The 42,534-nt window shown below is 71.3% G+C and carries 34 protein-coding genes and 1 tRNA gene; 10 read left to right on the top strand and 25 right to left on the bottom strand.

Going from position 1 to position 42,534, the window contains the following annotated elements; translation table 11 throughout:
• The coding region (dnaE, locus tag ABZ937_RS32255) for a DNA polymerase III subunit alpha (RefSeq protein WP_361696934.1) at positions 1–1,559 on the bottom strand (1,559 nt) is incomplete at its 3' end.
• 170 nt (positions 1,560–1,729) lie between these two features.
• Here dnaE and ABZ937_RS32250 point away from each other — a divergent pair.
• The 4 genes from ABZ937_RS32250 (at position 1,730) to ABZ937_RS32235 (ending at position 6,434) form a co-directional block, all read left to right on the top strand.
• Positions 1,730–3,055 carry a DUF2252 domain-containing protein gene (locus ABZ937_RS32250; RefSeq protein ID WP_361696932.1) on the top strand — a complete coding sequence of 442 codons (1,326 nt, stop codon included), beginning with the start codon at positions 1,730–1,732 and terminating at the stop codon, positions 3,053–3,055.
• A gap of 68 nt (positions 3,056–3,123) precedes the next feature.
• Positions 3,124–3,804: a hypothetical protein gene (locus tag ABZ937_RS32245; RefSeq protein WP_361696930.1), complete on the top strand. Its 681-nt coding sequence runs from the start codon at positions 3,124–3,126 to the stop codon at positions 3,802–3,804.
• A 66-nt stretch (positions 3,805–3,870) separates the two neighbouring features.
• Positions 3,871–4,683, top strand: coding sequence for a DsbA family protein (locus ABZ937_RS32240; protein ID WP_361696928.1), 813 nt, complete (start codon positions 3,871–3,873; stop codon positions 4,681–4,683).
• An 80-nt stretch (positions 4,684–4,763) separates the two neighbouring features.
• Positions 4,764–6,434 carry an alkaline phosphatase D family protein gene (locus ABZ937_RS32235; protein WP_361696926.1) on the top strand — a complete coding sequence of 557 codons (1,671 nt, stop codon included), beginning with the start codon at positions 4,764–4,766 and terminating at the stop codon, positions 6,432–6,434.
• Positions 6,435–6,441: 7 nt separating this feature from the next.
• On the opposite strand, the gene ABZ937_RS32230 is transcribed toward ABZ937_RS32235, so the two are convergent.
• Positions 6,442–7,011 (bottom strand): dienelactone hydrolase family protein, encoded by a 570-nt coding sequence (locus tag ABZ937_RS32230; protein ID WP_361696924.1) that lies wholly within the window; start codon positions 7,009–7,011, stop codon positions 6,442–6,444.
• A gap of 109 nt (positions 7,012–7,120) precedes the next feature.
• On the opposite strand from ABZ937_RS32230, the gene ABZ937_RS32225 reads away from it, so the two are divergent.
• Positions 7,121–8,227, top strand: coding sequence for a mechanosensitive ion channel domain-containing protein (locus ABZ937_RS32225; protein ID WP_361696922.1), 1,107 nt, complete (start codon positions 7,121–7,123; stop codon positions 8,225–8,227).
• A 13-nt stretch (positions 8,228–8,240) separates the two neighbouring features.
• Here ABZ937_RS32225 and ABZ937_RS32220 read toward each other — a convergent pair whose 3' ends face one another.
• From ABZ937_RS32220 to ABZ937_RS32195, 6 genes are all read right to left on the bottom strand, one after another.
• Entirely contained in the window at positions 8,241–8,981 is a 741-nt protein-coding gene (locus ABZ937_RS32220; protein WP_361696920.1) for an SDR family oxidoreductase, read from the bottom strand.
• 95 nt (positions 8,982–9,076) lie between these two features.
• A complete protein-coding gene (locus ABZ937_RS32215) occupies positions 9,077–10,663 on the bottom strand; it encodes a Na+/H+ antiporter (RefSeq protein WP_361696918.1) in 1,587 nt (528 codons plus the stop codon).
• Between the two features lie 178 nt (positions 10,664–10,841).
• Positions 10,842–11,315 carry a GNAT family N-acetyltransferase gene (locus ABZ937_RS32210; RefSeq protein WP_361696916.1) on the bottom strand — a complete coding sequence of 158 codons (474 nt, stop codon included), beginning with the start codon at positions 11,313–11,315 and terminating at the stop codon, positions 10,842–10,844.
• Positions 11,306–12,250 carry an RluA family pseudouridine synthase gene (locus ABZ937_RS32205; protein WP_361696914.1) on the bottom strand — a complete coding sequence of 315 codons (945 nt, stop codon included), beginning with the start codon at positions 12,248–12,250 and terminating at the stop codon, positions 11,306–11,308. Before ABZ937_RS32205 ends, ABZ937_RS32210 begins: the two co-directional genes overlap by 10 nt.
• A 74-nt stretch (positions 12,251–12,324) precedes the next feature.
• Entirely contained in the window at positions 12,325–12,969 is a 645-nt protein-coding gene (lspA, locus tag ABZ937_RS32200; protein WP_361696912.1) for a signal peptidase II, read from the bottom strand.
• A gap of 67 nt (positions 12,970–13,036) precedes the next feature.
• Positions 13,037–14,299: a histone H1-like repetitive region-containing protein gene (locus tag ABZ937_RS32195; protein WP_361696910.1), complete on the bottom strand. Its 1,263-nt coding sequence runs from the start codon at positions 14,297–14,299 to the stop codon at positions 13,037–13,039.
• 605 nt (positions 14,300–14,904) lie between these two features.
• On the opposite strand from ABZ937_RS32195, the gene ileS reads away from it, so the two are divergent.
• Complete coding sequence (gene ileS, locus ABZ937_RS32190) at positions 14,905–18,048, top strand: isoleucine--tRNA ligase (protein WP_361696908.1); 3,144 nt, start codon at positions 14,905–14,907, stop codon at positions 18,046–18,048.
• A 77-nt stretch (positions 18,049–18,125) separates the two neighbouring features.
• Here ileS and ABZ937_RS32185 read toward each other — a convergent pair.
• The 17 genes from ABZ937_RS32185 to rsmH form a co-directional block, all read right to left on the bottom strand.
• Positions 18,126–18,200, bottom strand: a tRNA-Ala gene (locus tag ABZ937_RS32185).
• A gap of 214 nt (positions 18,201–18,414) precedes the next feature.
• Entirely contained in the window at positions 18,415–19,551 is a 1,137-nt protein-coding gene (locus ABZ937_RS32180; protein WP_361696906.1) for a DivIVA domain-containing protein, read from the bottom strand.
• Positions 19,552–19,605: 54 nt separating this feature from the next.
• A complete protein-coding gene (locus tag ABZ937_RS32175; RefSeq protein WP_059248823.1) occupies positions 19,606–19,896 on the bottom strand; it encodes a YggT family protein in 291 nt (96 codons plus the stop codon).
• 60 nt (positions 19,897–19,956) lie between these two features.
• Positions 19,957–20,598, bottom strand: a complete 642-nt coding sequence (sepF, locus tag ABZ937_RS32170) for a cell division protein SepF (protein ID WP_361696904.1) — start codon at positions 20,596–20,598, stop codon at positions 19,957–19,959.
• Positions 20,599–20,726: 128 nt separating this feature from the next.
• Positions 20,727–21,446, bottom strand: coding sequence for a YggS family pyridoxal phosphate-dependent enzyme (locus ABZ937_RS32165; RefSeq protein WP_361696902.1), 720 nt, complete (start codon positions 21,444–21,446; stop codon positions 20,727–20,729).
• Between the two features lie 6 nt (positions 21,447–21,452).
• Positions 21,453–22,181, bottom strand: a complete 729-nt coding sequence (pgeF, locus tag ABZ937_RS32160) for a peptidoglycan editing factor PgeF (protein WP_361696900.1) — start codon at positions 22,179–22,181, stop codon at positions 21,453–21,455.
• A complete protein-coding gene (gene ftsZ, locus ABZ937_RS32155) occupies positions 22,178–23,386 on the bottom strand; it encodes a cell division protein FtsZ (RefSeq protein WP_361696898.1) in 1,209 nt (402 codons plus the stop codon). Before ftsZ ends, pgeF begins: the two co-directional genes overlap by 4 nt.
• 279 nt (positions 23,387–23,665) lie before the next feature.
• Positions 23,666–24,460 carry an FtsQ-type POTRA domain-containing protein gene (locus ABZ937_RS32150; protein WP_361696947.1) on the bottom strand — a complete coding sequence of 265 codons (795 nt, stop codon included), beginning with the start codon at positions 24,458–24,460 and terminating at the stop codon, positions 23,666–23,668.
• Positions 24,461–24,486: 26 nt separating this feature from the next.
• A complete protein-coding gene (murG, locus tag ABZ937_RS32145) occupies positions 24,487–25,575 on the bottom strand; it encodes an undecaprenyldiphospho-muramoylpentapeptide beta-N-acetylglucosaminyltransferase (RefSeq protein WP_361696896.1) in 1,089 nt (362 codons plus the stop codon).
• A gap of 6 nt (positions 25,576–25,581) precedes the next feature.
• Complete coding sequence (ftsW, locus tag ABZ937_RS32140) at positions 25,582–26,943, bottom strand: putative lipid II flippase FtsW (RefSeq protein WP_361696894.1); 1,362 nt, start codon at positions 26,941–26,943, stop codon at positions 25,582–25,584.
• A 68-nt stretch (positions 26,944–27,011) separates the two neighbouring features.
• Complete coding sequence (murD, locus tag ABZ937_RS32135; RefSeq protein WP_361696892.1) at positions 27,012–28,445, bottom strand: UDP-N-acetylmuramoyl-L-alanine--D-glutamate ligase; 1,434 nt, start codon at positions 28,443–28,445, stop codon at positions 27,012–27,014.
• On the bottom strand, positions 28,427–29,497 hold the full coding sequence (gene mraY / locus ABZ937_RS32130; protein WP_361696945.1) for a phospho-N-acetylmuramoyl-pentapeptide-transferase: 1,071 nt from the start codon (positions 29,495–29,497) through the stop codon (positions 28,427–28,429). The genes murD and mraY overlap by 19 nt, the downstream gene beginning before the upstream one ends.
• The gene (murF, locus tag ABZ937_RS32125; RefSeq protein WP_361696890.1) at positions 29,497–30,903 is read right to left on the bottom strand and encodes a UDP-N-acetylmuramoyl-tripeptide--D-alanyl-D-alanine ligase; all 1,407 of its coding nucleotides are present in this window, start codon (positions 30,901–30,903) and stop codon (positions 29,497–29,499) included. Before murF ends, mraY begins: the two co-directional genes overlap by 1 nt.
• Before the next feature lie 28 nt (positions 30,904–30,931).
• Positions 30,932–32,452, bottom strand: coding sequence for a UDP-N-acetylmuramoyl-L-alanyl-D-glutamate--2,6-diaminopimelate ligase (locus tag ABZ937_RS32120; RefSeq protein WP_361696888.1), 1,521 nt, complete (start codon positions 32,450–32,452; stop codon positions 30,932–30,934).
• Between the two features lie 166 nt (positions 32,453–32,618).
• The gene (locus ABZ937_RS32115) at positions 32,619–34,583 is read right to left on the bottom strand and encodes a penicillin-binding transpeptidase domain-containing protein (RefSeq protein WP_361696886.1); all 1,965 of its coding nucleotides are present in this window, start codon (positions 34,581–34,583) and stop codon (positions 32,619–32,621) included.
• 238 nt (positions 34,584–34,821) lie between these two features.
• Complete coding sequence (locus tag ABZ937_RS32110; RefSeq protein ID WP_361696884.1) at positions 34,822–35,394, bottom strand: septum formation initiator family protein; 573 nt, start codon at positions 35,392–35,394, stop codon at positions 34,822–34,824.
• A 115-nt stretch (positions 35,395–35,509) separates the two neighbouring features.
• A complete protein-coding gene (rsmH, locus tag ABZ937_RS32105) occupies positions 35,510–36,466 on the bottom strand; it encodes a 16S rRNA (cytosine(1402)-N(4))-methyltransferase RsmH (protein WP_361696882.1) in 957 nt (318 codons plus the stop codon).
• Between the two features lie 290 nt (positions 36,467–36,756).
• On the opposite strand from rsmH, the gene ABZ937_RS32100 reads away from it, so the two are divergent.
• From ABZ937_RS32100 to ABZ937_RS32085, 4 genes are all read left to right on the top strand, one after another.
• Positions 36,757–37,368, top strand: a complete 612-nt coding sequence (locus ABZ937_RS32100) for a carbonic anhydrase (RefSeq protein ID WP_361696880.1) — start codon at positions 36,757–36,759, stop codon at positions 37,366–37,368.
• 247 nt (positions 37,369–37,615) lie between these two features.
• Positions 37,616–38,656, top strand: coding sequence for a MoxR family ATPase (locus tag ABZ937_RS32095; RefSeq protein WP_361696878.1), 1,041 nt, complete (start codon positions 37,616–37,618; stop codon positions 38,654–38,656).
• Entirely contained in the window at positions 38,656–40,017 is a 1,362-nt protein-coding gene (locus ABZ937_RS32090) for a DUF58 domain-containing protein (RefSeq protein ID WP_361696876.1), read from the top strand. The genes ABZ937_RS32095 and ABZ937_RS32090 overlap by 1 nt, the downstream gene beginning before the upstream one ends.
• Positions 40,014–42,398, top strand: coding sequence for a DUF3488 and transglutaminase-like domain-containing protein (locus tag ABZ937_RS32085; protein WP_361696874.1), 2,385 nt, complete (start codon positions 40,014–40,016; stop codon positions 42,396–42,398). The genes ABZ937_RS32090 and ABZ937_RS32085 overlap by 4 nt, the downstream gene beginning before the upstream one ends.
• The last annotated feature ends 136 nt before the right edge of the window (positions 42,399–42,534 follow it).

The following is a 42,534-nucleotide window of genomic DNA, read 5'->3' as shown; positions in this document are numbered from 1 at the left end:
ACCTTCTTCACGTCCGGCTCGTTCTCGTACATCCCCCGCACCTCGCCGGCCTCGCTGTAGCGCGGGTGGCTCGGGTCGGTGATCCCGGACAGCGGGATGCCCTTGCCCAGGACGTCGGCGGGCATCGCCTTGGTGATGCGGTCGCCCATCGCGTACGGGTAGCCCAGCACGCGTGCGGAGTCCTTGATCGCGTTCTTGGCCTTGATCGTGCCGTACGTACCGATCATGGCGACCTTGTCGGCGCCGTACTTCTCGGTCACGTACCGGATCACCTCGACGCGCCGGCGCTCGTCGAAGTCGATGTCGACATCCGGCATCGAGATGCGCTCGGGGTTCAGGAACCGCTCGAAGATCAGACCGTGCGGGATCGGGTCCAGGTCGGTGATGCCCATGGCGTACGCGACGATCGAACCGGCCGCGGAGCCTCGCCCGGGGCCGACCGCGATGCCCTGCTTCTTGGCCCACATGATGAAGTCGGCGACCACGAGGAAGTAGCCGGGGAAGCCCATCGAGATGATGGTGTCCATCTCGTAGTCCGCCTGCTTCTGGCGGTCCTCGGGGATGCCGCCCGGGTAGCGGCGCTCCATGCCGCGGCGGACCTCCTCCTTGAACCAGGTGACCTCGGTGTAGCCCTCCGGGATGTCGAACTTGGGCATGAGGTCGCGCTTCTCGAACATGCCGGTGGTGTCGACCATCTCGGCGACGAGGAGCGTGTTGGCGCAGCCCTCCTGCCAAGCGTCCGAGGAGTCGATGGCGTACATCTCGTCCGTGGACTTCAGGTAGTAGCCGGTGCCGTCGAACTTGAAGCGGTCGGGGTCGGAGAGGTTCTTGCCGGTCTGGATGCAGAGCAGGGCGTCATGGGCGCCCGCCTCGTGCGCGTACGTGTAGTGCGAGTCGTTCGTCACCAGCGGGGGGATGCCGAGCTTCTTGCCGATCTCCAGCAGGCCGTCGCGGACCCGGCGCTCGATCTCGATGCCGTGGTCCATCAGCTCCAGGAAGTACCGGTCCTTGCCGAAGATGTCCTGGTAGTCGGCGGCGGCCTTCAGGGCCTCGTCGAAGTGGCCGAGGCGCAGCCGGGTCTGCACCTCGCCCGAGGGGCAGCCGGTGGACGCGACGATCCCCTCGGACCACTGGGCGATGGTCTCCTTGTCCATGCGGGGCCACTTCTGCAGCCAGCCCTCGGCGTACGCGTCCGAGGAGAGCCGGAAGAGGTTGTGCAGACCGGTACGGTTCACGGCCCACATCGTCTTGTGGGTGTAACCACCGGAACCGGAGACGTCGTCCCGCTTCTGGTGCGGCTGGCCCCACTGCACCTTGCGCTTGTTGCGCCGGGACTCGGGGGCGACATACGCCTCGATCCCGATGATCGGGGTGATTCCGGCCTTCTTCGCGGAGTGGAAGAAGTCGTACGCCCCGTGGAGGTTGCCGTGGTCGGACATGGCGATGTGTGTCATGCCCATCTCATTGCAGGCGTTGAACATGTCCTTCAGCCGCGCGGCACCGTCCAGCAGCGAGTACTGGGTGTGAACGTGCAGGTGCGTGAAGGGCGGCTTCGACACGGTTTCGGCCTCCGGGGAAACACTCGGCGACGGGCTGGCGGACAGTTCTGGGGTCAGCGTCGAAGTCTATGCCTCGGGACTGACAGCCGACGGGCACTACCGCGTACCGTCGTGCGTTGGAGACGGCAGAAACGCTGTCGTACAGGCAATGCACCAGGAGGCACCCCGCGATGTCGGTCCCCCAGCTCGACGAGGAGCAGCGCGGCGAGGAGATCCTCGCCGTCTTCGACACCGCCTTCGGCCGGCTCCTGGCCGCCGACCCGGCCGCGTTCCGGGTGAAATTCCGGAAGATGGCGGCCTCGGCCTTCGCGTTCTACCGGGGCACGGCGTGCCTCTTCTACCACGACCTCGACGCGGAGAAGCGGGGCGGCCCCTACCTGGACGACCGCACCTCGCGCGTGTGGATCCACGGCGACCTGCACGCCGAGAACTTCGGCACGTACATGGACTCCAACGGCCGCCTGGTCTTCAACGTCAACGACTTCGACGAGGCGTACGTCGGGCCCTTCACCTGGGACCTCAAGCGCTTCTCGGCGTCCATCGCGCTCATCGGCTACGCGAAGGCGCTCAGCGACGAGCAGATCACCGAGCTGGTGACGGTCTACGCCGCCGCCTACCGCGAGCGCATCCACGCCCTGGCCACGGGCGCCAAGCGGGACGAGGTGCCGCCGTTCACCCTGGACACCGCGCAGGGTCCGCTGCTCGACGCGCTGCGTGACGCGCGCTCGCTGACCCGCTTCGCGCTGCTGGACTCGATGACCGAGATCCGCGACTTCGAGCGCCGCTTCGCCCCGGGCGGCGGCTCCATCGAGCTGGACGCGGCCACCCGCTACAAGGTCCTGGCGGCCTTCGACGGCTATCTGGAGACGCTGCCGGACTCCTCCCTGGCCCGCCCGGACTCGTACCGGGTGAAGGACGTCGTGGGCCGCCGGGGCATCGGAATCGGCTCCGCGGGCCTGCCGTCGTACAACATCCTCCTGGAGGGTCACAGCGACGCCCTGGAGAACGATGTCGTGATCTACATCAAGCAGGCCCAGACCCCGGCCGTCTCCCGGCACATCACGGATCCGGCCATCGCGGAGTACTTCCAGCACGAGGGCCACCGCACGGTGATCTCCCAGCGCGCCCTGCAGGCGCACGCCGACCCGTGGCTGGGCTGGACCGAGCTGGACGGCGCGGGCCAGCTGGTCGCCGAGGTCTCGCCGTACGCCGTGGACCTGGACTGGGGCGACATCGACGACCCGGAGGAGATCGCGGCCGTCGTCGCCGACCTGGGCCGGGCCACCGCCACGATGCACGCGGCGGCGGACGACACCTCCGGCGAGTCCCTGGTGCCGTTCTCCACCGAGCGGGCCATCGACGCGGCCCTCGCGGCCGACGAGGAGGGCTTCGCGCCCCTGCTGGTGGACTTCGCGCACGGCTACGGCGCACGCGCGCGTGCGGACCACCAGATCTTCCTCGACCTGTTCCGCAACGGCCGGATTCCGGGGCTGTAACCTCCGCGGATTCACAGGCACCCTTTAGGGGTCCCTTACTCGCGTACGTGACAGACTCTCCTTTCGCTATGGACATATCCGGGACCCAGCTCAGAGCCGTGCGCGCGGCGCTGTTCACGGCCTTCGTCGTGACGCTCAGCACCGCGTCGCACGTGCTGCTGTCCCGGGCTCCGCTGCCGCTGGCGACCGTGGGCGCGGTCGCCGCCGGGGTGTTCGTCACCGCGTACGCGCTGGCGGGCCGCGAGCGCGGCTTCGGCCGGATCGCCGCCCTGCTGATCCCGCTGGAGCTGGCCGCCGACACGGTGTTCACCACCGGCCAGCACACCTGCTACGGCCGGGCGGGCGGCCCGGTCGCGGGCCCGCTGCGCGCGGTCGGCCTGGACGTGCTGTGCGAGGGCTCGGTGGGCACCCCGCTGGCCCGGATGACCGGCGACCCCGAGCACGCCGGAGCGCTGCTCGCGCACGCCAGCCCGGCCGCCGCCTGGCTGGTGCTTGCCGCGCACATCGGCGTGGGCCTGCTCGCCGCCGCCTGGCTGCGCCGGGGCGAGCGGGCGCTGACCCAGCTGCTGCGCGCGGTCGCCGCCACCACCTTCCGGCCGCTGCTGCTGGCCGTGGCCGCGGTCGCCGTACGGCCGCTGCCGGCCCGCCGGCTGCCGCGCCCGGCCCCGCGCCGCGCCGCCGCCCGCGACCGGCTCCTCGTGCACTCCCTGGGACGGCGTGGACCGCCGTGCTCACCGGCATTCGCCTGAGCACGACCAATCCCCCACACGTATCCCGCGTACGACGTGTGCGCGTCCCCCATGGAGAACACCACTATGAGCAAGCGGAACAGCCAGGCGGCGAAGAACGCGGCCCGGGAGCGGCTGCGCCAGGAGCGCGAGCGGCAGGCCAAGCGCGACAAGGTCAGGCGGCAGCTCGTCGTGGCCGCCTCGGTCGTGGCCGTCCTGGCCGTGGCCGGCGGCATCGGCTACCTCGTCGTCCAGGCCAACAAGCCCGCCCACTGGGAGGCCGCGAAGGACGACAGGCTCGTCAAGCCGGCCAACACCTCGGGCAAGGACGGCACGACGATCGTCCTCGGCAAGAGCAGCGCCAAGAAGACCCTGGTCATGTACGAGGACCCGCGCTGCCCGGTCTGCGCGACCTTCGAGCAGACGGTCGGCCCGACCGTCAAGAAGGACCTCGACGCCGGCAAGTTCAAGATCCAGTTCGTCGGTGCCACCTTCCTCGACAAGAACCTGACCGGCGAGGGCTCCAAGAACGCGCTCAGCGCCCTGGGTGCCGCGCTCAATGTCAGCCCCGAGGCCTTCCTTGAGTACAAGACCGCGATGTACGAGAAGAAGTGGCACCCCGAGGAGACCACCGACAAGTTCAAGGACGACGCCTACCTGATCGAGATCGCCGACACGGTTCCCGCCCTGAAGGGGAACGCGGCCTTCCAGAAGGCTGTGAAGAACGGCACCTACGACCGGTGGGCGCTGGAAGAGTCCAAGATCTTCTACAAGGACGACATCTCGGGCACCCCGACCCTGAAGATGGACGGCAAGAAGCTGACCGGCCCCGACGGCAGGAACGCGCCGATGTCCGTCGAGGAGTTCAACACCGCGCTGGAGGCGGCCCTCAAGGGCTGAGCTGACGTTCCGTGAAAGAGCGGGCGAACTTTTGTGAGTTCGCCCGCTCTGGCGCGTACCGATCAGTAACCTGATCGACCGTGACCAGTCGATACAGATCATCCGAGGCCGCCCGCGGCCTCGACTCGCTTTCCCCTCGCCGCCGTACGGTCGTCAAGGCCGCGGCGGCGACCGCTGTCCTGGCCGGCCCGCTGGCCGCCGCACTGCCGGCCCGCGCCGCCACGGGCACCCCCGCCTTCCTGCACGGTGTCGCCTCCGGCGACCCGCTGCCCGACGGCGTGCTGCTGTGGACCCGCGTGACCCCGGTCCCGGAGGCGATACCCGGTTCCGGGGTCGGCCCGGACACCGAGGTCAGCTGGGTCGTCGCCAAGGACAAGGCGCTGACGAACGTCGTCGCCAAGGGCTCCACCACCGCGAAGGCCGCCTCCGACCACACCGTGAAGGCCGACATCCGCGGCCTGGAACCGGCCACCGACTACTGGTTCCGCTTCTCGGCCGGCGGCACCGACTCGCCGGTGGCGCGCACCCGCACCGCGCCGGCGGCGAACGCGGACGTGTCCTCCTTGCGGTTCGGCGTGGTCTCCTGCGCCAACTGGGAGGCGGGCTGGTTCTCCGCCTACCGCCACCTCGCCGCCCGCAACGACCTGGACGCCTGGCTGCACCTCGGCGACTACATCTACGAGTACAAGTCCGGCGAGTACGCCACCCGGGGCAAGGTCGTCCGCCCGCACGCCCCGGCGAACGAGATCCTCACCCTCGCCGACTACCGGATCCGGCACGCGAAGTACAAGACGGACCCCGATCTGCAGGCCCTGCACCTGAAGGCGCCGGTCGTCGCGATCTGGGACGACCACGAGTTCGCCGACAACGCCTGGTCGGGCGGCGCGGTCAACCACACCGAGGGCGCCGAGGGCGCCTGGGCAGACCGTCAGGCCGCCGCCAAGCAGGCCTACTTCGAGTGGATGCCGGTCCGCCCGGCCGTCGCCGGCACCACCTACCGGCGGCTGCGCTTCGGCAAGCTCGCCGACCTGTCCCTGCTGGACCTGCGTTCCTTCCGCTCCCAGCAGGCGTCCACGGCGAGCGGCTCGGTGGACGACCCGGACCGCACGCTCACCGGACGCGCCCAGCTCGACTGGCTGAAGGCCGGACTGAAGGCCTCCGACACCAGGTGGCGGCTGGTCGGCAACTCGGTGATGATCTCGCCGTTCTCCTTCGGCTCCCTCTCCGCCGACCTGTTCAAGCCGCTCGCCAAGCTGCTCGGACTGCCGCAGGAGGGCATCGCCGCCAACACCGACCAGTGGGACGGCTACACCGACGACCGCCGCGAACTGCTGGCCCACCTGCGCTCCAACGCCATCGGCAACACCGTCTTCCTGACCGGTGACATCCACATGGCGTGGGCCAACGACGTGCCGGTGGACGCGGGCACCTACCCGCTGTCGGCGTCGGCGGCCACCGAGTTCGTGGTGACCTCGGTGACCTCCGACAACCTGGACGACATCGTGAAGGTGCCCGAGGGCACGGTCTCCGCGATCGCCTCGCCGGTCATCAAGGCCGCCAACCGGCACGTCCACTGGGTGGACACCGACCGGCACGGCTACGGCGTGCTGGACATCACCGCCGACCGCGCGCAGATGGACTACTACGTCCTGTCCGACCGCACCGACCCGAATGCCACGTCCAGCTGGGCGCGCTCCTACCTCACCCGCAGCGGCACCCAGAAGGTCGAGCGGACCTACGACCCCGTCTAAACGCCCGCTACAGGCTGTCGAGGAAGCCGAGCGCCACCCGCCACGTGGCCTCGGCGGCCTCGGCGTCGTAGTCCGGCAGCCCGGGGTCGGTGTAGAGGTGTCCGGCCCCGGCGTACCGGTAGACCTCCACGTCGGCGCCCGCCCGGCCCATCTGCAGATACCAGGCGCTCAGCCAGTCGTCCGTCTCGAACGGGTCCGGCTCGGCCACGTGCAGCTGCACCGGCAGCTCGTCCACGTGCGCGTTCGGCGCGATGTCCGACGTGCCGTGCAGGAGCAGCAGCCCGCGCGCCTTCTCGTCGCCGAGCGCGAGGGTCTGGGCGACGGAGGCGCCGAGCGAGAACCCGGCGTACACCAGCCCCCGCTCCGAGTACGGCGCCGCCGCCAGCACGGCCCGCCGCAGCAGCTCCTCCTTGCCGACGGTCTCCTTGAACTCCATGCCCTCCTCGACGGTGTCGAAGGTGCGGCCCTCGAAGAGGTCCGGCGTCCACACCTCGTGGCCGGCCGCGCGCAGCCGGTCCGCGGCCTCGCGCACCGCGGGCCTGAGCCCGTAGGTCGAGTGAAAGAGCATGATGTTCATGAGGCCATGGTGCCAGCAGGGCCGGTCGGAGCCCTACCGCGGCCGTCCCGGCCGGCTTCCCCGAAATTCACATGTTCATGCCCTGCCGAAGCCGGTTACGTTCGGAGGCATGGAGACCGTACTCCGTCCTGTCGTCGTGGTCGGCGGTTCCGTGATCCTGACCGTCCTCATCGGCTGGGTCACGGACATGCTGCTGCGCAAGGCCGACGAGCGCCACAGAGAGACTCCGCTGTGGGGCCTGCTGCGGCGTGGCCGTGTGCCGTACCAGATGGTGCTGTGCGCGGCCCTGCTCAGAGGCTCCTACGACCAGGCGGAGCTGCTCCAGGAGCACCGGACCGGCGTCGGCCGGACGCTGACCCTGGTGCTGATCGGAGCGGCGGCCTGGCTGGTGATCCGGATCGCGGCGGCCGTCGTCGAGACGTCGTACACCCGCTACGCCCGCGCCCAGCAGGATCCGGCGCGGGTCCGGCGTGTGCGCACCCAGGTGACGCTGATCATGCGGGTGGTGGCGGCGGTCGTCGGCGTGGTCGCCGTGGCGGCGATGCTGCTGACCTTCCCGGCGATGCAGGCGGCCGGCGCCTCCCTGCTGGCCTCCGCCGGCGTCCTCGGCATCGTGGCCGGCGTCGCGGCCCAGTCCACGCTGTCGAACATGTTCGCCGGGCTGCAGATCGCCTTCGGGGACATGGTCCGGCTCGGCGACACGGTCGTCGTGGACGGTGAGTGGGGCACGGTCGAGGAGATCACCCTGACCTTTCTGACGGTACGGACCTGGGACGAGCGCCGGATCACCATGCCGGTGTCGTACTTCACCTCCAAACCCTTCGAGAACTGGTCCCGGGGCACCCCGCAGATGACCGGGATCGTCTACTGGCATCTCGACCACAGCGCCCCCATGGAGGCGATGCGCGAGAAGCTGCGGGACATCCTGCGCGAGTGCCCCGCCTGGGACGGCCGCGCCTGCAGCCTGCAGGTGACGGACACCACGCCCAACACCGTCCAGGTGCGCGCACTGGTGACGGCGAAGGACGCCGACGACATCTGGACGGTGCGGGTCACGGTCCGCGAGCAGATGATCACCTGGCTGTCCACGGAGCACCCCTACGCGCTGCCCCGGGTGAACACCGCGGAGGCGGTGCTCCCGCCGCACCACGTCCCCTCTCCGGACGGGGCCTCCCTCCGCAGGGCCTACGACTTCCCGCGCACCGGCCGGGGCTGACGACCGGCCGGGCTCAGTGACCGCGCTCGGCACCCCCGTTCACCTGTATGACCTGGGAGGTGATGTGTCCGGCGAGGGGCGAGGCCAGCCAGTGCAGGGTCGCCGCGACGTCCCCCGGTGTGCCCGCGCGGCCGTTCACGGTCTCGCCGACGAGCCGGGCGCGCCGCTCCTCGGTCATGCCGTCGCCGAAGAACTCGGTGTCCTCGACGTACCCGGGCGCGACCACGTTCACGGTGACGCCGCGCGGCCCCAGCTGCCGGGCGAGGTCGTGGGCGTACGGGTGCAGCGCGGCCTTGGCCGCTGCGTAGGCGCCGCTGCCCGAGCCCCGGTAGGCGGCGATGGAACTCAGGAACAGCACCCGCCCGCCGGGGTCGGCGAGCCGGTCCTTGAGCGCTTCGGTGAGGAGAACGGCCGTCAGGGTGTTGAGCCGGAAGTTGACGGTCCAGTCGTGGGCCACGCGGTCGAGGGGGTCGTCGCTGCCGGGGCCCGGCTCCAGGTTTCCGGCGCCTCCCGCACTGTGCACGAGCACGTCGACGGTGCCGAGCTCCTGGGCGACGAACCGGGCGACGCCCCGCACGTCACCGGGCTCGGTCAGGTCCGCCGCACAGGTGAGCGCCCCCGGCACGCCGGCCTTCTCCAGCACCTCCGCGCGCCGCCCGAGCAACAGCACGCGGTCCCCGTCCGCCGCGAACACCCGCGCCGCCGCACGGCCGATGCCCGTACCGCCACCACTGATCACGATGTTGCGAGTCATGATCCGAGAGTAGGTGCGCCCGGCGACGGCTGCTGGGAGTTATCCACAGCATCGGTGCATTTATATGATCAATTGGGTGAACGTGGACGCACCGCTCACCGCAGGCTGCGCACGTCGAGATGGCGCAGCACCCGGTCCACGATCTCCGGATCCGCCCCGGGCTCGCTGCGCGCCGCCAGCACCTCGTGCCGCGCGGCGCTGAGCATCTCGTTCTGGATGCGCCGCACCCGCCGGAGCCGCTTGGCCCGCTGTCGCTGCGCCTCACGCCGCTCCTCGTCCCCCATGTCCGGGCTGATCCGGATCCCGATGTCGAAGGCCCGTCGCAGCATCTGCTCGGCCAGGTCCTCCGGCAGATCCTCCACCTGCTCGATCTCCCGCAGCCGGCGCTTCGCCGCCTTGGCCGCCCGGACCGCCAGCTCCTTCTCGAACTCCTTCTCCCGCTCGGAGTCGGCCCGCACCCCGAGCCGCTTCACCAGCCACGGAAGCGTCAGCCCCTGCACCACCAGCGTGGCGACGATCACCCCGAACGCGATGAAGATGATCTCGTCCCGGTCGGGGAACGGAGACCCGTCCGCGGTCCTGAGCGGCACGGCCAGCGCCAGCGCCACCGAGGCCACCCCGCGCATCCCGGACCACCACATCACGACGGTCTCCCGCCAGCTCACCGGGATCTCCTCGTCGTAGTCCCGGCGGGCGTGCAGCCGCTTGGTCAGCCAGGTCGCCGGCAGCAGCCACAGCAGCCGTACGACGACCACCACGCAGACGACGGCCGCTGCCCAGCCGAGCATCTCGGGCCAGCGGCCCTGGGCCGTGCGGATGGCGTTGTGCAGTTCCAGGCCGATGAGTCCGAAGGCGACGCCCGTGACGAGGGTGTCGATGATGTCCCAGAAGGTGTGCCCGGCGAGCCGGGTCATCACGTCGTCGGCGCCGGTGGCGTACTCGGCGAGGAAGAGCGCCGTGGTGAGCACGGCGAGCACTCCGGAGCCGTGCAGTTTCTCCGCGAGCACGTAGGAGGCGTACGGCACCAGCAGGGTCATGCCGATCTGCAGGGTCGGGTCGCCCAGCAGGTCCATCAGCCGGTTCGCGCCCCAGCCCAGCACCAGGCCCACGGCCACCGCGACGACGGCGGACAGCACGAGGTCGAGCCCGGCCTGCCAGGGCGAGAACGAGCCGCTCACGGCGGCGGCGATCGCCACGTGGTACAGCACGATGGCCGTGACGTCGTTGAAGAGGCCCTCGCCCTCCAGGATCGACACCAGGCGGCGCGGCAGCCCCAGCTGACCGGCGACGCTGGTCGCGGCGACCGGGTCGGGCGGGGCGATCAGGGCGCCGAGCGCGACGGCGGCGGCGATCGGCAGCCCGGGCACGATCGCGTTGGCGACGAACGCCACGCACACCGTCGTCACGAACACCAGGGCGACGGCCAGCAGGAAGATCGGGCGGATGTTGGCCGCGAACTGCCGCCATGAGGTCCGGCGGACGGCGGCGTAGAGCAGCGGCGGCAGCAGACCGGGCAGGATCAGGTCCGGCGGGATGTTCACGTTCGGCACGAAGTCGGCCACCGCCAGGGCCCCGCCGAACAGGGTCATGAGCACCGGCGCCGGCACCCCGAACCGGTCCCCCAGCGGGACGCTCACCAGGGCCCCGAGCAGCAGGACGAACAACAGGACCAGCTGATCCACGGACGGCGCTCCGGGGGTCGACGATCGCACGGCAGATCTCAAGCCTGCCACGGCGCCCGCGCCCCGGCCGTCCCGACGCCACCCGGCCCGCGCGCCCCCCGGCGGCACCCCTCACGGCTACCCGGCGACGTCCGGCACGGCAGCATCCCTCAGGGCCGCCCGGCAGTGACCACCGCGGCTACAGGGACCGGCGCATCGCCCGGTGCGGGATGCCCGCGTCCGGGAACTCCGGGCCGTACGCCGCGTAGCCCAGGCGCTCGTAGAAGCCCAGGGCGTGCGTCTGGGCGTGCAGGTCGACCGCCGTGAGACCACGCGCGCGTGCCGCGTCCTCGATGGCGCGGACCAGGGCCGCGCCGACGCCGAGCCCGCGCGCCTCCTGGGACACGGCGAGCCGCCCCAGGGAGCCGACCGCCGGGTCCCCGCCGGTCTTGCCGGCCGCCGCCTCGCCGTACAGCAGCCGGCCGGTGCCCAGCGGCACCCCGTCCTCGCGGACCGCCAGCACATGCACGGCCACGGCGTCGTAGGCGTCGTACTCGATGTCCTCGGCGACGCCCTGCTCGACCACGAAGACCTGCTTGCGGACCGCGAAGCACGCCTCGCGGTCGGCGGGGTCCTCGGCGACCCGGACGGCGTAGGACGGGCTCACGCCCATGTCTCCTCCCGGACCTGGTCGAGGGCCTTCTGGAGGTCCTCGGGGTAGTCGCTCGCGAACTCGACCCAGCCGCCGTCGCCGGGGTGCTCGAAACCGAGGCGGACGGCGTGCAGCCACTGGCGGGTCAGGCGCAGCCGCTTGGCGAGGGTCGGGTCGGCGCCGTAGGTGAGGTCGCCGACGCACGGGTGGCGGTGCGCGGCCATGTGGACGCGGATCTGGTGCGTGCGGCCCGTCTCCAGCTTCACGTCCAGCAGGGAGGCGGCGCGGAAGGCCTCGATGAGGTCGTAGTGGGTCACCGAGGGCTTGCCGTCGGCGGTGACCGCCCACTTGTAGTCGTGGTTCGGGTGGCGGCCGATCGGGGCGTCGATGGTGCCGCTCATCGGGTCCGGGTGGCCCTGGACCAGCGTGTGGTAGCGCTTGTCGACCGTGCGCTCCTTGAACTGGCGCTTCAGCGACGTGTACGCGTACTCCGACTTGGCGACCACCATCAGGCCCGAGGTGCCGACGTCCAGACGGTGCACGATGCCCTGGCGCTCGGCGGCGCCGGAGGTGGAGATCCGGTACCCCGCGGCGGCGAGACCGCCGATGACGGTCGGGCCGGACCAGCCCGGCGACGGGTGCGCGGCCACGCCGACCGGCTTGACGATCACGACCACGTCATCGTCGTCGTGCACGATCTCCATGCCCTCGACCGGCTCGGCGACCACCTGCACCGGCGCGGGCGCCTGCGGCATCTCGACCTCCAGCCAGGCGCCGCCGCGCACCCGCTCGGACTTGCCGACCACCGCGCCGTCGACCTGGACCTTGCCGGCCGCGGCCAGCTCCGCCGCCTTCGTGCGGGAGAAGCCGAACATGCGGGAGATGGCGGCGTCGACGCGCTCGCCCTCCAGGCCGTCGGGCACGGGCAGGGTACGGATCTCGGGAATCGTGCTCACCCGTCGAGTATGCCGGACGGGCCGGACGGCCCCGAACGGGCCTGTGGAAAACCCGGGCTCAGGCGCTCGGGCACTCAGTCCTTGTGGACCGTGCCGTCCGGGTCCAGGCCGCGGAAGGACAGCAGCACGATCAGGATGCCGCCGCACACGATCGCCGAGTCGGCGAGGTTGAACACCGCGAAGCCCTTCGGCGCGATGAAGTCCACCACCTCGCCCTCGAAGACACCGGGCGCCCGGAAGATCCGGTCGGTGAGGTTGCCGAGCGCGCCGCCGAGCAGCAGGCCGAGCGCGACCGCCCAGGGGAAGCTGTACAGCTTGCGGGCCAGGCGGATGATCACCACGATCACGGCCGCGGCGATCAGCGTGAAGATCACGGTGAAGGCCGCGCCGAACCCGAAGGCGGCGCCGGGATTGCGGATCGCGTGCAGCTCCAGCAGATCCCCGACCACCTGGATCGGCGCGTGGCCCTCCAGCCGGGACACGACGAGCATCTTGCTGATCAGGTCGAGGGCGTACGCGAACGTGGCCACCGCGAACAGTACGGCGATCCGGCGTCCGCGGCCGGTCCGCCGCGGTGCCGGGGCCTGCCGCTCGCCCGCGCCGGCCTCCCCGGGCACGCCGGCCGCGCCGGAGCCGACCGGTGCTCCGGCCGCCGCCGTCCGCTGGCCGCCGTCGTCCGGGGTGTCCGGCGTACCGATGATGCGCTCCGCCTCTGCCACGTGAGTCCCTCAACCTAGGTGCCTGACTGAGGACGAGACTACGGCACGCCCCGACGGCCCCCCACGCTCAGGAGCGACGTTCCTGCTTCTGCTTGCACTCCACGCACAGCGTGGCCCTCGGGAACGCCTGCATACGGGCCTTGCCGATGGGGTTGCCGCAGTTCTCGCACAGGCCGTAGGTGCCCGCGTCGAGCCGTTCCAGGGCGCGCTCGGTCTGGATCAGCATCTCGCGCGCGTTGGCGGCCAGGGCCAGCTCGTGCTCGCGGGTGATGTTCTTGGTGCCGGTGTCGGCCTGGTCGTCTCCGGCGCCGTCCCCGGAGTCCCGCATCAGGCCGACGAGGGACGCCTCGGACGAGCTGAGCTCCTCCTGAAGCCGCTCCACCTCGGACTGCAGCTCCGCGCGGGCCTCGGCGACCTCTTCCGGGGTCCAGGGGTCCTCACCGGGGCGCACCGCCAGCTCGCCGGGCTCCGCCGCGGCGACGCGTGCCTTGGGAACGGCGGTCTGAGCCGCCGTGGCCGTGCCAGGAGTCTTCTTCGCAACCACTGTCGTGGCTCCCGTCTGCTTCGCGGCCCGCGCCGCGCCCGCTTTCTTGGCCGTGCTCTTCTCGGCCGCCTTCTTCACCGCGGCCTTCTCGGCAGCGGCCTTCTCAGTGGCGGTCTTTTCAGTGGCGGTCTTCTCGGCGACGGTCTTCTTGGCGGCCGTCTTCTTCGCGGCGGCCTTCTTCGGGGCCGCCTTCTCCACTCCGGTCTTCTCCCCGGCGGCCGCCTTCCTGGCCGCCGCCTCCTTCACGGCCGACTCCTCACCGGCCGACCTCTTGGTGGCGGTCCCCTTGGCCACGGCCTTCTCGACCACCGCCTTCTTGGCACCGGTCTTCTCAGCCGCCGCCCTGCCGGCCGCCTCCTTGCCGACCGTCTTCTCGCCGGCCGTCTTCTCGCCGGCCGCCTTCTTGCCAGCCGTCTTCTTGTCAGCCGCCCCCTTGTCGGCCGTCTTCCCACCGACGGACTTCTTGGCGACCGTCTTCTTGGGCACCGCCTCCTTGTCAGCGGCCTTCTTCGCGACCGTCTCCTTGGCAGCCGTCTTCTTCGCGACCGCCCTCTTCGCCCCCGCCTTCCCCGCGGCCCTCTCCTCGGCAGCCGTTCGCTCGGCGGCCGTCTCCCTGACCGCCGGCTTCTTCGCGATCGTCCTCTTGGCGACCGGCTTCGTGGCCGCCGAGTTGTTGGCAGCCGACTTCCTGGCGGCCGACTTGCGCGGGGCCGTCTTCTCGGTGGCAGGCCTCACGCCGGTCTTCCCGGTCGCCGGCTGCTGTACGGCGGTCTTCTTCACCACCATGGCCGCGGCCCCTTCACATATTGTGATCTTGCTCGCGAATCGTGCTGGGACGATAAATCGACTTGAGTCCCGCGGCAACGGGGCACACCGCCCGATTCGCCCGCCCGCACCCCCCGAGCCACGGGCCTGCATCCGTTGTGCCCAGCTCCCCGCCGGGTAATCCGCCGGGCCCCGCCCGCACGCACCCCGGCGCCCACGCCCTCGCCATTCGGGTCATGCGACCAGGTCGTACGGCCTGCGCCGGGGCCGCACGGAAAACCGGTCCGCCACTGTCCGCGGGGCGCCGTACACTGGGCGGAGCGAGAAGCGTGGATGGGGACGAGTAGCGGCGTACGCAGCCCAGAGCGACCCGGGGACGGTGTGAGCCCGGGGGCGAGCGCGACGTGAAGATCACCCCGGAGCCGCCGGAGGAAAGCCGCAGCCGCGAGGCCATGGCGAGTAGAACCGGCTTCGCGACCCCAATGAGGGGGCTCACCGGCGTGTACGGCGCGCCGGAGGGCCAAGGAGGGTGGTACCGCGGGAGCGCGCCGCACACGGCGTAGACAGGAACGAAGGCTCTCGTCCCTCCGACGGAAGGCAGCAAGTCCGTTGGAGGATGCTCGCAGATGACAGCGCCGACGTACCGCCAGGTGCCCGCACAGGTCGACCTGCCCGCTCTTGAGCACGCCGTGCTCGACTTCTGGCGCGAGCAGAAGATCTTCGCCAAGAGCCTGGAGCAGTCCGAGGGCCGCCCGGAATGGGTGTTCTACGAAGGCCCGCCCACCGCCAACGGCATGCCCGGCGCCCACCACATCGAGGCGCGCGTCTTCAAGGACGTCTTCCCCCGCTTCCGCACCATGCGCGGCTACCACGTGGCCCGCAAGGCCGGCTGGGACTGCCACGGCCTGCCCGTCGAGCTGGCCGTCGAGAAGGAGCTGGGCTTCTCCGGCAAGCAGGACATCGAGGCGTACGGCATCGCCGAGTTCAACGCCAAGTGCCGCGAGTCCGTGCTCCGCCACACCGACGCGTTCTCCGAGCTGACGACCCGCATGGGCTACTGGGTCGACCTGGACGACGCGTACGTCACCATGGACCCCGAGTACGTGGAGTCCGTCTGGTGGTCGCTGAAGGAGATCTTCACCAAGGGCCTGCTGGTCCAGGACCACCGCGTCGCCCCCTGGTGCCCGCGCTGCGGCACCGGTCTGTCCGACCACGAGCTGGCGCAGGGCTACGAGACGGTCGTCGACCCGTCCGTGTACGTCCGTTTCCCGCTCACCTCCGGTCCGCTCGCCGGCCAGGCCGCGCTCCTGGTGTGGACGACGACCCCCTGGACCCTGGTGTCCAACACGGCCGTCGCCGCCCATCCCGAGGTCACCTACGTCGTCGCGACCAACGGCGAGGAGAAGCTCGTCGTCGCCGAGCCGCTCGTCGCCAAGGCGCTCGGCGAGGGCTGGGAGACCACGGGCCAGACCTTCACCGGCGCCGAGATGGAGCGCTGGACGTACCAACGTCCGTTCGAGCTGGTCGAGTTCCCGGAGCCGGCGCACTACGTGGTGAACGCCGACTACGTCACCACCGAGGACGGTACGGGTCTGGTCCACCAGTCCCCCGCCTTCGGTGAGGACGACCTCAAGGTCTGCCGTTCCTACGGCCTGCCCGTGGTCAACCCGGTCCGCCCGGACGGCACCTTCGAGGAGGACGTCCCGCTGGTCGGCGGCGTCTTCTTCAAGAAGGCGGACGAAAAGCTCACCGAGGACCTCCAGCAGCGCGGCCTCCTGTTCCAGCATGTCGCGTACGAGCACAGCTACCCGCACTGCTGGCGCTGCCACACCGCGCTGCTCTACTACGCGCAGCCCTCCTGGTACATCCGCACCACGGCGATCAAGGACCGCCTGATCCAGGAGAACGAGAAGACCAACTGGTTCCCGGAGACGGTCAAGCACGGCCGCTTCGGCGACTGGCTGAACAACAACATCGACTGGGCGCTGTCCCGCAACCGCTACTGGGGCACCCCGCTGCCGATCTGGCGCTGCGAGGACGACCACCTCACCTGCGTCGGCTCCCGCGCGGAGCTGACCGAGCTGACCGGCACGGACCAGTCGGCCCTGGACCCGCACCGCCCGTACATCGACGAGGTCACCTTCGCCTGCCGTCACGACGGCTGCGGCAAGACGGCCACGCGCGTGCCGGAGGTCATCGACGCCTGGTACGACTCGGGTTCGATGCCGTTCGCGCAGTGGGGCTACCCGTACAAGAACAAGGAGCTGTTCGAGAGCCGGTACCCGGCCCAGTTCATCTCCGAGGCGATCGACCAGACCCGTGGCTGGTTCTACACGCTGATGGCCGTCGGCACGCTCGTCTTCGACAAGTCGTCGTACGAGAACGTCGTCTGCCTCGGCCACATCCTGGCCGAGGACGGCCGCAAGATGTCCAAGCACCTGGGCAACATCCTGCAGCCGATCCCGCTCATGGACCAGCACGGCGCCGACGCGGTGCGCTGGTTCATGGCGGCCGGCGGCTCCCCGTGGGCGGCCCGCCGGGTCGGCCACGGCACCATCCAGGAGGTCGTCCGCAAGACGCTGCTGACGTACTGGAACACGGTCGCCTTCCAGGCGCTGTACGCCCGTACGTCGAACTGGGCGCCGTCCGCGGCGGACCCGGCTCCGGCCGAGCGCCCGGTGCTGGACCGCTGGCTGCTGTCCGAGCTGCACGCGCTGACCGACCAGGTGACCCAGGCGCTGGAGGCGTACGACACCCAGCGCGCCGGCAAGCTGCTGTCCGCGTTCGTCGACGACCTGTCCAACTGGTACGTCCGCCGCTCCCGCCGCCGCTTCTGGCAGGGCGACAAGGCCGCGCTGCGCACGCTGCACGAGGTGCTGGAGACGGTCACCAAGCTGATGGCGCCGATCACCCCGTTCATCACCGAACGGGTGTGGCAGGACCTGATCGTTCCGGTCGCCCCGGGCGCGCCGGAGTCCGTGCACCTGGCCGCCTGGCCGGAGGCGGACCTGTCGGCGATCGACCCGGAGCTGTCGAGGCAGATGGTCCTGGTCCGCCGGCTGGTGGAGCTGGGCCGCGCCACGCGCGCGGAGTCGGGCGTCAAGACCCGTCAGCCGCTGTCCCGCGCGCTGATCGCGGCCACCGGCTTCGAGGCCCTGGACCGGGAGCTGCACACGCAGATCACCGAAGAGCTGAACGTCGAAGCACTGGCGTCGCTCAGCGAGGTCGGCGGCAGCCTGGTCGACACGACGGCCAAGGCCAACTTCCGGGCGCTCGGCAAGCGGTTCGGCAAGCGCGTCCAGGACGTGGCGAAGGCCATCGCGGGCGCCGACGCGGCCGCTCTCTCCCTCGCCCTGCGCGAGGGCACGGCGTCCGTGGACGTCGACGGTGAGACGGTGACCCTCGCTCCCGACGAGGTGATCATCACGGAGACCCCGCGCGAGGGCTGGTCGGTGGCCTCCGACTCCGGTGCCACGGTGGCGCTGGACCTGGAGATCACGGAGGAGCTGCGGCAGGCGGGCCTGGCCCGGGACGCGATCCGGCTGATCCAGGAGGCCCGCAAGAACAGCGGCCTGGACGTCGCCGACCGGATCGCCCTGCGCTGGACCTCCACGGACCCGGCGGTCGTCGCGGCCCTCACCGAGCACGCCGAGCTGATCGCCGACGAGGTGCTGGCGACCGACTTCGGCCAGGGTGAGGCGGACGAGACGTACGGCGAACCCTTCACGGACGAGGGCCTGTCGCTCACGTTCTGCCTGCGCAAGGCGTAACCGCCGGACAGCCGGAAGGCCCGGCCCCCTGGTACGGGGGCCGGGCCTTCGCGTCACGGAAGAGCGATCAAGCACGCCGGGGCGGGCCGGATTCGAACCGGCGTCCTCCTAGATGCCATCGAGGCGCGACAACCATCTGCGCTACGCGCCCCGGCGCACCCGGAACGCTACACGAGCCGATCATCAGGGCCCAACGGTTTTCCGGGGCCCCGCGCTTCCCCTGCGTGCGGTAGCGCAGCACGGCATGCGCGCCCCTTCGGCACTCCGCGCAACCCGCGTAAAAAGGGCGCGGCCCCGGATCGAAACCCGGGGCCACGCCCTGAACGCTGCCGACGCCTATGGCGTACTACTCACCGTGCCCGGTGCTCAGTTGTCGTCCTCGTCGATCAGGAACCCACGCATCGGCGAGGGAGCCTGGCCCATCGGGGACGGACCCTGCGGGCGGACCGGAGCCATGGGCTGCGTCATGGCCGGGGTCATCTGCTGCTGGCCGCCGTAGGACGGGGCGGACGGAGCGGGCGAGCCGCCCATCGTCTGGTTGCCGCCGTAGGACGGGGCGCTCGCGCCGGCCGGGGCCATGGAGGGCGCCGGGGACGGCGGCAGCGAAGCGGTGGCCGGAGTACGCGGCGGGGCCAGGGAGTCGTCGGCCTGGGTCTCCAGCTGACGCAGCTGCGACTCCAGGTACGACTTCAGGCGCGTGCGGTACTCGCGCTCGAAGCCGCGCAGGTCCTCGACCTTGCGCTCCAGCGTGGCGCGCGCGGACTCCAGGGAGCCCATGGCGACACGGTGCTTCTCCTGCGCGTCCCGCTCCAGGGCGTCGGCCTTGGCACGGGCGTCCCGCTCCAGACCCTCGGCGCGGCTGCGGGCCTCGCCGACGATCTTGTTGGCCTCGGAACGGGCCTCGGCGATCGCCTGGTCGGCGGTCTGCTGGGCCAGCGAGAGGACACGGGCGGCGCTGTCGCCACCGGGGCCCTGACCGGGGCCGCCCATCGGACCGCCCATGGGGCCGCCCATCGGACCACCCATCTGCTGCTGCATGGGCGGCTGACCGCCCATCGGGCCCTGACCCATCGGACCCTGGCCCATCGGGCCGGGACCCTGCGGGCCGCCCTGACCGCCGGGGCCGGCGGGCAGCTGCGGGGCACCGCTCGGCAGCTGGGGCGGGCCACCCATGGGGCCACCCATCTGCTGCTGCGGCGGGCCCGATATGCCGGCGGGCACCGGAGCGCCGGGACCTCGCATCCCCTGCTGAGGCATGCCCTGCTGAGGCATGCCCTGCTGCTGCTCCTGCTCCGGAGGCTTGCGCATGTTCTGCTGGTTCTGGGCAGCGGCTCGCGTCGCCGCGGCCAGCTTGGCGCGCAGGTCCTCGTTCTCGCGGAGCAGACGGGTCAGTTCGGCTTCGACCTCGTCGAGGAAGGCATCGACCTCGTCCTCGTCATAGCCTTCTCGGAGGCGGACGGTCGTGAACTGCTTGTTCCGCACGTCCTCGGGGGTCAACGGCATCTCTTCACCTCAACGTAGTCATCGGCAGTCGGCAAGACCGGATCGTCCCCACACTCACCTCACGAAGCTCTGCGCGATGGAGATGAGAATGTAGACGATGATCATCAGTACGAAGAAGGACAGGTCGAGCGCCACGCCCCCGAGACGCAGCGGCGGGATGAACCGCCGCAGAAGCTTCAGCGGTGGATCGGTGACAGTGTAGGTGGCCTCCAGTACGACCACCATCGCCTTGCCGGGTTGCCACGAGCGGGCGAACTGGAACACGTAATCCATGACCAGCCGGAAGATGAGCACGACGAGGAACACCATCAGCGCGATGTAGATCACCTGCGCGAACACGCTCATGGCCTGTGGTTCCCTCTCCCCTGTCCTGTGCTCTTCCGTGCATCGATCCGGTCGTGCGTCTCAGCTCTGGTTGAAGAACCCGCCCTCTGCGATGCGGGCCTTGTCCTCCGCCGTGACATCGACGTTAGCAGGAGACAACAGGAACACCTTCTGCGTCACCCGCTCGATGCTGCCGTGAAGACCAAACACCAAACCGGCCGCAAAGTCGACAAGTCGCTTCGCATCTGTGTCATCCATCTCAGTCAGATTCATGATCACCGGGGTGCCCTCACGGAAGTGTTCCCCGATGGTACGGGCCTCGTTGTAGGTCCGGGGGTGAAGCGTGGTGATCCGGTACGGCTCTCGTTCGGACACGACCTTGGGCATGATCACCGGTGCGTTCTTCTCCAGGGACTGACGTTCTTGTGTGATGGATGCCACGGGCGCGATGCGCGCCGGACGTCCGGATTCCGCGGCGAGCGAAGCCGAACGGGCCACGGGCTCGCGAGGCGCGGGCGGTTGCACGATTCGCACCTCTTCGTCCCTTTGGGACTGGTGTGCGCTGTGCGACTGGTGTGACGGTTCATGCCGTCGGTGGTCCCGCTCGGGCTCCGGGTCCAACTCGGGCTCGAAGTCGTCGTCGGGGTCGAATCCGCGACCGTCGTACCCATCGTCCTCCACGAGGCCGAGGTAGACCGCCATCTTGCGCATCGCGCCGGCCATTCTCTGAGTCCTCCGCTCTGTGGTGGATCGACTGACGACTGCCAAGTGCCCGCGATCCACGTGGTCGTTGTGCCCGCCTTGGCGCGCATTGACCATATTTTCTGCTGTGGTCCGACTTCCTGGCGACGTTACCCGAGCCTGGGGCGGACTCCGAGTACCGCAGTGCCGACGCGCACATGTGTCGCCCCGGCAGCCACGGCCTGTTCGAGGTCCGCACTCATCCCTGCCGACACCATGGTTGCAGTCGGATGGGCTCGGCGCAGGTCAGTCGACAAATCCATGAGGCGGTCGAACGCCGCCCGTTCACGCCCCGCGTACTCCCCGGTGAGCGGAGCGACGGTCATCAGTCCGTCGAGCCGCAGCCCGGGCGCGTCGGCGACGGCGTCGGCCAACTCTTCGATTCCGCCCGGCGCCACGCCCCCGCGCTCGCCCCGCTCGCTCTCGCCGGCGTCCAGTGCGACCTGGATCAGGCAGCCCACCTCGCGCCCGACGCGCACCGCTTCTTTCGACAGGGCGGAGACGAGCCGGGAACGGTCGACGGACTGCACGACATCGGCGTAACCGACCACGGAACGCACCTTGTTGGTCTGCAACTGGCCGACAAAGTGCCACTTCAGGGGCAGATCCGCACAGGCGGCGGCCTTGGGGGCCGCGTCCTGGTCGCGGTTCTCGGCGACATGGCGCACACCGAGTTCCGACAGGATCCGCACATCGCTCGCCGGGTAGGTCTTGGTGACCACGATCAGGGTCACCTCCTCCCGCTCGCGCCCGGCCACCCCGCACGCGGCGGTGATGCGCTCTTCCACCTTCGCCAGGTTTGCGGCGAGTTCGGTCTTACGGTCCGTCATGCCCCATCAGTCCAGCCACACATAGCCCGCGAGCCGCCCGGTGGTGCGGTCGCGGCGGTACGAGAAGTGGTCGCCCGACTCCAGCGTGCACACCGGGGACTGCGCCCGGTCGCGCACCCCGAGCCGGTCGAGCTGCGCGTGCACTCCGGCGCTCACGTCGACCGCCGGTGTGCCCCAGCTCGTTTCAGCGTGCGCCGCCGGCTCGACGTCCGCCACCTCGGCGCGCATCGCCTCCGGCACCTCGTAGCACCGGCCGCAGACGGCCGGCCCGGTGCGGGCGACGATCCGGCCGGGCTCGGCGCCGAGTTCCACCATGGCGCGTACGGCGGCGGGGACAACGCCCTTGACCATGCCGGGCCGGCCCGCGTGGGCCGCGGCGGCGATCCTGGCGACGGGGTCGGCGAGCAGCACCGGCACGCAGTCGGCCGTCAGGACGGCGAGGGCGAGTCCGCGCCGGGCGGTGACGATCGCGTCGACCTCCGGCACCGGCCGCTCGCCCCACGGCTCGTCCACCACGGCGACGTCGGCGCCGTGCACCTGGTTCATCCAGACGACCAGGCCCGGGTCCAGGTCGAGCGACTTGGCCGCCAGCTCCCGGTTGCCGCGCACCGCCTCGGGCGCGTCGCCGACCGCTCCGCCGAGGTTCAGCTCCTCATACGGAGCGGCGCTCACCCCGCCCCACCGGTCGGTGAAGGCGAAGTGCGCGCCGCTCACGCTCTCGCGCTGTCCTATCACTTGAGGAAGTCCGGAACGTCCAGTTCCTCGGCCGCGCTGTCCGCGTAGGTCCGGGGCGACGGGGTCACCGGCGGGGTGACCGGGATGTCGGCCACCGGCTCGGGCGCCGGCTCCGGCTCCTCCTTGGGCTTGACGCTGCCCAGCGAGCCGAAGGCCGGGCGGCTGGGCTCGCTCGGCCGGGCCGGGGCGGGCTCCTCGCGGCGGCCGGAGGACGACGCGGAGGCCGAGCCGAGGACGTTGTCCCGGCGGGCCGGCGGCTGGCCGCCGTCGAAGCCGGCCGCGATCACGGTGACCCGGACCTCGTCGCCGAGGGCGTCGTCGATGACCGCGCCGAAGATGATGTTGGCCTCGGGGTGGGCGGCCTCGCTGACCAGCTGTGCGGCCTCGTTGATCTCGAACAGGCCGAGGTCGGAACCGCCGGAGATGGAGAGCAGCACGCCCCGGGCGCCGTCGATGGACGCCTCCAGGAGCGGCGAGGAGATCGCCATCTCGGCCGCGGCAACCGCGCGGTCGTCGCCACGGGCCGAGCCGATGCCCATCAGTGCCGAACCGGCCTCGGACATGACCGACTTGACGTCGGCGAAGTCCAGGTTGATCAGACCGGGCGTGGTGATGAGGTCGGTGATGCCCTGGACACCGGAGAGCAGGACCTGGTCGGCGGACTTGAAGGCGTCCAGGACCGAGACCTGGCGGTCCGAGATGGACAGCAGCCGGTCGTTCGGGATGACGATGAGGGTGTCGACCTCTTCGCGCAGCTCGGCGATGCCGTCCTCGGCCTGGTTCGCGCGGCGCCGTCCCTCGAAGGTGAACGGGCGCGTGACCACGCCGATGGTGAGGGCGCCGAGCGAGCGCGCGATGTTGGCCACGACGGGCGCGCCGCCGGTGCCGGTGCCGCCGCCTTCACCGGCCGTCACGAAGACCATGTCGGCCCCCTTGAGGACCTCCTCGATCTCCTCGCGGTGGTCCTCGGCGGCCTTGCGGCCGACGGCCGGGTTGGCTCCGGCGCCGAGTCCGCGGGTGAGTTCGCGGCCGACGTCGAGCTTGACGTCGGCGTCGCTCATCAACAGCGCCTGTGCGTCGGTGTTGATGGCGATGAACTCGACGCCCTTGAGACCGACCTCGATCATCCGGTTGATGGCATTGACACCACCGCCGCCGACACCGATGACCTTGATGACTGCGAGGTAGTTCTGCGGTGCTGCCACGTCGAAGGCCTCTCGCCTCGAATTACGTTGTCGCCGCCGCGCGGTGCCCCGCGCCGGGACGACAGATGCCGAATGGGACGGTCCGTAGCGCCGACCCGAACCCTAACCCTGAAGTTTAGGGTTACCAGTGTGTCTGTTCCCTGGAGTCTTCTGAACAGGACACTAAGTCGACAAGTGGCGCCCGTTCAACGAACACGCCGAACCTCCCGTTTTTCTTTTCACCCTATGTGATCAGCCGTAGCAGTGCCCAACCAGGGTGCTGGCCTGCGCTGATGTGCGTCAACTCCTCGATGACGCAGGGGCGGTGGGAACGCTGACATCGAAGTGCCGCGCGCCGGGAGCTGCTTTCATGAGTGCCGTGAGGGCCCGCGCCTTGGCGCGGCCGTCCTCGCTGCTGCCCCATGCCACCGTGCGGCCGTCGCCCAACTCCAGCGAGATGGCGTCGTAGGAACGGACTTGGACGGTCCGGGTGGACTGCGCAACGACGGCGGGCAGGTCGCCGGCGACCCGGACGGCCTCGCGCACCAGCCGGCGGGTGCCGAAGCGCCGGAAGCTCGCGGCACCCGGGCCTGTCCGGGAGGCGGTCAATTCCAGCGCCGGAACGCCTTTCGGCGCCTGCGAAACCGTAGCGAAACGGACACCTTCGTCGTCGACTTCGACGAAGTTCCCGCCTTTTCGGACAAGGAGCACCGGAGTCCGCTCGGTCACTTTCAGCCCGATTCCATGGGGCCAGGAACGAACGACGTCTACGGTGTCAATTCGGGGCAATTTCCGGCGAAGTCGGGCTTCGATGGCGTCCGTGTCGACGGAAATCATCGGGTCCCCGACGGGCACGGCCGCCGCCCCGCGGACCTCCGCGGGGGTCAGCATGAGCGTGCCCGACACCGAGACCTGCCGGACACGCAGCCATGCGGAGCCGTACAACGCCCAAGCGGAACCGGCCCCGAGGAGCACGAGGAGGGCGGCCAGGATGACGATCGTACGAAGCCGCGGCCGTCCGAACCCGCGGGCGGGCGGGGGGCCGGACGACTCCCGCTGGCGTTGACCGCGCTCGGCGGTAGTCGGTCCGGCCACGTTCACTGCCCTTTCGTCATACGGTCCTAACGGCGCGAGGCGATCGCCTCGTACACCATGCCGACGAGCAGGTCGTCGGCGTCCCGGCGGCCGAACTCGCTTGCCGCGCGGGACATCTCGTACAACCGGTGCGGGTCGGCGAGCACGGGCAGCACGTTCTGCTGCACCCACTCGGGCGTCAGCTCCGCGTCGTCGACGAGGAGTCCGCCGCCGGCCTTGACCACCGGCTGGGCGTTCAGCCGCTGTTCGCCGTTGCCGATGGGCAGCGGGACGTACGCGGCCGGGAGCCCGACGGCGGAGAGTTCGGCGACGGTCATCGCGCCCGCGCGGCAGAGCATCATGTCGGCCGCGGCGTACGCGAGGTCCATCCGGTCCAGGTAACTTACCGGGATGTAGGGGGGCATTCCCGGCATCTGATGCACTTGCGGCAGTTCGTTCTTCGGGCCGACCGCGTGCAGGATCTGGATGCCGGCCTGCTGGAGCCACGGGGCGACCTGCTGGACCACCTCGTTGAGGCGCCGGGCGCCCTGGGAGCCGCCGGAGACGAGCAGCGTGGGCAGGTTGGGGTCGAGGCCGAAGCGGGCGCGACCCTCGGGCCGGGCGGCGGCGCGGTCCAGCGTGGCGATGGAGCGGCGCAGCGGGATGCCGATGTAGCGGGCGTCGCGCAGCTTGCTGTCCGGGGTGGAGACGGCGACCCGGGCCGCGTACCGCGAGCCGATCTTGTTGGCCAGGCCTGGCCGCGCGTTGGCCTCGTGGATCACGATGGGCACACCGAGGCGCTTGGCGGCCAGGTAGCCGGGCAGGGCGACGTAGCCGCCGAAGCCGACCACGCAGTCGGCCTTGGTGCGCTCCAGGATCTGCTCGGCGGCCTTGATCGTGCCGCGCAGCCGGCCCGGGACCGTGATCAGCTCGGGCGTGGGCTTGCGGGGCAGCGGCACCGCGGGGATCAGCGCCAGCTCATAGCCGCGCTCCGGGACGAGCCGGGTCTCCAGGCCCCGCTCCGTGCCCAGGGCCGTGATCCCCACGGTCGGGTCCTGCCTGCGCAGGGCGTCCGCGAGGGCGAGCGCGGGCTCGATGTGGCCGGCGGTCCCCCCACCGGCGAGTACGACATGCACCGAAATTCACCGCTCTCCGGACGAACGCGCCGCTGAGGCACGCCGTCGCATCGTGTTCCATCTCCGAGGCCCCCGCTCGGCACCGGAGCCTCCCGCCCGCTTTCTACCAAAGCGAGGTTGCCGCATCGCAAGCGCCGCCCGCGCAGCGGGCTCGTCGCGCGCGAAGGCGATCAGCAACCCGATGGCGAACATGGTCGGCAGCAGGGCGGACCCTCCGTAGGAGAACAGCGGGAGGGGGACACCGGCGATCGGCAGCAGGCCGAGCACCGCACCGATGTTGATCACCGCCTGGGCGGTGATCCAGGTGGTCACGCCTCCCGCGGCGTACCTCACGAAGGGGTCCTCCGTGCGTCCGGCCACGCGGATACCCGCATAGCCTAGAGCCGCGAACAGGGCGAGCACCGACAGCGTCCCCGCCAGGCCCAGTTCCTCACCGGTGACGGCGAAGATGAAGTCGGTGTGGGCTTCGGGGAGTTGACCCCATTTTTCCACACTCGCCCCGAGCCCGGAGCCGAAGATTCCGCCGGAGGCGAGGGCGTAGATGCCGTGCACGGCCTGCCAGCAGTCGGCGACCCCGGTCCGGGGCTCGGTGGCGCCGATGCAGGCGAGCCGGGCCATCCGGTTGGGGCTGGTCTTGATCAGGACCACACCGATCAGACCGGCGACCGACAGCACGCCGGCGAACAGCCGGGTCGGCGCCCCCGCGAGCCACAGCAGGCCGAACAGGATCGCTGTGAGAATGATCGCGGTGCCCATGTCGCCGCCGAGCATGATCAGCCCGAGCAGCAGGAAGGTGCCCGGAACCAGAGGCACCAGCATGTGCTTCCACTGGGTCAGCAGCTTCCGCTCCTGTTTGCGGGCGATCAGGTCCGCCCCCCACAGCACCAGGGCCAGCTTGCCGAACTCGCTGGGCTGGATCTGGAAGGAGCCGCCGAGGGAGATCCAGTTCTGGTTGCCGTTGACCGCCATTCCTATCCCGGGCACCTGCACCAGGGCCATCAGGAAGACGGCGCCGGCGAGGATCGGGTAGGCCAGCGCCCGGTGCAGCTTCACCGGCATGCGGGAGGCGACGAACAGCAGTGCGCCGCCGATGAGCGCGGCCAGGAACTGCTTGCGGAAGAAGTACGACCCGGGCAGCGACAGCTGCAGCGCGGTGATCTGGGAGGCCGAGTAGACCATCACCAGACCCAGCACGGTGATCAGCACGCTGCCGCCGACGATCAGGTAGTAGGCGGTCAGCGGCCGGTCCCAGGCCTTTCGCGCGCGCGTGTAGAACCGCTGGACGGGGTTCTCGCGCGGCGAGCGGGAGACGGCGGGACGCCGGGACGCCCGCTGTACGGGCGGCCGGCCGGTACGGCTACCGGGCATCGGCGCCTCCACTGAACGTCGACCGTCCCACGCGTCCCTCCCAAGATCCGCCCGGCAGGCGGCCGGGGTCAGGCGTCGAGTTCGCGGACGGCTGCCGCGAACGCGTCACCGCGCTGGTTGTAGTTGGTGAACATGTCCATGGAGGCGCAGGCCGGGGCCAGCAGTACCGTGTCGCCGGTTCGGGCCAGCCGCTTCGCTTCCGTCACCGCCTGGAGCATCGCCCCAGTGTCGGTCCGGTCGAGGTCGACCACGGGTACTTCCGGGGCGTGTCGCGCCAGGGCGTCGCGGATCAGGGCGCGGTCGGCACCGATCAGGACGGCTCCGCGAAGTCGCTGTGCCGACTTGGCGACCAGTTCGTCGAAGGTCGCGCCCTTCGCCAGACCGCCCGCAATCCATACGATCGACTCATATGCCGCCAACGAGGCTTCCGCGGCGTGGGTGTTGGTCGCCTTGGAGTCGTCCACGTACGCGACGCCGTCGATGTCGGCCACGTGCGCGATGCGGTGGGCGTCCGGGCGGAAGGCCCGCAGACCGTCCCGTACGGCACCGGCGGGCACCCCGAAGGCGCGCGCGAGGGCCGCCGCCGCGAGGGCGTTGGCGATGTTGTGCGGGGCCGGCGGGTGGACGTCGGAGACCTCGGCCAGCTCCTGCGCGTTCTTCTGCCGGTTCTCGACGAAGGCCCGGTCGACCAGGATGCCGTCGACGACACCGAGTTGGGAGGGCCCGGGCGTGCCCAGGGTGAAACCGACGGCCCGGCAGCCCTCCTCGACGTCGGCCTCGCGCACGAGGTCCTCGGTGGCCTTGTCCGCGACGTTGTAGACGCAGGCGATCTCGTTGCCCTCGTAGATGCGGCCCTTGTCGCGCGCGTACGCCTCCATGGAGCCGTGCCAGTCCAGGTGGTCCGGCGCGAGGTTGAGGACCGCCGCCGAGTGCGCCCGCAGGGAGGGCGCCCAGTGGAGCTGGTAGCTGGACAGTTCCACGGCGAGCACGTCGTACCGCTCCTCGCCGAGGACCGCGTCCAGCAGGGAGACGCCGATGTTGCCGACGGCGGCCGTGCGCAGCCCTGCGGCCCGCAGGATCGAGGCGAGCATCTGGACGGTGGTGGTCTTGCCGTTGGTGCCCGTCACGGCCAGCCAGGGGGCCGCGTCGGGCCCGCGCAGGCGCCAGGCCAGCTCCACGTCGCCCCAGACGGGCACGCCGGCCTGCTCGGCCGCGAGGAACAGCGGCTTGTCGGGCTTCCAGCCGGGCGCGGTGACGATCAGCTCGGTGCCCTCCGGCAGGGTCGCCCCGTCGCCGAGACGCACGGTGACGCCGAGCGCCTCCAGCTCCGCGGCCTGCTCACGCGCGCGTGCGTCGTCGCCGTCGTTGACGACCGTGACGATCGCCCCGCGCGCGTGCAGCACCTTGGCCGCCGGGACGCCCGAGACGCCGAGCCCGGCGACGGTGACGCGCTTGCCCTGGAATTCAGAAGGCACCGAGGAGGTCACTTGTCCGCTGCCCATCCCGCGTAGAAGAGGCCCAGTCCGACAATCACACAGATGCCTTGGATGATCCAGAATCGGACCACCACCAGGACCTCGGACCAGCCCTTGAGTTCGAAGTGGTGCTGGAGCGGCGCCATCCGGAAGACACGCTTTCCGGTGAGCCGGAAGGAGCCGACCTGGATGACGACCGACATGGTGATGAGGACGAACAGGCCGCCCATGATGGCCACCAGCAGCTCCGTGCGGGAGAGGATGGCCAGACCGGTGAGGACACCGCCGAGCGCGAGCGAACCGGTGTCGCCCATGAAGATCTTGGCGGGCGAGGTGTTCCACCACAGGAAGCCGAGGCAGGCACCCATCAGCGCGGAGGCGACGACGGCGAGGTCCAGCGGGTCGCGCACCTCGTAGCAGGCGCCCGGGTTGGTCAGGGTGCCCGCGTTGGCGCAGGACTCCTGGAACTGCCAGACGCCGATGAAGGTGTAGGCGCCGAAGACGAGCACGGAGGCGCCCGTGGCGAGGCCGTCCAGACCGTCGGTGAGGTTCACGCCGTTCGACATCGCGAGGATCATGAACAGCGCCCAGACGACGAACAGCACCGGGCCGATCGACCAGCCGAAGTCGGTGATGAACGACAGCTTCGTGGAGGCCGGGGTGTTGCCGCGGGCGTCGGAGAACTGCAGCGACAGCACCGCGAAGCCGATACCGACGATCAGCTGGCCGGCCATCTTCGCCTTGGCCCGCAGACCCAGCGACCGCCGCTTGACGATCTTGATGTAGTCGTCGAGGAAGCCGACCAGGCCCATGCCGAACATCAGGCCGAGGACCAGCAGACCGGAGTAGGTCGGCGTGTAACCGGTGATGAGCTTGCTCAGGAAGTACGCGGCGATCGTCGCCAGGATGAAGGCGATACCGCCCATGGTCGGCGTACCGCGCTTGCTGGCGTGCTCGCGCGGGCCGTCGTCACGGATGTACTGGCCGTAGCCCTTGCGGGCGAGGAGCTTGATCAGCAGCGGCGTGCCGATCAGCGTCAGGAAGAGGCCAATGACTCCCGAGAACAGGATCTGCTTCATCATCGGGCGGCAACCTCACCCTCGGCACCGGCCTCGACGAGCGCCTGGGCGACGCTCTCCAGCCCCACCGAACGGGACGCCTTCACGAGCACGACGTCCCCCGGGCGCAGCTCGCTGCGCAACAGGTCGATCGCCGCCTGTGCGTCGGACACGTGCACCGACTCCTCACCCCACGAACCCTCGTTATATGCGCCCAATTGCAACCAGGAGGCCTCAATCCCCCCGACCGCGACGAGCTTGCTGACGTTGAGCCGGACGGCGAGCCGTCCGACGGCGTCGTGCTCGGCGAGCGCCTCGTCCCCCAGCTCGGCCATCTTGCCGAGCACCGCCCACGTGCGGCGCCCCTTGCCCATGGCCGCGAGCGCCCTGAGGGCGGCCCGCATGGACTCGGGGTTGGCGTTGTAGGCGTCGTTGACGATGGTCACGCCGTCCGGGCGCTCGGTGACCTCCATGCGCCAACGGGAGAGGGTGCCCGCCTCGGAGAGCGCGGTGGCGATCTCTTCCGCGGACATGCCCAGCTCATGGGCGACGGCGGCCGCGGCGAGCGCGTTCGACACGTGGTGCTCACCGTACAGGCGCATGGTCACATCGCTTGCACCGGAGGGTGTGTGAAGCCTGAAGGAAGGCTGTCCGCTGTCCGTGAGTCGTACGTTCTCGGCGCGTACGTCCGCTTCGGCCGACTCTCCGAAAAGGACCACCTTCGCCTTGGTACGGGAGGCCATGGCCCGGACCAGCGGGTCGTCGGCGTTGAGGATCGCGGCTCCGTCCTCGGGCAGCGCCTCCACCAGTTCGCCCTTGGCCTCGGCGATCTGCTCGCGGCCGCCGAACTCGCCGATGTGGGCGGTGCCGACGTTGAGCACCAGGCCGATCTTCGGCGGGGTGAGGCCGGCGAGGTAGCGGATGTGCCCGATGCCGCGCGCGCCCATCTCCAGCACGAGGAACTTCGTCTCCTCGGTGGCGGACAGGGCGGTCAGCGGCAGCCCGATCTCGTTGTTGAGCGAGCCGGGCGTGAACACGGTCGGCGCCTTGCGCTGGAGCACCTGGGCGACGAGGTCCTTGGTGCTGGTCTTGCCGGCCGAGCCGGTCAGGGCGACCAGGGTCGCGCCGAGCCGGCGTACGACGTGCCGGGCGAGGGCACCGAGGGCGGTCTGGACGTCGTCCACCACGACGGCGGGGACACCGACCGGCCGGGAGGCCAGGACGGCGACCGCTCCGGCCGCGACGACCTGTGGTGCGTAGTCGTGGCCGTCCACGCGCTCGCCGACGAAGGCGGCGAACAGGCTGCCGGGCACCACCTCGCGGGAGTCCCGGACGACCGGTCCCGTGACCTGCGCGGACGGATCCGGTATGTCGTGCGTCTGCCCGCCGACGACAGCTGCGATCTCGGCGAGGGAGAGGGCGATCACAAGTTCATCCCCTGGGTCTTCTGGATTTTCATCCCTGGGTCTTCTGGATGGCTTCGCGGAGCACCTGGCGGTCGTCGAAGGGACGGACCACGCCGGCGATGTCCTGGCCCTGCTCGTGCCCCTTGCCGGCCACCAGCACGGTGTCACCGGGGGCGGCGCGGCCCACGGCGGCGGCGATGGCGGCGGCCCGGTCCTCGAAGAGGAGCACCTCGCCGCGCTCGTGCGCGGGCACGGCGGCCGCACCCTGGAGCATGGTCGCGAGGATCGCGAGGGGGTCCTCGGAGCGGGGGTTGTCGGAGGTCAGTACGGCCGTGTCGGCGAGCCGGGCCGCGGCGGCGCCCATCGGGGCGCGCTTGGTCCGGTCGCGGTCGCCGCCGCAGCCGAGGACGACGTGCAGGCGGCCCTTGGTGACCTTGCGCAGCGCCTTGAGCACCGACTCGACGGCGTCGGTCTTGTGGGCGTAGTCGACGACCGCGAGGTAGGCCTGCCCCGCGTCGACGCGCTCCAGGCGGCCCGGGACGCCGGGTACGGCGGCGACGCCGTCGGCGGCGGTCTGCGGGTCGAGACCGGCGGCGGCGAGGGCGACGACGGCGGCGAGGGTGTTCGCCACGTTGAACGGGCCCGGCAGCGGCGACTTGGCGTGCAGGCGCTCGCCGTTCGGGCCGAGGACGGTGAACGTCGAGTCCATGGGGCCGACCTGGACGTCCTCGGCGCGCCAGTCGGCGTCCGGGTGGCCCTCGGCGGAGAAGGTGACGACCGGGACGGTCGCCTCCTTCGCCAGCCGGCGGCCGTACTCGTCATCGATGTTGATCACGCCGAGCTTGCTGCGCTTCGGCGTGAAGAGCTGCGCCTTGGCCCGGAAGTAGTCCTCCATGTCGGAGTGGAACTCCATGTGTTCCGGGCTGAGGTTGCTGAAGACGGCGATGTCGAAGACGCAGCCGTCGACCCGGCCGAGGACCAGGGCGTGGCTGGAGACCTCCATGGCGACCGCCTCGACGCCGCGTTCGCGCATGACGGCGAACAGGGCCTGCAGGTCGGTGGCCTCGGGGGTGGTGCGCTCGGACTTGATGCGCTCGTCGCCGATGCGCATCTCCACGGTGCCGATGAGTCCGGTGCTGCGGGCGCTCTTCAGGCCGCCCTCGACCAGGTAGGCGGTGGTGGTCTTGCCGGAGGTGCCGGTGATGCCGATCTGGAGCAGATCGCGGCCGGGGTGGCCGTAGATCGTCGCCGCCAGCTCGCCCATCCGCGCGCGCGGGTCGTCCACGACCAGGACGGGCAGGCCGGTCGCGGCGGCGCGCTCGGCGCCGCTCGGGTCGGTGAGCACGGCGACCGCGCCGAGGCCGGCGGCCTGGGTGACGAAGTCGGCGCCGTGCAGCCGGGCGCCCGGCAGGGCGGCGTACACGTCACCGGGGCGGACGGCCCGCGAGTCGTGGGTGATCCCCGTGACCTCGGCGGAGCCGGCCGGAGCGGCGACACCCAGCTGATCGGCCAGTTCCGCGAGGGGTGCGGCGGGGACCTGGACCGGTCGCGGCGGTCCCGGATATGTCACGGAAGCGCCTTTCTGGGTGGTTTGGGACTGATCAGCGTGTGGCACGGCGGTGAGCGTACCGGGCGTACCCGCTCCGGAGCGAAGTGAGGGGCTCTCGGTCCCGTGGTTCCCGGGGTCGGGGGTGATCGTTGTCACGAGCTGGTTCCTGGTGTTTCCGTGGTGCTGATCAGGGCTTGTACTCGACGGGCAGGTTGGCGGCCTTCGCCCCGGTCGGCGGGATCTGGAGGGTCTTCAGGGCGAACTCCATCACCTGCTTGTAGATGGGTCCACAGATCTGGCCGCCGAAGTAGCTGCCCGCGGTGGCGTTCTGGATGGCGCAGTAGACGGTGATCCGCGGCTTGTCGGCTGGGGCGAAGCCGGCGAACGACGAGGTGTAGCCGCGGTAGCGGCCGGTGGCCGGATCCACGCGGTTGGCGGTGCCGGTCTTGCCCGCCACCCGGTACCCGGGGATCCGGGCCTTGGCGCCGGTGCCCTGCTCGTCGTCGACGACGGACTCCAGCATCTGGGCGAGGGTCCTGGCGGTCTTCTCGCTGACCACCCGCGTCTGCTTCGGCTTCGGCGCCGGGGTGAAGCGCCCGTCGGCGCCCTTGGTGCCGCGCACCAGGGTCGGCTCGACGCGGACGCCGCCGTTGGCGATGGTCGAGTACACGGAGGCGGCCTGCATCGCGTTGATGGAGAAGCCCTGGCCGAAAGGAATCGTGTACTGCTGCGAGGTGGACCACTTCTGCGGCGGCGCGAGGATGCCGCGGGTCTCACCGGGGAAGCCGAGGCCGGTGTAGCCGCCGATGCCGAACCTGCGCAGGTACGAGTAGAGGATCCTGTTGGCCTCGGGCTGGCTCTTGCCGAGTTCGCCGGTGGCCAGGATGGTGCCGATGTTGCTGGACTTGGCGAGCACGCCGTTGAGCGTGAGGTACCAGGTGGCATGGTCGATGTCGTCCTGGAAGAGCCGGTCGCCGCGGTGCAGCCGGTTGGGTACGACGACGTGGGTGAGCGGGGTCGCCACGTTCCGCTCCAGCACGGCCGCCATCGACATCACCTTCGCGGTGGAGCCGGGCTCGTAGGCGTCCTGGACGGCGGCGTTGCCCATGGCGTCGCCGTCGGCCTTCGACAGGTCGTTGGGGTCGAAGCCCGGCGAGTTGGCCATGGCCAGGATCTGGCCGGTGCGGGTGTCCTGGACGATGACGTAGCCGCGGTCCGCCTTGGACTTGCGCACCTGCTCGGTGATCGCGTTCTGCGCGGCCCACTGGATGTCCCGGTCGACGGTCAGCTCGACGTCGGAGCCGGGCACGGCGGGCGTCTCGGTGGACCCGGCCGTGGGCACCTCGCGCCCGCCGGCCTGGGCGTAGCGGACCTTGCCGTCCTTGCCGGCCAGCTGCTTGTCCAGCTCCTGCTCGATGCCGCCGCCGCCCTGGCCGTCGGCGTTGACCCAGCCCAGTATCCCGGCGGCCAGGTCGCCGTTCGGGTACACGCGCTGGCTGCTGGGGTCCGCGAAGACGCCGGTCAGCACGTTGACGGTGGTGTGGTCGGTCTCGGCCTTGTTGGTGAGGGCCGCCTTCAGGTCCTTGATCTGCTTCCAGACCTGCGGGGTCTGCCGGGTGGCGAGCCGGGTGTAGCGGGCGTTCCTGTTCTCGGGGCGCAGCTTCCTGACGATCGCGGCCTGGTCCTGGCCGAGGATCGGGGCGAGCAGCGCGGCGGCCTGCTCCGGTCCGTTGGTGATCTTCAGCTGCTTGGCGCTGAACATGGTCGGGTCGGCCGTGATGTCGTACGCGTCCTCGCTGACGGCGAGGGCGACGCCGTTGCGGTCGGTGATCTCGCCGCGCTCGGCGGCCAGGGTGTGCACCACGTACCGGTTCTGCTCGGCCCGTGCCGTGTAGGAGCTCGCGTCGACGGCCTGCACCTGGAGCAGCCGGATGACGAAGGCGAGCAGCACCAGGGTCAGGGCGAGGCCGACCAGGCGCAGCCTGGGCCGGGGGCTGCCGAGCCGGAGCGGGGGCGGGGGCATGGGCCGGGCTCCGCCGGGGCGCCGGGCCGGCCGCGCCCCGGGCCCCGGCTGCCGCCGGACGGCATTCCGCGGCCGAGGAGGCTTGGCAGGCCCGGGCACACGGCGGCGCGGCGGTTCCCTGTCGGACACTTCCGTCACCTGCCGGGGGTCGGGGTGGGCATGGGCTGGGGCATCGAGAACGGCGTCATCGCACCCGCCGGGGCGGATCTCCGGGCCGGACGGCGCCGGCTGACCGGATACGACCGCCCGGCACGCGGAACCGGCCCGGCACCGCGCCGAAACCGGCCACCGCCACCACGGTCACCGGAGCGCAGCGCACACGCGGGCCCGGGCACGCGGCCGCGCGGTTCCCTGTCGGACACTTCCGTCACCTGCCGGGGGTCGGGGTGGAAAGGGGCTGGGGGGCGGCGGGCGGCGCGGGGGCCGTGGGGGGTGCCGGCGTGGCGGAGGGCGCTGTCGCGGGGGACGCCGGGGAGGCGGGTGCCGCCGTGGGGGCGGGGGCGGCGGAGAGGCCGGCGGCCGGGATCAACGCCTCGGGGCTGCCCGGGCCGGAGAGGGTCGCGGCGGTCGCGGCTTCGGGGGCGGCGCCGGGGACGCCCTTGACGGTGCCGCCGGGGCCGAGGAAGGCGGGGTCGCCGCCGGGGACCATGCCGAGTTCGCGGGCGCGCCGCTGGAGGGCGTCGGGGGACGAGTAGGCGTCGATGTCCCGCTGCAGGGCCTGCTCCCGGTCGGTGAGGCTCTTCGTCCGCTTCTGCAGGTCGGCGAGTTTGAACGAGCCTTCGCTGAGCGCGGAGTTGAGCACCAGCAGTCCGATCAGGCCACCGCCGAGGAGCACGACGACGAGCAGGACGAACGGGGTACGGGCCGCCTGGGCGCGGCCGGCCGGCAGGAGCCGGGCGAGCCGGGCCGCCCTCCCCTTCAGCTCGGGTTTCCTGCTCACTGCTCCCCCGGTGCGTGAGGGAAACGCTCTCCCTGCGCGTGGGGCCAACGCTCCCCCGGCGCATCGGGGAAACCGCTCCCCCGGCGCGCGGAGGGGATCTTCCGACCCGTCTCGCTCACTCGACGTCCTCCCTGATCCGCTCGGCACCCCGCAGCCTGGCCGGCGCGGCCCTGCGGTTCTCGGCGATCTCTTCCTCGGTGGGAAGTTCGGCACCGCGGGTGAGCAGCTTGAGCCGCGGCTGGTAGCGCTCGGGCACGACGGGCAGTCCGGGCGGCGCGGTGGAGGCGGCCCCGGCCGCGAACACCTGCTTGACGAGCCGGTCTTCGAGCGAGTGGTACGACAGCACGGCGACGCGCCCGCCGACGTCCAGGGACTTCACGGCGGCCGGGATCGCCCGCTCCAGGACGGACAGTTCGCCGTTGACCTCGATGCGCAGCGCCTGGAAGGTGCGCTTGGCCGGGTTGCCGCCGGTGCGCTTGGCGGCCTGCGGCAGGGCGTCGCGGATGAGTTCCACGAGCCGCGCACTGTTGCTGAACGGCTCCTTCTCGCGCTCCCGGACGATCGCGGCGACGATCCGCTTGGCCTGCTTCTCCTCGCCGTACGCGCGCAGGATGCGCACGAGTTCGCCGGCCGGGTAGGTGTTGAGCACCTCGGCTGCGCTGATGCCGGTCGTCTGGTCCATGCGCATGTCCAGGGGCGCGTCCTGGGCGTACGCGAAGCCGCGGCCGGCCTCGTCGAGCTGCATGGAGGAGACCCCGAGGTCGAACAGCACGCCCTGCACGCGCGCGATGCCGAGCCGGCGCAGTACGTCGGGCAGCTCGTCGTACACGGCGTGCACGAGGGTGGCACGGTCCCCGAACGGCGCCAGGCGCTCGCCGGACAGGCGCAGCGCCTCCTTGTCCCGGTCGAGCCCGATCAGCCGCGCGTCGGGGAACCGGGTCAGCAGCGCCTCGCTGTGCCCGCCGAGGCCGAGGGTGCAGTCGACGACCACCGCTCCGGGATGCTGCAGGGCGGGTGCCAGCAGGTCCAGGCACCGCTGGAGCATCACCGGGACGTGTCGACTCTGGCTCAAGGGGGCCTCTCATTTCCGGCGGGCCGTACGCACCGTCGGTCCCCCGAGCCGTACGTACGCGCCGCGCGCGCGAGGAGACGGGTCCGGGCACGTGCCGGGGTCTCCGGGGGTCTCACCAGCGAGGAGAGACTCGTCTCCCGCTTTCGCGCCACTTTAGTCCACGCTGTCCCCTGGTCAATCAACCGGCCTGCGCGTCGCGCACCGCGACACGGCGGGAACCTCGATTCGCGCCGATCCCCCCGTTCGGCCCAGCTTTGGCCCCCCTGTGGGTTAGCTCACAACAAGCCACGATGACGTTCTTTGTCCCCTCTCACAGCGGGCCAGAACGCATCGTGACCAGTAACGTCGTCGGTATGACGACTTCTGCAGCAGTGCCCACTGGATCCGAAGGCGCCATACCCACTGGCGAGACCGTGACCGACCGCCTCGTCGAGGCCAACCGCCACTATGCCGAGGCCTTCACGGACCCTGGCATGGACGCCCATCCCGTTCTCCGCGTCGCCGTCGTCGCGTGCATGGACGCCCGTCTCGACCTGCACGCCGCGCTCGGTCTGGAGCTCGGCGACTGTCACACCATCCGCAACGCGGGGGGTGTCGTCACCGACGACGTGATCCGCTCGCTGACCATCAGCCAGCGCGCACTCGGCACCCGCAGCGTCGTCCTGATCCACCACACCGGCTGCGGCCTGGAAACCCTCACCGAGGACTTCCGGCACGAGCTGGAGATGGAGGTCGGGCAGCGGCCGGCGTGGGCGGTGGAGTCGTTCCGGGACGTGGACCAGGACGTGCGCCAGTCCATGCAGCGGGTGCGCACCTCGCCCTTCCTGCTGCACAACGACGACGTCCGCGGCTTCGTCTTCGACGTGCGCACCGGTCTGCTGCGCGAGGTCGACCCGGCCTGATCCGGACGCACCGGCCGGCCGCCCTGGAACGCATCCCGCCGTCCGCATCGAAAACGCAGTCGATAATGTCGCACGACCGGCATCGTGGGGTCAGTTGTCCACAGGCGAGTGACACGAATCGGTAACGGCGGCAAGAATGCGGGTGTGACGTCACGCGGAACCTTTCCCGCGTGGTGTCCGTGTTTCGGGGTGGGCCGGTTTCGCATCGAGAGCGTCGGCCCGGAATGAACGGGCCGAGGAGGGCCGGGTGACGACCTATGACGATCGAGCGAGCCTCACTGATCTGACCGCCACGGTGGAGCGGGTGCGCGGTTCGGTGGAGGGCGTGATCGAGGGCAAGCCCGAGGTCGTACGACTCGCGCTGACCGTGCTGCTCGCCGAGGGCCACCTGCTGATCGAGGATGTCCCGGGCGTGGGCAAGACGATGCTCGCCAAGGCGCTGGCGCGGTCCATCGACTGCTCGGTGCGGCGCATCCAGTTCACGCCGGACCTGCTGCCCTCGGACATCACGGGCGTGTCGATCTGGGACCAGCAGCGCCGGGACTTCGAGTTCAAGCCGGGGGCCATCTTCGCGCAGATCGTGATCGGCGACGAGATCAACCGCGCCTCGCCCAAGACCCAGTCCGCGCTGCTGGAGTCCATGGAGGAGCGGCAGGTCACCATCGACGGGCAGACCTACGAACTGCCCAGCCCCTTCATGGTGGTGGCCACGCAGAACCCGGTCGAGATGGAGGGCACGTACCCGCTGCCCGAGGCGCAGCGCGACCGCTTCATGGCCCGCGTCTCCGTCGGGTACCCGAGCGTGGAGGCCGAGCTGCAGATGCTCGACATCCACGGCGGGGTCAGCCCGCTGGAGCACCTCCAGCCGGTGGCGCACGCGCACGAGATCGTGAAGCTGATCGAGGCGGTGCGCGGGGTGCACGTCGCCGAGCCGGTCCGGCGGTACGCGGTGGAGCTGGTCGCCGCCACGCGCACGCACCCCGACCTCAGACTCGGCGCCTCCCCGCGCGCGACGCTGCACCTGCTGCGCGCGGCGAAGGCGTCCGCGGCCCTGGCCGGCCGGGAGTACGCGCTGCCGGACGACGTCCAGGCGCTCGCCGTCGCCGTCCTCGCCCACCGCCTGCTGCCCACCGCCCAGGCCCAGCTCAACCGCCGTACGTCCGAGCAGGTGGTGCAGGAGATCCTGCAGCACACGCCGGTGCCCGCGGCCCCGGGCCGGCAGAACGGCTTCGGCGGTCTGGGCCGCACCGTCCCGGCCTACCCCCAGCAGCCCCCGCGGAGTCTGTGATGAACCCCGGGGGGACCGCGCCGGCGGAGGCCGACCGCGGGGAGACGGGCGCGGTCCGTACGGCCCTGGCGGGTCTCACCACCCGCGGCCGTTCCTTCCTCGCGGCCGGGATCGCCGCCGCGATCTGCGCGTTCGTGCTGGGGCAGAGCGATCTGCTGCGGGTCGGCCTGCTGCTCGCCGTGCTGCCCCTGATCTGCGCGACCGTGCTGTACCGCACGCGCTACCGGGTCGCCGCGAGCCGCCGCCTCTCCCCCGCGCGCGTCCCGGCCGGCAGCGAGGCCCGGGTGCATCTGCGCATGGACAACGTCTCCCGGCTGCCCACCGGTCTGCTGATGCTCCAGGACCGGGTGCCGTACGTCCTCGGGCCGCGCCCCCGGTTCGTGCTGGACCGGGTGGAGCCGGGGGGCCGCCGCGAGGTGTCCTACCGGGTCCGCTCGGACCTGCGGGGCCGGTATCCGCTGGGCCCGCTCCAGCTGCGGCTCACGGACCCCTTCGGCATGTGCGAACTGACCCGCTCCTTCGCGGCGTACGACACCCTGACGGTCATCCCGCGCGTGGAGCCGCTGGCCCCGGTCCGCTTCGGCGGCGAGGCCCAGGGGTACGGCGACGGGCGGCAGCGCTCGCTGGCCCTCGCGGGCGAGGACGACGTGATCCCGCGCGGCTACCGCTACGGCGACGACCTGCGCCGCGTGCACTGGCGGTCCACCGCGCGCTACGGCGAGCTGATGGTGCGCCGCGAGGAGCAGCCCCGGCGCTCCCGGTGCACCGTGCTCCTGGACACCCGCGGCGGTGCCTACGAGGGCGCGGGCCCGGACTCGGCCTTCGAGTGGGCCGTCTCCGGTGCCGCCTCGGTGCTGGTGCACATGCTGGAACGCGGCTTCTCGGTACGGCTGCTGACCGACAGCGGCAGCGCGGTGCCCGGCGAGGGCGGCGACGGGTTCGCGGGCACCGGCCAGGAGACGGCGGACGCGGCCGGTCTGATGATGGACACCCTCGCGGTGATCGACCACTCCGACGGCGACGGCCTGTCCCGGGCGTACGACATGCTGCGCGGCGGCAACGAGGGGCTGCTGGTCGCCTTCCTCGGCGACCTGGACGAGGAGCAGGCCACGACGGTCGCCAAGATGAGCCGGCGCAGCGGCGGCGCCGTCGCCTTCGTGCTGGACCCCGACATCTGGACGCGGGAGGCGACCGACGTGCCCCGCCCGGGCGACCGGCACACCGAACGGCTGCGCATGCTGCGCGAGGCGGGCTGGACGGCACTGAGCGTGCCGCGCGGCGCCTCACTGGACGAACTGTGGCGGCAGGCGGACCGGGAACCCTCCGGCCTGACCGCGATGAGCGGGGAGGCACGGGGATGAGCGGGCGGGCACGACTGGCGCTGTGCGCGGCGGCGGCCACGCTGATGGCCTCCTGCGCGCTGCTGCCGCTGGTGGCCGAGCCGACCTGGCTGCTGCAGCTGCTGCCGCTGCTGGCCGTGCAGACCGGGGTGGGCGCGGCGGCCCGGCGGGTGCCGCTGGGCCGGGCGCTGACCGTGGCGGCGCAGGCCCTGGCCAGCCTGGTGCTGCTCACCCTGATGTTCGCCCGGCAGCACGCGGTCGCGGGGCTGGTCCCCGGCCCGGACACCTTCCGGTACTTCGCCGAGCTGCTCCGGCAGGGCGCGGACGACGTCAGCCGGTACGCGATACCGGCGCCGGTCACCGACGGCATCAAGCTGATGCTGATCGGCGGCGCGCTGCTGATCGGGCTGCTGGTGGACGTGCTCGCGGTGACCTTCCGCAGCGCGGCCCCGGCCGGGCTGCCGCTGCTCGCGCTGTACTCGGTGGCCGCGGGGCTGTCCGACGGCGGCGCCGACTGGCTGTGGTTCCTGGTGGCGGCGGGCGGCTATCTGATGCTGCTGCTCGCGGAGGGCCGGGACCGGCTCGCCCAGTGGGGCCGGGTCTTCGGCGGCGCGCCCCGCACGCCGGGCGCCCCGGAGACGGGCGCCATGGCGCCGGTGCGCACCGGGCGCCGGATCGGCGTGGTCGCCCTCGGCGTCGCCCTGATGGTGCCGCTCGCCCTGCCCGCGATGCACGGCGGCCTGCTGGACCCCGCCGGCACCGGCGTGGGGGCGGGCAACGGCCACGGGGGCACGATCTCGGCGATCAACCCGCTGGTGTCGCTGCGCGACAACCTGAACACGAACGACGACCGCCAGGTGCTGTCCCTGCGGACCACCACCAACGACATCTCCGACCTGTATCTGCGGATCGTCTCCCTGGACGAGTTCGACGGCACCACCTGGACGCCGGCCCAGCGGCACGTCGTCGGCGTGCCGGGCAAGCTGCCGACGCCCGACGGCCTGGGCCCGGACATCAAGCGCGGCGAGGTGAGGACGACCGTCACGGCGGCGGACACGTACGCCCAGAACTGGCTGCCGATGCCCTACCCGCCGAGCGGTGTGAAGGTCGACGGCCGGTGGCGGTACGAGCCCGTCGGGATGACCCTCGTCGGCGACCGCGGCCAGACCACGCGCGGCGAGACCTACCAGGTGACCAGCCTGGACGTGCGGCCGACGGCGGCGCAGCTGGCCTCCGCGCCGCAGCCGCCGCCCGCCCTGAAGAGCGAGTACACCAAGGTGCCGGGCTCGCTGCCGAAGGTGGTGGCCCGCACCGCGGAGGAGATCACCGCGGGCGCGCGGAGCCACTACGAGGAGGCCGTCAAGCTCCAGGACTGGTTCGCCGTCACCGGGGGCTTCCAGTACGACACCTCGGTGAAGGTGGGCCGCGGCCCGGACGCGATAGCGAACTTCCTGAAGAAGAAGGAGGGCTTCTGCGTCCACTTCTCCTTCGCGATGGCGGCGATGGCCCGCACCCTCGGCATCCCGGCCCGGGTCTCGGTGGGCTTCGCGCCCGGCACCCCGCAGGCCGACGGCACGATCGCGGTGAACCAGAAGGACGCGCACGCCTGGCCCGAGCTGTACTTCGAGGGCGTGGGCTGGACCCGCTTCGAGCCGACCCCCACCCGCGGCACCACGCCGTCGTACACCCAGCAGGACACGCCCGGCAGCTCGCTGCCGGAGGAGGTGCTGCCGTCCAAGGGCGCGTCCTCGGCGCCCTCGGCCTCGGCCTCGGCGAGCGAGAGCTGCACCAGCGCGCTGCGCAAGCTGGAGGCCTGCGGCAGCTCGTCCGCGGCGGCTGTCCCGCCCCCCGGGGACGACGGTCCGGCCCCGTGGTGGTGGGTGCTGATCGGGCTGGGCGTGCTGCTGGTCCTGGCCGTGCCGCTGTCGCCGCTGCTGTGGCGGCAGAAGGTGCGCGGGCGCCGGCTGGGCGGGCACGCCCGGGACGCGCAGGGCGCGGCGGCGCACACCCTGGCCGCGTGGCAGGAGCTGACGGACAGCGCCTGGGACCACGGCATCGCGCCGGACGAGTCGCTGACCGCGCGCAAGGCCGCCGACCGGATCGTGCGGCTCGGGCACCTGGATCCGGCCGCCGGGGCCGCCGTGCACCGGGTCGCGGACGCGGTGGAGCAGGTGCTGTACGCGCCCCGGCCGCATCCGGCGGCGGGAACGGCGCAGGACGTGCGCCGGGTGATCGAGGCGTTGCGGGCGACGGTGAGCACCGGGACGCGGCTGCGGGCGCTGTTCCTGCCCCGATCGTCGGTCCGGGTGCTGTGGGCGGTGTCGGCCCGCTGGGCGGCGCTGAAGGCCCGGGCCTCGGCGGCCCGGCCGGCGCTGCGCCGGCCGTCCGGGCAGCGGAGCTGAGCGGTCCGGAAGGACCGAGTACGACGCGTGAGGGGCGGCCACCCGCGGGTGGCCCGCCCCCCCGGAGGTCGGTTGGGGTGTGTGGGTGGTGATACCCGCGCCCGAAGGGCGGGAGTGGTAAGGTAGCCAGCACGGA

The organism is Streptomyces sp. NPDC046727, from assembly GCF_040645635.1.
In the GTDB taxonomy this organism is placed as follows: Bacteria; Actinomycetota; Actinomycetes; order Streptomycetales; family Streptomycetaceae; genus Streptomyces.
The sequence above is the reverse complement of the archived record's forward strand: the minus strand, read 5'-3'. Positions and strand labels throughout refer to the sequence as shown.

Excerpts from the sequence above, each read along its gene's own strand:
- ABZ937_RS32175 (WP_059248823.1), bottom strand. The coding sequence starts at position 19,896 with ATGAGCGTGTTCGCGCAGGTGATCTACATCGCGCTGATGGTGTTCCTC.
- ABZ937_RS32085 (WP_361696874.1), top strand. The coding sequence starts at position 40,014 with ATGAGCGGGCGGGCACGACTGGCGCTGTGCGCGGCGGCGGCCACGCTG.
- ABZ937_RS32245 (WP_361696930.1), top strand. The coding sequence starts at position 3,124 with ATGGACATATCCGGGACCCAGCTCAGAGCCGTGCGCGCGGCGCTGTTC.
- ABZ937_RS32180 (WP_361696906.1), bottom strand. The coding sequence starts at position 19,551 with ATGCCGTTGACCCCCGAGGACGTGCGGAACAAGCAGTTCACGACCGTC.
- ABZ937_RS32165 (WP_361696902.1), bottom strand. The coding sequence starts at position 21,446 with ATGACGGACCGTAAGACCGAACTCGCCGCAAACCTGGCGAAGGTGGAA.
- ftsW (WP_361696894.1), bottom strand. The coding sequence starts at position 26,943 with ATGCCCGGTAGCCGTACCGGCCGGCCGCCCGTACAGCGGGCGTCCCGG.
- ABZ937_RS32195 (WP_361696910.1), bottom strand. The coding sequence starts at position 14,299 with ATGGTGGTGAAGAAGACCGCCGTACAGCAGCCGGCGACCGGGAAGACC.
- ABZ937_RS32225 (WP_361696922.1), top strand. The coding sequence starts at position 7,121 with ATGGAGACCGTACTCCGTCCTGTCGTCGTGGTCGGCGGTTCCGTGATC.
- ABZ937_RS32230 (WP_361696924.1), bottom strand. The coding sequence starts at position 7,011 with ATGAACATCATGCTCTTTCACTCGACCTACGGGCTCAGGCCCGCGGTG.
- ABZ937_RS32210 (WP_361696916.1), bottom strand. The coding sequence starts at position 11,315 with ATGGGCGTGAGCCCGTCCTACGCCGTCCGGGTCGCCGAGGACCCCGCC.
- sepF (WP_361696904.1), bottom strand. The coding sequence starts at position 20,598 with ATGGCCGGCGCGATGCGCAAGATGGCGGTCTACCTCGGCCTCGTGGAG.
- ABZ937_RS32220 (WP_361696920.1), bottom strand. The coding sequence starts at position 8,981 with ATGACTCGCAACATCGTGATCAGTGGTGGCGGTACGGGCATCGGCCGT.
- ABZ937_RS32090 (WP_361696876.1), top strand. The coding sequence starts at position 38,656 with ATGAACCCCGGGGGGACCGCGCCGGCGGAGGCCGACCGCGGGGAGACG.
- mraY (WP_361696945.1), bottom strand. The coding sequence starts at position 29,497 with ATGAAGCAGATCCTGTTCTCGGGAGTCATTGGCCTCTTCCTGACGCTG.
- ABZ937_RS32250 (WP_361696932.1), top strand. The coding sequence starts at position 1,730 with ATGTCGGTCCCCCAGCTCGACGAGGAGCAGCGCGGCGAGGAGATCCTC.
- ABZ937_RS32240 (WP_361696928.1), top strand. The coding sequence starts at position 3,871 with ATGAGCAAGCGGAACAGCCAGGCGGCGAAGAACGCGGCCCGGGAGCGG.
- ileS (WP_361696908.1), top strand. The coding sequence starts at position 14,905 with ATGACAGCGCCGACGTACCGCCAGGTGCCCGCACAGGTCGACCTGCCC.
- murD (WP_361696892.1), bottom strand. The coding sequence starts at position 28,445 with ATGGGCAGCGGACAAGTGACCTCCTCGGTGCCTTCTGAATTCCAGGGC.
- ABZ937_RS32100 (WP_361696880.1), top strand. The coding sequence starts at position 36,757 with ATGACGTTCTTTGTCCCCTCTCACAGCGGGCCAGAACGCATCGTGACC.